The following is a 57,671-nucleotide window of genomic DNA, read 5'->3' on the forward strand; positions in this document are numbered from 1 at the left end:
AATCGGCCCAGATCCGCGAAATTTTAATCAGCGAGTCAGCTTGGGAAGAAATGACCTGCTTATTCGCACCTTCCCTAACTGAATAAAAAGAAATGAAAAAATGAGAAAATATCGTTTAGCGACAATCACAACTTAATTACCATCCTGGGATTTATTATTAATTGTAGCAAACCCAACCTTAATGTTAGCTTAACAAAAATGCGCAGCTAAAAAATCAGAATAATCCTCAGCCTATAATTTTTAAGATAAATATCCATGAATTTATTGAGTCATCTGATAGGAACTATTTTCTCTTTATTGCCAATAAATTGTTCTTTCCTCCGAAAAAAAGTTAAATATCATCACAATAAATTAACAATTAACAATCAATATCGCCACAAAACACACACATCAGCGCTGCGCTTCACAGTTTCTTATTGTGAGATTCTTTTTTTAACCACGATGCTGAAAAAACGGCTTAGCCATCGCTTGAATCCGTATTTTTATTGATTTTAATCAGCAAGAGTTATCGGTTTATTAGGCACATTCTGTCACCACTTTTTACTTTTTTTAGTTTTTTTACTTTCTGGGCAGCAATGCGACAGGGGAAACGATGTTGACATTTATTGAACTCCTTATTGGGGTTGTGGTTATTGTGGGTGTAGCGCGCTACATCATTAAAGGTTATTCCGCGACAGGCGTACTGTTTGTTGGCGGTCTGGTTTTGCTGATTATCAGTGCGCTGATGGGGCATAAAGTTTTGCCGTCCAGCGCGGCATCGACAGGCTATACGGCAACAGACATTGTTGAATATATTAAAATTTTGCTGATGAGCCGTGGTGGCGATCTCGGCATGATGATCATGATGCTGTGTGGTTTTGCCGCTTATATGACCCATATTGGCGCGAACGATATGGTCGTTAAGCTGGCCTCCAAGCCTCTGCAATACATCAACTCTCCTTACCTGCTAATGATTGCCGCCTATTTTGTCGCCTGCCTGATGTCACTGGCGGTTTCGTCAGCAACCGGTCTGGGCGTATTGCTTATGGCAACACTGTTCCCGGTCATGGTTAACGTAGGGATCAGCCGTGGCGCCGCAGCGGCCATTTGCGCCTCCCCTGCTGCAATTATTCTTTCACCAACATCCGGTGATGTGGTGCTGGCGGCAAAAGCTGCGGAAATGCCGCTGATCGATTTCGCCTTTAAAACCACGCTGCCAATTTCCATTGCCGCCATCATTGCTATGGCGATTGCCCACTTTTTCTGGCAGCGTTTTCTGGATAAAAAAGAGAACATTTCTCATGAAATGTTAGATGTAGCTGAAATCACCACGACTGCCCCGTCATTTTACGCCATTCTGCCGTTTACCCCGATTGTTGGCGTCCTGATTTTTGATGGTAAATGGGGCCCGCAGCTGCATATCATTACGATTCTGGTTCTGTGCATGCTCATCGCAGCTATTCTGGAATTCGTACGTGGGTTCAACACCCAAAAGGTTTTCTCTGGTCTGGAAGTCGCTTACCGTGGCATGGCGGATGCCTTTGCTAACGTGGTGATGTTGTTAGTCGCTGCGGGTGTTTTTGCCCAGGGTCTGAGCACAATCGGCTTTATTCAGAGTCTGATTTCTATCGCCACCTCGTTTGGTTCGGCGAGCATTATTCTGATGATGGTGCTGGTGATCCTGACTATGCTGGCGGCAATGACTACGGGTTCCGGTAACGCTCCGTTCTATGCCTTCGTTGAGATGATCCCTAAGCTGGCGCATTCCTCCGGCATTAACCCAGCTTACCTTGTTATCCCGATGCTGCAGGCGTCAAACCTTGGACGCACAATCTCCCCGGTCTCCGGCGTGGTGGTTGCTGTTGCAGGTATGGCGAAGATTTCTCCGTTCGAAGTGGTGAAACGTACTTCGGTTCCGGTTCTGGTTGGGCTGTTGGTTGTGATTATCGCAACTGAAGTGATGGTACCAGGCTCTTCTTCAGCCGTCGTTGGCGGCTGATACTCAGAGAAATGTAGGCCGGATGAGGCATTCACGCCGCATCCGGCATTTCGACTGCAACGTTGCCGGATGTCGATGCTAAAGCATCTTATCCGGCCTACGTCAGAAATCAGCATTTAGCCGCCGTGATAGATACGCTGCGGCCTACCCACCTTACCGTGAATAATCTCCGCAATAATCAAATGACGGCTGGCACAGTACTCCAGGTAGCGTCTGGAAGTCGTTCGGCTGATGGTGAGCGCCTGGGCGATCGTTTCTGCTGTATGGTGTACCGTCGGATCGGCGAATAATTTCAACACTGCATTCAGCGTTAACGCATCAATCCCGGTCGGTAAATCCCCTTTCGGCTCGCCCCGCGCGTAGGCATTAAACATCTCATCTATCTGCTTTTGACTGGCGCTATCATTACCGGCCAACATGCGTCGACGCTGTTGATAACGCGTCAGGGTCTGCCCCAGCCGCTCGTAGGCAATGGGTTTGACCAGGTAATCAAACGCGCCGCTGCGCACAGCTTCGGAGACTGTTTCCATGTCGCTGGCCGCCGTGGTAAACACCACTCCGCCCGGATAACGCGCCTGAGTTAGCTCATGCAATAAGGTAATTCCCTTGCCGTCCGGCAAGTAGTTATCGAGCAGAATCAAACCGGGCTTAAAACGCTCAATCATCATCCTCGCCTGCGCAAGATTACCCGCCAGCCAAATCTGGCTGAAGCCGGGTATATGGCGGATATATTCAGCATGCATTTCCGCCAGTAGCGTTTCATCCTCAACGATCAATAGCGTTAATGGTTCCGTCATTGTTTTTTTTCACTTTCGGAAGAAATAAAGAAAATAAGGTGCCGCAGGGGGAGTTATCTTCGAGCGTAATCACCCCGTCACAGCGCCTCACATAACTTGCAATAAGATACAAACCGATGCCATGTTCACCTGGTTCATCGGTACGGGTGCTCACACCCTGTTCAAATATTTTTTCACGCAATGCTTCCGGCACACCGCATCCCTGATCGGCAACTTCGATGATCACGTCATCCCCTTCATCGCTCAAATAAAGCTCTACGACCTTGTTGCCTTGCTGGGTGCGCAAGCTCGCTTCAAATGCATTATCAAGCAGATTGCCAACAATTGCTGCAAACTCTGTGCTATCCAGCCCCTCGGGGAGTTGATGCAGTTGGCTGCCCGGAACAATAGTCATGGTGAGACCCAGTTCCCGCGCGCGCTGCACCTTGCCAAACAACAGACCGGCTACCTGACGATCGGCAAACGCGCCGCGCAGGCTGTCAATCAGTTGCTGTTGCGCCTGGGATTCTCCCTGCACCATGGCCAGAACCTTGTCATACTCTTTCATTTGCAGCAGACCATTGATGGTCGACATCCAGTTCAGGTGCTCATGACGCAGCGTTCTCAGGCTCTCTACATACTGTTTGATCTGCGTTAACTGCGCATTAAGAGTAGCAATTTCATCTTTACTACGAAAACTGATGATTGCCCCAAGCAGTTCGTCACCGGAGCGAATCGCCTCACGGTTGGCGATAACGCTCAGTCCATTAAAGTTGACCATCGCATCCTGTCGTTTTTCCGCAATCTGTTGGGTGAAAAAGTCCGCTGGCTGAACCACCTCACTCACCGGTTTTCCAAGCCACTTTCTCCCAGGTGAAGACAGCCCCAGCATTTTCCTCGCACTGCGATTTATTGCGGTGATATATCCATCAGGATCCACGGCAATCAATCCTTCATATACCGAGCTAAACAACGCTTCCTGCTGACGTACCACCCGCGCAATTTGTTTCGGTTCCATACCCAACATCTGCCGACGAATATGGGCAGCGAAAAACCAGGAGAGCAGCATAAGTACCAGCAACAGCAGGATAAACACGCCGGCCATCGGAAGTAAGAAGTCCGATCGCCAGCTATCGATTTTGCTGATCAGATAACCAATTGAGACTACGCCAATGATTTTGCCATCGTCATCAAAGATGGGCGTTTTAGCGCGCATTGCCATCCCGATGGACCCTTTACCGGTAATAAAGTAGCTCTCCCCTTTTTCCAGCGCGCCGGGTTTGGTGAACTGCATCGGATAGCCAATCTTTTCCGGGTTCGGATGATATAGACGAATGGAGTTGGTATCCCCGATAACCAGATAGTCGAAGTCAGTTCCGCTCTGCAGTTTGTCGGCAATCGTCGCCAGCCGCTTGTAATCACGATGCTTAACCGCCGTGATGATACTGTCGTTAGAGGCGATGATTTTGGCCTGATTCATTGCCATATCGCGGACATGCGTTGCCAGATAATCTTCAAAGCTGGCGGTAAAGTATTGTGCCAGGGCGGCAATGATAAAAACAGAAACGACCAGAATAAGCAGAAAGATACGTAAAGGAAACGCCAGACTGCGGAAAAAAGGAAACCGTGTTTTATTTTTCTGTTCTGTCATCACATTTTTCCTCACCGACGTTAACTAAAACTAATTTCTCATTGTAGTTGTAATTAAAATGTTCTATTTACACGTTATGGTATAAAACATGATCGTTGCAGATTCCCCACCTTAAATCAATTAAACAAATTAAAACCACACCTTATTTTAGGGTTAAATTAATTAAAAAACTTAAAACCATAAAACACATTAAAACCTTCTAACTTATTGTGAAATAAATCAAAAATTACCTCCAAAATACCCCTTACGATGTATGCAGCAGGGAAAAAAAGAAATACTCCGTAATAAAAAACCATTCCCTTCAATTGCAAACAAAACGTTATCAGGTTGCTAAACAGAGCAACAAAAACAGAAACCCAGTAACAAATATAGCATCGGGGCTCTATTCACTATGTTCGGTAATAATATATTCACGCAAGTTAAACGCTCAGAAAATAAAAAGATGGCGGCTATCGCGCAATTTCTGAAAGAGAATGATTTGAGCGTAGATACGACCGTCGAAGTATTTATCACCGTCACCCGTGACGACCGTCTGATTGCCTGCGGTGGTATCGCTGGGAATATTATTAAGTGTGTCGCAATCTGTGAATCTGTCCGCGGCGAGGGTTTAGCGCTAACGCTGGCGACCGAGTTAATCAACCTTGCCTATGAACGCCATTGTACGCACCTCTTCATCTATACCAAAACCGAGTACGAATCGCTGTTTAAACAGTGCGGTTTTTCTACGCTCACCAGCGTTCCCGGCATTATGGTATTGATGGAAAACAGCACCACACGTCTGAAACGCTACGCCGAATCACTGGCAAAACAGCGTCATGATGGGAAAAAAATTGGCTGTATCGTCATGAACGCCAACCCCTTCACCAACGGACACCGTTTTCTGATCCAACAGGCAGCCGCGCAATGTGACTGGCTGCATCTGTTTTTGGTGAAAGAAGATACCTCACGTTTTCCGTATGAAGACCGCCTGGATCTGGTGCTTAAAGGAACAAAAGACATTCCACGTTTAACCGTGCATCGCGGTTCGGAGTACATCATTTCCCGCGCCACGTTCCCGTGTTACTTCATCAAAGAGCAGAGCGTTATTAACCACTGCTACACCGAAATAGACCTGAAAATCTTCCGCCAGTATCTGGCTCCGGCTCTCGGCGTCACGCACCGCTTCGTCGGTACTGAGCCGTATTGCACTGTCACCTCCCAGTATAACAACGATATGCGTTACTGGCTGGAGACCCCAACGCTTCCCGCCCCGCCGATTGAACTGGTGGAAATTGAGCGGCTGTGTTTCCAGGAGATGCCGATTTCCGCCTCCTGGGTGCGCAAGCTGCTGGTTAAAAAAGATCTCACGGCTATCGCATCCCTGGTCCCTGACGCCACGCTGCAGTATCTGCAAAGCATGGTTGAACGAGCCTCATCGGGTGCGGCAGTCCGCCAAAATACCCCCGCATTAGCAACAGGTGAAAAATGAAAATAAACCAGGCAGCCGTCGCAGGCACACTCGAGTCCGGTGATGTGATGATTCGCATCGCCCCACTCGATTCGCAGGATATTGACCTGCAGGTTAACAGTAGCGTCGAAAAGCAGTTCGGTGATGCCATACGGGCCACTATTCTGGACGTTCTGTCCCGCTACAACGTACGCGGCGTGCAATTGAATGTTGATGATAAAGGCGCACTGGACTGCATTTTACGTGCGCGACTGGAAGCACTACTGGCCCGCGCTGGCGGTATTCCGGCACTGCCATGGGAGGATTGCCAGTGATTTCCGAATCTTTGCAACAACGTAAAACCCGTACTCGCCGCAGCATGTTGTTCGTACCGGGCGCCAATGCCGCCATGGTCAGCAACTCGTTCATCTACCCGGCAGATGCGCTGATGTTCGACCTGGAAGACTCCGTCGCGTTGCGTGAAAAAGATACCGCTCGCCGCATGGTGTACCACGCGCTGCAGCATCCGCTGTATCACGACGTTGAAACCATCGTGCGTGTAAACGCCCTCGACTCCGAATGGGGAATCAACGACCTTGAAGCTGTGGTACGCGGCGGTGCTGACATCGTACGTTTACCGAAGACCGATACCGCGCAGGATGTCATCGACATCGAAAGCGAAATTCTACGTATCGAAAATGCCTGTGGCCGTGAGCCAGGCAGCACCGGTCTGTTGGCTGCCATCGAATCGCCGTTAGGCATTACCCGCGCGGTAGAAATTGCCCATGCTTCCGAACGTCTGATCGGTATTGCCCTGGGTGCGGAAGACTATGTACGTAACCTGCGCACTGAGCGCTCACCGGAAGGTACTGAACTGCTGTTTGCCCGCTGCTCTATTTTGCAGGCTGCACGTTCTGCCGGTATTCAGGCGTTCGACACCGTGTATTCCGATGCCAACAACGAAGCGGGTTTCCTGCACGAAGCCGCACACATCAAGCAACTGGGTTTTGACGGCAAATCGCTCATCAACCCGCGCCAGATCGAACTCCTGCATAACCTGTACGCCCCAACGCGCAAAGAGCTGGCTCACGCCCGTCTGGTTGTGGAAGCCGCTGAAGCCGCTGCTCGCGAAGGTCGTGGTGTAGTTTCCCTGAACGGCAAAATGGTCGACAGCCCGGTTATCGAGCGCGCCCTTCTGGTTATCTCCCGTGCAGAACTTTCCGGCATTCGCGAAGAATAAGGCAAAAAAATGACGCAGAAAATCGAACAGTCTCAACGCCAGGATCGCGTGGCGACCTGGAGCCGTCATGCAGAAAGTGAGCTTTCCGCTTATCAGAGCACCGCAAAAGTAGAATTGCAGGCGCAAAAACCGCGCGACAAAAAGCTGTGCGCTAACCTGGAGGACGCTATTCGTCGTTCAGGTTTACAGGATGGTATGACCATCTCTTTCCACCACGCTTTTCGTGGTGGCGATCTGACGATTAACCTGGTGATGGACGCCATCGCCAATATGGGCTTTAAAAATCTGACGCTGGCCTCCAGCTCTCTGAGCGACTGCCATGCTCCGCTGGTTGAGCACATCCGTCAGGGCGTGGTTAGCCGCATTTATACCTCCGGTCTGCGTGGCCCGCTGGCGGAAGAAATCTCACGTGGCCTGCTAGCCGAACCGGTACAAATTCACTCCCACGGTGGCCGTGTGCACCTGGTGCAAAGTGGCGAGCTCAGCATTGATGTGGCGTTCCTCGGCGTGCCGTCCTGCGACCAGTTTGGCAACGCCAACGGTTATACCGGTAAAGCGTGCTGCGGCTCACTGGGCTATGCCCGCGTAGACGCCGAAAACGCGAAACAGGTTGTCCTGCTGACTGAACAGCTGCTGACCTATCCGCATAACCCGGCCAGCATTACGCAGGATCAGGTAGATCTGATCGTGCAGATCGATCAGGTCGGCGATGCGGACAAAATTGGTGCCGATGCGACCCGCATGACCACCAACCCGCGTGAACTGTTAATCGCCCGTAGCGCGGCTGAGGTCATTGCTAATTCCGGCTACTTCAACGAAGGCTTCTCACTGCAGACAGGAACCGGCGGCGCCTCTCTGGCCGTTACGCGTTTCCTGGAAGACAAAATGCGCAGCCGCGATATCCGTGCCGACTTCGCGCTGGGCGGCATTACCGCTACCATCGTTGACCTGCACGAAAAAGGCCTGATTCGCAAACTGCTGGACGTTCAGAGTTTTGACCGTAACGCCGCAGAATCGCTGGCCCGCAATCCAAACCACATTGAGATCAGTGCCAACCAGTATGCCAACTGGGGCTCAAAAGGCGCATCCGTCGATCGTCTGGACGTCGTGGTGCTCAGCGCGCTGGAAGTTGATACCAGCTTCAACGTCAACGTACTGACCGGTTCTGACGGCGTACTGCGCGGCGCATCCGGTGGTCACTGCGATACCGCGGTTGCCGCTGCGCTGTCTATCATCGTCGCGCCGCTGGTTCGCGGACGCATCCCGACCCTGGTTGATAACGTGCTGACCTGCGTAACCCCAGGCTCCAGCGTTGACATTCTGGTCACTGACCACGGTATCGCCGTCAACCCTGCACGTCCGGAACTGGCAGAACGTCTGAAAGAAGCCGGTATGAAAGTGGTGTCCATTGAATGGCTGCGCGAACGTGCACAGCAGCTCACCGGTCAGCCACGCGCTATCGAATTCACTGACCGCGTGATTGCCGTTGTGCGTTACCGCGATGGTTCAGTGATTGACGTTGTGCATCAGGTGAAGGAATAAACCATGCACCTGCTCCCTGAATACGCCACCCAACACGCGGTTTCCATTCCCGAGCTGCTAGCCAGCCGTGATGAGAGACAGGCAAGGCAACAGGAGTGGCTGACACGCCACTCTGCGCCGCTGGTCTCGTTTACCGTCGTCGCACCGGGACCGATTAAAGACAGCGAATTAACCCGTCGTATCTTTAATCACGGCGTAACCGCCTTGCTCGCGTTGGCGGAACAATCCACCTGGATTGTCAGGGAGCAAACAGCGCTGGTTTCTGCCAGCGGTCCAGAAGGTCTTTTGTCTATTGAGGCTCCAGCCCACGACCTCAAGCTCGCCACAATTGAACTTGAGCATTCACACCCGCTGGGACGGCTATGGGACATCGATGTCCTGACCCCTGAAGGGGAAATTCTGTCCCGGCGTCATTTCGCACTCCCTGCCCGCCGCTGTCTGCTGTGCGAGCAAAGTGCTGCCGACTGTGCGCGGGGTAAAACCCACGCGCTTTCCGACTTACTCACTCAGATGGAGGCACTGCTGCATGATGCCGATTCCCGCAACATCAACCAATAACGCAGTCCTCCCTCTGGATCTGCCTGATGCTTACGCAACGCTTGCGTGGCGCGCCATGTTGACTGAAGTCAACCTGTCGCCCAAACCCGGTCTGGTAGATCGTATTAACAACGGCGCGCATAAAGATATGGCGCTGGAAGATTTTCATCGCAGCGCTGAAGCGATTCAGTCATGGCTGCCACGTTTTATTGAATATGGGGCGTTTAGCGCACAGCTGTCGCCTGAGGATGTATTGAAAGGACTGCGCCCTCTGGGCATGGCCTGCGAAGCCGATATGTTCCGCGCCACCGCCGGGGTGAACACCCATAAAGGGAGCATCTTTTCACTGGGACTGCTGTGCGCCGCCATTGGCCGCCTGCACCAGCTCCAACTCACTGTTACCGCTGAAACCATTTGCTCTACGGCAGCAACATTTTGCCGTGGCCTGACCGAGCGCGAACTGCGCCAGAACAATCAACAACTCACGGCTGGCCAACGTCTTTATCAGCAACTGGGATTAACCGGCGCACGGGGCGAAGCCGAAGCGGGATATCCGCTAGTCATCCAGCATGCCCTGCCGCACTACCGCGCACTGCTGACTCAGGGCCGCGACCCTGAACTGGCGTTACTCGACACATTATTGCTGCTGATGTCTATCAACGGCGACACCAACGTGGCTTCACGTGGCGGCGCAGAAGGTCTGCGTTGGCTACAGCAGCAGGCCACCGCCCTGATGCAGCAAGGGGGGATTCGTACCCCTGCCGATCTCGAATATCTACACCAGTTCGACCAACAGTGCATTGAACGCAACCTCAGTCCCGGAGGCTGCGCCGATCTGCTGATCGTCACCTGGTTTTTAGCTCAGATTTCACAAGTTCATCATTATCACAATTAAAGATCCTTTCCGGAGAATCACACACATGTCTTTAGCAAAAGATAAAATATGGAAGTTACTGGCCCCATTGGTCGTCATGGGTGTCATGTTTCTTATCCCCGTCCCTGATGGAATGCCTCCACAGGCCTGGCACTACTTTGCCGTATTCGTGGCAATGATTGTCGGTATGATCCTTGAGCCAATCCCGGCAACAGCGATCAGCTTTATCGCCGTAACGATCTGCGTTATCGGCAGCAACTATCTGCTGTTTGATGCTTCAGAACTGGCCGACCCGGCGTTTAAAGCGGGCAAGCAAGCGCTGAAATGGGGTCTGGCTGGCTTCTCCAGCACCACCGTGTGGTTGGTGTTTGGTGCGTTTATCTTCGCACTGGGTTATGAAGTCACCGGTCTGGGTCGTCGTATCGCGCTGTTCCTGGTGAAATTCATGGGTAAACGTACCCTGACGCTTGGCTATGCGATTGTTATCATCGACATTTTGCTGGCACCGTTTACTCCATCTAACACCGCGCGTACCGGTGGCACCGTATTCCCGGTAATCAAAAACCTGCCGCCGTTGTTTAAATCATTCCCGAACGATCCTTCCGCGCGCCGTATCGGTGGATATTTGATGTGGATGATGGTCATCAGTACCAGTCTGAGCTCTTCGATGTTCGTGACCGGCGCTGCACCTAACGTACTGGGTCTGGAATTCGTCAACAAAATTGCCGGTATTCAAATCAGCTGGTTGCAGTGGTTCCTTAGCTTCCTGCCGGTCGGTATTATTTTGCTGATCGTTGCTCCGTGGCTGTCATACGTTCTGTACAAACCAGAAGTTACTCACAGTGCTGAAGTTGCCGCTTGGGCCGGTGATGAACTGAAAGGCATGGGTAAACTGACCCGTAAAGAGATAACGCTGATCGGTCTGGTATTGCTCAGTCTGGGTCTGTGGGTCTTCGGTGGTAAACTGATTGATGCAACCGCAGTGGGCCTGCTGGCTGTTTCCCTGATGCTGGCGCTGCACGTTGTACCGTGGAAAGACATTACCCGTTATAACAGCGCATGGAACACTCTGGTTAACCTCGCCACGCTGGTCGTTATGGCGAATGGTTTAACCCGTTCAGGCTTCATCGACTGGTTCGCCAACACTATGAGCACGCACCTGGAAGGCTTCTCGCCTAACGCGACCGTGATCGTTCTGGTACTGGTGTTCTACTTTGCTCACTACCTGTTTGCCAGCCTTTCCGCTCACACCGCCACCATGCTGCCGGTTATTCTGGCCGTCGGTAAAGGTATTCCGGGCGTCCCGATGGAACACCTGTGTATCCTGCTGGTACTGTCCATCGGTATCATGGGCTGTCTGACTCCATATGCAACAGGCCCTGGCGTTATCATCTACGGCTGTGGTTATGTGAAGTCCAAAGACTACTGGCGTCTGGGTGCTATCTTCGGCGTTATCTACATCGCTATGCTTCTGCTGGTCGGCTGGCCGATTCTGGCAATGTGGAGCTAATCATCCCGGTTCACGCCTGATGAAAATGATGCCAGTCAGCTAAACCTGACTGGCATTTTTTATGATTAAATAGATGATATTCAGAATTTATATAAGTGTCCGAAATCATCATGACATCAACATGGCGTTATTCTTCGTTGCTGGCAGCACTCCTGCTGCCAGTTTCTGCAACTCAGGCCGATGAACTTCAGGCAAAACAGTACGCTGATTTTGACAGCTACGTGCTGGCTCTCTCCTGGCAAACCGGATTTTGTCAGAGCCAACACGAGCGTAATCGTCAGGAGCCTGACGAATGTCGTTTGCAAAAAGAGAGCGCAGACAAAGCGGATTTCCTGACCGTTCACGGTTTATGGCCCAGCCTGCCTAAATCCATTGCCGCCCGTGGAGTAGACAACCGCCGTTGGATGCGTTTTGGCTGCGCGACTCGCCCCATTCCCAACCTGCCTGAAGCCCGCGCAAGCCGTAAATGCGCGGCCCCCGAAACCGGACTGTCGCTGGAAAGCGCGGCAAAACTCAGCGCTGTAATGCCCAGTGCTGGAGGGAGATCCTGTCTGGAACGTTACGAATATGCCAAACATGGCGCGTGTTTCGGTTTTGATCCCGACACATACTTCGGCACTATGGTACGGCTGAATAATGAGGTTAAGAACAGCGAGATGGGCAAATTCCTGGCGGAAAACTACGGCAAAACCGTCAGCCGTAACGCATTTGACGCCGCCGTTGCCAAAAGCTGGGGCAAAGAGAACGTCAAAGCTGTGAAGCTAAGCTGCCACGGTAATCCAGCGTATCTCACTGAGATCCAGTTATCCCTGAAAGCCGACAACATCAACCAGACGTTATCTGCCCAGTCATTCTTACCGCAACTGCATCCGGGTAACTGCGGTAAACAGTTTATTATCGACAAAGTCGGATACTGAAACTTGCGACCGACGCTGCGAGCTGGCGTCGGTCCGTAAACTTAGCGTTTTGCACGGGCGTCCGGGCGAACTAAATCAAAACGGTGTGTTTCACTGATCGAATAATACGCCGTTGGCCCACCTGCACGCAGCACCGGCTTCGCTTTCGCCGTCTGATAGATGCCGTCTTCCAGGAGCGTTTCATCTATGTGAATGCCTACCACTTCCCCCAACACCAGCCAGGTATCAACCGGTGAGCCATCAGCAGTAGTTAGTTGCAGAGTTTGCGATAAACGACACTCAAAATTGACCGGGCTTTGCGCCACGCACGGCACGTTGACTATCCGGCTATCTGCCTTGCTAAGCCCGGCGGCAAAAAACTCGTCCTCACCGTGCGGCAAGCTGGCTGACGTTTCGTTCATCGCAGTGGCCAGCTCAAGAGTCGTCAGGTTCCAGACAAATTCACCGGTTTCGATAATATTCTGCACGCTGTCTTTCCAGCCGCTGCTGGCGAAACCGATAATCGGCGGGTGATAGTTGAAACAGTTAAAGAAACTGTATGGTGCCAGATTGTGCCGACCGTTGCTGTCACGCGACGCAATCCAGCCAATCGGGCGCGGTCCAATGATGGCATTTAGCGGATCATGCGGTAAGCCGTGTCCTTGTGACGGTTGATAGAAATACATAGCGTTCCCTGTTGAAGTTAATGTCAGCGCAGCACAAATTATGCTTCGCTCATCCCCCTGGAAAAAGAAGATCAGCGTAGAACAATCTGCCAACGATTACGACTGAATAAAGTTGAGCAGGTCACCGTTGATCTGTTGCTTATGGGTGGTGCAAATGCCATGCGAGCCGCCGACATATACCTTCAACTGCGAGTCCGGCAGTATTTCCGCCGCGACCTTTCCACAGGTTTCAAACGGGACAATCTGATCGTCATCACCGTGGATCACCAGCGTCGGGATGGTCATCTTTTTGAGGTCCTCACGCAGATCTGTTTCCGAAAACGCGTGTATACAGTCGTACAATGCTTTGATGGAACCTTGTAAACCTTGTTCAACAAAGCTTTCGCGAACGGCTTTCGACTCTTTTGCGCCAGGACGATTGTAGCCATAGAATGCAGCGGTCAGCTCATAGAAAAAGGCGGCGCGATCGTTCACAACCCCCTCACGGATGCCATCGAATACCTCTTTCGGCACGCCATTTGGGTTAAAGTCAGTCTTGATCATGATGGGCGTCACTGCGCCAATTAACACCGCTTTTGCCACCCGCTGCGTCCCATGCCGGCCAATATAACGAGCCACTTCCCCACCGCCGGTAGAGTGTCCAACATGTACGGCATCTTTAAGATTGAGATGCGCGGTAAGTTCAGCCAGGTCATCAGCATACTGATCCATATGATGACCATCCCAGGGTTGGGCCGAACGCCCATGTCCACGCCTGTCATGGGCGATCACACGAAATCCTTTCGATCCAAGGAACAGCATCTGATCTTCAAACGCGTCTGCCGTCAGCGGCCAACCGTGACTGAACACAATAGGTTGTCCACTTCCCCAGTCTTTAAAATGCAAATAGCTGCCGTCTTTCAAGGTAAGTTTGTCGTACTGGCTCATGAGATCTCCTGTCGCGGAACACTGAGTTGTTTGACGCGCCCGCAGCGAGCGCTTAAAAAGCATAATGCAAATTGGAGAACGGTCACGTTTTTCGGCTAAAATCACACCATATGCGACAATATTGATGATTTACCTGAATGTGAACTAAATCACTTCAAACATGGGGTAAGTCTCAGTATCATCATAAAAGCTAAACCCTTGCCGCCTGACGGTGAGGGTTTTCTTTTGGGATTATTTACCTGCGCACCCGCAGTATCGACGACATGGAGTAATAAATGTCCAGACCAACTATCATCATTAACGACCTCGATGCGGAACGCATTGACCGCCTGTTGGAGCAACCTGCGTTTGCTGGTTTACCGATTGCCGACGCCCTTAACGCCGAGCTGGATCGTGCCCAAATGTGTTCTCCAGAAACCATGCCGCACGACGTCGTGACCATGAACAGCCGCGTGAAATTCCGCAATCTGAGTGATGGCGAAGTCCGTGTGCGTACCCTGGTGTATCCGGCCACTATGACTGACAGCAACACACAGCTTTCGGTAATGGCACCTGTCGGCGCTGCACTTCTGGGGCTGCGCGTTGGTGATACCATTCACTGGGAACTGCCAGGCGGGACCTCAACGCACCTCGAAGTTATCGAGCTTGAGTACCAGCCTGAAGCTGCAGGCGACTACCTGCGCTAACTCTGTCTTATCAAAGCCACTCGCTTTATCTTACAGGGGATGCATCCGCATCCTCTTTCCTGTTAGATCTCCCTGCTCCTCGCTTTCTTTCCTGTTCGCAAAACATAAATCTGTGTCGTGACTGACAGAATCATTTTTAATACTATGCTGTTATGTGTTCATGTAATGACAAGGAGAATGTTTATGTACAACACAATCATAATGCCTGTTGATGTATTCGAAATGGAACTGAGCGACAAGGCTATTCGCCATGCAGAATTTCTGGCCCAGGATAAAGGGGTTATCCATCTGCTGCATGTGCTGCCAGGCTCAGCGAGCTTAAGCCTGCACCGCTTTGCAGCCGATGTCCGTCGTTTTGAAGAACATCTGCAACACGAAGCGGAAACCCGTCTGCAAACGATGGTCGGTCACTTCAGCATCGATCCTTCCCGTATTAAACAACATGTCCGCTTTGGCAGCGTACGTGACGTGGTCAACGAGTTGGGTGAAGAGTTGAATGCGGATGTCGTTGTCATTGGATCGCGTAACCCATCAATCAGCACCCATCTGCTCGGCTCAAACGCTTCCAGCGTTGTCCGTCACGCGACTTTGCCAGTGCTGGTTGTTCGTTAACAGCCACTGATTTGATAAAGAAAACCCCTGCCAGGTTAACGCCTGACAGGGGTTTTTATAGTGCAGGTGAGTCTTACTTTTTTTATGCTACTGTCGTGCGAATCAGATAATCAAACGAACTTAACGAAGCCTTCGCGCCTTCACCTGTCGCGATGATAATCTGCTTATACGGTACGGTTGTGCAGTCGCCGGCAGCGAAAACGCCTTTCACGCTGGTTTCGCACTTGGCATCGATGATGATTTCACCCATACGGTTACGTTCAACGGCACCTTCCAGCCAGTTGGTGTTCGGCAGCAGACCAATCTGAACAAAGATACCTGCCAGTTCCACATTGTGAACATCGCCGCTCACACGGTCACGATACTCCAGGCCAGTAACTTTGCTGCCATCGCCTTTCACTTCTGTCGTTTGCGCATTCAGAATGATGTCGACGTTTTTCAGACTGCGAAGCTTATTTTGCAGCACCTGGTCGGCCTTCATTTCAGGAGCAAATTCCAGCAGCGTCACATGTTCAACAATACCTGCCAGGTCGATAGCCGCTTCAACGCCGGAGTTACCGCCGCCAATCACCGCAACACGCTTGCCTTTAAACAGCGGACCATCACAGTGCGGGCAGTAGGTTACGCCTTTGGTGCGATACTGATCTTCGCCCGGAACGTTCATGTTGCGCCATTTCGCGCCGGTGGCGATGATAATGCTGCGTGCTTTCAGCACCGCGCCGGAGGCCGTTTCAATCTGATGTAGACCGCCTTCCTGCGCTGCCGGGACCAGTTTGCTTGCGCTCTGGCTGTCGATCACATCAACATCATAATCATCAACGTGTGCTTTCAGCGCGCCTGCCAGTTTCTGACCTTCGGTTTTCGGCACCGAGATGTAGTTTTCAATATCTACAGTATCAAGAACCTGACCGCCAAAACGCTCGCCCATCAGACCGGTGCGAATGCCTTTACGTGCAGAGTACACCGCTGCCGCCGCACCTGCAGGACCAGAGCCGACAATCAACACGTCATAAGCATCGCGCTTATTCAGCTCTTCAGCCGCACGTTTTTCTGCGCCAGTATCCACTTTCGCCACGATCTCAGTCAGCGTCATACGTCCCTGACCGAACTCTTTGCCGTTCATAAATACCGCCGGAACGCCCATCACGTTACGATCGGTGATTTCGTTCTGGAATGTACCGCCGTCAATCGCCGTATGCTTGATACGTGGGTTCAGCACCGCCATCAGGTTCAGCGCCTGCACCACGTCCGGGCAGTTATGGCAGGAAAGCGAATAATAGGTTTCAAATTCAAAATCACCGTCGAGATCGCGGATCTGCTCAAGCAACGTCTGCGCCTCTTTTGAGGGATGGCCGCCAGTCCACAACAGCGCCAGCACCAGAGAAGTAAACTCATGACCCAGCGGAGAACCGGCAAAACGCGGTCCCTGGTGAGAACCGGGATTGGTAATAAGGAACGATGGCTTACGCACCGCCAGAGTATTGTCTTCTTTGAAGGTGACTTTTTCTGACAGTTCAGCAATTTCAGTCAGCAGTTCCTTAATTTCTGCCGATTTAGCGCTGTCATCCAGCGTCGCAATCAGCTCAACAGGTTTGGTCAGTTTCTCAAGGTAAGCCCTGAGCTGGGTTTTCATATTTGTGTCGAGCATTCTTCTTCCCTCTCTGAAAACATCATCATGCAAGCCGATTTTGCGGGACTGCATTAATGCAACTTGCGTCATGGTGCTGGAATGAAACAGGCGCAAATTTGCGCCTGTGGAATGCCGGATGCACTACGTTTATCCGGCCTACAAACTATGCGACTTAGATTTTACCAACCAGGTCCAGAGATGGCGCTAAGGTTGCTTCACCTTCTTTCCATTTCGCCGGGCAAACTTCACCTGGGTGGGAAGCGACGTACTGTGCGGCTTTGATTTTACGCAGCAGGTCAGACGCATCACGGCCGATACCTTCAGCAGTAACTTCGATTGCCTGGATGATACCCTGCGGGTCAACAACGAAGGTTGCGCGGTCAGCCAGACCTTCATCTTCACGCATATTGTCGAAGTTACGGGTCAGGGCGCCAGTCGGGTCGCCGATCATCGCGTATTTGATTTTTGCGATGGTTTCAGAGCTGCTGTGCCATGCTTTGTGGGTGAAGTGGGTGTCGGTAGAAACGGAATACACATCTACGCCCAGTTTCTGCAGTTCTTCGTAATGGTCTGCAACGTCACCCAGCTCGGTCGGGCATACGAAAGTAAAGTCAGCCGGGTAGAAGAAGAAGACGCTCCAGCGACCTTCGGTATCTTTCTCGGTTACTTCGATGAACTCACCGTTTTTGAACGCCTGGTTTTTGAAAGGTTTAATTTTGGTATTAATCAAAGACATCTGTACTTCCTCCGTGTTTTCGTTGAGAGATAAGTTAACGAAAATCTCTTCGCAGGGCTAATGCGTTTCCTTTATCAAATCAATAAGCGTTAACTAACAACTCACTCAAACTCATGTTGTGAACCTAAAGATAAAAGTAAAAAAGGCCCCCTTTGCAGGGAGCCTCATTACCCGAGCTACCCGCAGGTAACGTCAGTGCCAGCAGAGCTGGCTATGTGTTGCGCTCTACATTACCTTAACAAAGGTCGTAACAGCGATGGGGATTACATCACCCAACTAAAGAAAGGGCAATCGACAGACCGTCGATCTTACCTATGGCTGTGATAGGTTTTGCAATTAAGCCCACTTTCCTGCTGATTTTATAAGGAAAATCAATGTTTAAACGCACCTTACTCTTAACTCTTCTCCCCGCTATCGTGCACGCAGAGGAGCTCCCTGCCCCTGTTAAAGCCATTGAGAAACAGGGAATTACCATCCTGAAGCCCTTCGACGCACCGGGTGGAATGAAAGGCTATCTGGGAAAATACCAGGACATGGGGGTCACTATCTATGTCACGCCTGACGGTAAACATGCCATCTCCGGCTACATGTATAATGAAAAAGGCGAAAACCTCAGTAATGCGCTCATAGAAAAAGAGATCTATGCCCCTGCCGGACGTGAGATGTGGCAGCGAATGGAAAAAGCGTCGTGGATTCTGGACGGGAAAAAAGAGGCCCCGGTCATCGTCTACGTGTTTGCCGATCCCTTCTGTCCTTATTGCAAACAGTTCTGGCAGCAGGCGCGCCCATGGGTAGATTCCGGTAAAGTTCAGTTGCGTACATTACTGGTTGGCGTCATAAAACCCGAAAGCCCGGCCACTGCTGCGGCAATTCTGGCAACCAAAGATCCGGCTAAAACCTGGCATGACTATGAAGCCTCCGGTGGGAAAATGAAGCTGGAAATCCCGACTTCGGTCCATCCTGAACAGATGAAGGTACTGAATATCAACCAAAAACTCATGGATGATTTAGGTGCTAATGTGACGCCCGCGATCTACTACATGAGCAAAGACGATACGTTACAACAGGAAGTGGGATTACCCGATAAGGAAAAATTAAATATTATTATGGGGAATAAATAAAGGTTACAGAATGAGTGATTGTTATCGTTCTCATTTCAATCACTCTTTAAAATGTATTTTTATCGTAACCATCAAGCAATCTGTGTTATTTTAGTTTAAGTTAATTATTCATTAAGCCATAAACATAAATTCTAAGAATGATTAGAATTTAAATTATTCAACAATTGAATTATCCTATACATTACCATCACAGGAAGGTATGCATGGCTAACCTCTATGACCTCAAAAAATTCGATCTTAACCTGTTGGTAATTTTTGAATGTATTTATCAACATTTGAGCATCAGTAAAGCTGCGGCAACACTGTATATCACCCCTTCAGCCGTCAGCCAGTCATTACAGCGACTGCGTACGCAATTTAACGACCCTCTGTTTATTCGCTCAGGTAAAGGCATCACGCCTACCGTAACCGGGATCAACCTTCATCATCACCTTGAGCAGAATCTGAATACGCTGGAACAAACCATTAATATTATGCATGGTTCCAGCCTGAAGAAGAAATTTGTCATTTACAGTCCGCAAATTACTATTAACTTAGGGGTAATTGAGTTAATCAATACGCTAAGGCAAAATTCAAATGTCGAAGTTGAACATCACGACATAATAATGACTGCCGATACTGCAGAGAACATCCTCGCATACAGGAAAGCAGATTTAATCATCACTACCGCTCCCGTATATAACAGGTCTATTGTATGTACGCTATTTAAAACTATTGAGTGTGTTTTAACATGTAGCAGTAATCACCCCAGAATGAATGAATCTGCTACCCTTACACAAATATTGGAGGAACAATTTACTTTGTATCTTACAGAGGAAGAGGGTATTAAAGAGTATCAAGCACAAGCCAACGCCTTACTAACTAATCGTAAAACTGGCTTTAGTAGCGACTCTATGACGTCAATTATTAATGTAATTTCCAGTACAGATATTATTGGTATAATCCCAAAACTTAGTTATGAATTCCATGCTGCCAGACTTAATTTAAAAGAAATCAATATAGATTTCAAAATCCCATCAATCAGATTATACTTAATGTACAATCGTGCCTCACTTAGTAATAAAAATTTCGCAAAATATATCAATATAATAACATCTGAAAATCAACAACCCACATCATCAACAGTATGACAAATCCATTTTTAGAATATAAAACGCAAACACATTTACATTATAAATGTTTCTTTAGGCGTTGCATATTTTAAAGATTGGCATACTTTATTGCAGGCATTTATTTTAGTATAAAATAAAATTCGGATATGGATGTGATATGTCTGTTTATAAAATACCGTTAAACCAGAATGTTCTCGAAGCCGCTCAGGAACGCATTACCTGGACGCTTGAGACTCTACCGCGTGTCTGCGTTTCTTTCTCTGGAGGTAAAGATTCGGGGTTGATGTTACATCTGACTGCCGCCATTGCCCGCCAGTTACAGAAAAAAATAAACGTCTTATTTATCGACTGGGAGGTTCAGTTTTCCTGCACTATCGACTATGTCCAGGCGCTACGCGAGAATTATTCCGATGTCATCGAAGAATTTTATTGGGTTGCATTGCCGCTGACGACGCAAAATTCACTGTCACAATTTCAGCCTGAATGGCAATGCTGGGAGCCGGGCACTCAATGGGTACGCCAACCACCCGCAGATGCCATTACCGATCCCGAATATTTCTCTTTCTACCAACCCGGTATGACTTTCGAGCAATTTGTTCGTGAGTTCGCTGACTGGTTTTCGCAGAAACGACCGGCCGCCATGATGGTCGGGATCCGTGCCGACGAGTCATATAATCGCTTCGTCGCCATTGCGAACTCGAAAAAACAGCGTTTTGCCGATGATAAACCCTGGACCACCAGCGCCCCCGGCGGGCATACCTGGTATATTTATCCCATTTATGACTGGAAAACCGCCGACATCTGGACGTGGTTTGCGAAATCAAGACTCCCTTGTAATCCCCTGTACAACCTGATGTATCAGGCGGGGGTTCCCACTCGATACATGCGTATCTGCGAACCGTTTGGGCCAGAACAACGCCAGGGGCTGTGGCTTTACCATGTTATTGAGCCTGAACGCTGGGCAATGATGTGCTCCCGCGTCAGCGGGGTAAAAAGTGGCGGGATATATGCTGGTCAGGACAACCATTTTTACGGTCACCGCAAAATATTAAAACCCGAACATTTAAGCTGGCAGGAATACGCCATGCTGTTATTGAAGAGTATGCCGGAAACGACCGCTGAACATTACCGCAATAAAATCGCCGTCTATTTACAGTGGTATAAGAAAAAAGGCATGGAGAATATCCCACAAACCCAGGAAAGAGATATTGGTTCAGTGGATATTCCGTCGTGGCGGCGTATCTGCAAGGTCCTGCTGAATAACGACTATTGGTGCCGGGCTCTCTCATTTAGTCCAACGAAACCCAAAAACTATCAACGTTACAATGAGCGCATGAAAACAAAACGCCAGGAATGGGGACTCTTATGCAACAACGATTAACTCAGGAACTCCTCGACTTTCTTTCTGGTTTATCAGAACCAGAGAGAATTGAAGCCATAAATGAATTCAGAAAGGCAATACACAGCGTCAGTCCCTTCCGCGAGGAGCCCGTAGATTGCGTACTTTGGGTTAAAAATGATCATATTTCACCCAATGACTATAACCCCAATAACGTTGCGCCACCGGAGAAAAAGCTGCTGCTGAAGTCCCTCGAGGCTGACGGGTTTACGCAGCCCATTGTAGTGGTTCACTCAACGGCTGAAGAATACGAAATTGTCGACGGTTTCCACCGCCACGAGTTAGGTAAAGCCAAAGCCTCACTGAGGCCCAGGCTGAAAGGATATCTGCCGGTTGCCTGTTTAGAACGCGAACGCCATGAGCGTATGGCGGCAACCATTCGCCACAACCGCGCTCGCGGGCGTCATCAAATCCACGCCATGTCCGAGATTGTCCGCGAGCTATCGCAACTGGGATGGAGTGAAGAAAGAATTGGCAAGGATCTTGGTATGGACAGCGACGAGGTGTTACGCCTGAAGCAAATCAACGGCCTGCAAGCGTTGTTTGCCGACCGTCGATTCTCCAAAGCCTGGACCGTGAAATAGCTACAGCGAAACCAGGCGCTCGGCTGCCGCTAACAGCGTCGATTCTTGCTTGGCAAAACAGAGGCGAATCAGTTTATGCGGGAAAGGATCGGCGCAGAACACCGACAGCGGGATTGCCGCAACGCCCACTTCAGTGGTCAGCCACTGGCAAAACTCCACGTCGTTAAGCGAGGAAACGGCGCTGTAATCGACCAGTAAAAAGTACGTGCCTTCACACGGCAGAATTTCCAGTCGGCTGTCACGCAACGCGTTCACCAACACGTCGCGTTTTTTCTGATAAAACGCGGGCAGTTCGCGATAGTGTGCCGGATCGTCTCGTAGCATATCCGCCAGTGCGAGCTGAGCCGGCGTGTTAACGGAAAACGTCAGATACTGGTGCACTTTTCGTAGCTCAGCGCTAATGGCGGCTGGCGCAACGCAGTATCCGACCTTCCAGCCGGTCATGTGGTAGGTCTTACCAAACGATGAAACAGCAACAGCGCGTTCCCGCAGCTCTGAATGTGCCAGCACGCTGGCATGCCCCTGTTTGGCGAAACAGATATGCTCATAAACTTCGTCGCTGATGACAAAGATCTCGCGTTCTTTAATCGCCTGCCATAGCGCGTCGAAATCGGCGTGATGCCACACAGTGGCAGAAGGGTTATGCGGCGTGTTCAGGATAACCAATCGGGTACGGTCGCTGAGTAAGGCACCAAACGCCTGCCAGTCGACGCGAAAAGACGGTGGTTGCAGGGCGATACGTTTAACCACACCGCCGGATAATTCAACCGCAGGCGCATAGCTGTCGTAGCTCGGGTCAAAACAAATCACCTCATCACCAGGGCGCACCAGCGCAGTGATCGCGGCATACAATGCTTCTGTGGCTCCCGCCGTGATGGTCACTTCACTATTCGCGTCAGGTTTATAGCCGTACAGGTCTGCCGTTTTATCCGCGATAGCTTCGCGCAGCGGCTGCACGCCCGTCATCGGCGCATACTGGTTTGCGCCATGCGCGACGTGATACGCCAGACGCTCTTGCAAAAAGAGTGGACCGTCAAAATCAGGAAACCCCTGCGAGAGGTTAATGGCCTGATGCTGCTGCGCCAGCGCACTCATTTGCGTGAAGATAGTAGTGCCCAGATTAGGCAGTTTGCTTTGCGGAATCAGCGGGTTATTACTCATTATTGTTATCCCAGCGTGTGATGTTGTGGTTGAAGCCACTATAGCACGATGCTAGTATTTGGCAATCAAGACGTTCAGACGTCTATATAAAAATAACCTGCCTGGACAGGACAGCCAAAAGGACAACACAACATGAGTAATACCGAAATTCGCGTCGTCACCGGCCCGGCCAACTATTTTTCCCATCCTGGCAGCCTGGTAAGACTCAACGATTTTTTCTCTGCCGACCAACTTTCACGCGCCGTGTGGGTTTATGGTGAACGCGCCATCGATGCAGCCCGCCCTTACCTGCCAGAGGCTTTTCATCTTGCCGAGGCTAAACGCCTGCTGTTTACGGGACATTGCAGCGAAACCGATGTTGCTCAACTGGCAAAAGAGTCGGGAGAGGATCGCAGTGTGGTGATTGGCGTGGGAGGCGGTACATTGCTCGACACAGCTAAAGCGTTGGCCCGTCGTCTGGATCTGCCGTTTGTCGGTATTCCTACTATCGCGGCGACCTGCGCTGCCTGGACGCCGCTCTCCGTCTGGTATAACGATGCGGGCCAGGCTCTACATTTCGAAATTTTCGCTGACGCGAATTTCCTCGTGCTGGTCGAACCCGAGATCGTTCTCAATGCGCCAGAAGAATACTTACTGGCGGGGATCGGCGACACGCTGGCAAAGTGGTATGAAGCCGTCGTGCTCGCACCTCAGCCGGAAACACTGCCATTGACAGTACGTCTGGGTATTCAAGCCGCGCAGACCATCCGCGACATCCTGCTGGAAAGCAGCGAGCAGGCGCTGGCAGACAAACAACAAGGCACGCTAAGCCGCACGTTTTGCGATGTGGTGGATGCGATTATTGCCGGAGGCGGTATGGTTGGTGGTCTGGGCGAGCGCTACACCCGCGTGGCGGCGGCGCATTCTGTTCACAACGGCCTGACCGTCCTTCCACAAACTGAGAAGTTTTTACACGGCACCAAAGTGGCGTACGGCATCCTGGTGCAGAGCGCGCTGCTGGGACAAGATGATGTGCTGGCGCAGTTAATTACCGCTTATCAGCGATTCAACCTGCCAACCCGATTAGCTCAACTGGAAGTGGACATCAATAACCGCGCCGAAATCGACAAAGTGATTGCGCACACTCTGCGCCCGGTGGAGTCCATTCACGCCCTGCCGGTAACGTTAACGCCGGAGACACTGCGCGCAGCATTCGAAAAGGTAGAGTCGTTTACGGTGTGATTATGGTGCGGGTTGCCTGATGACGGCTTCGCCTTATCAGGCCTACGACGACAAATTACGCCAATACGATGTTGTAGGCCGGATAAGCGTCAGCGCCATCCGGCAAAAAATCAACAGCACTTCGCGCCACCTTTCCCGCCATATCGTGCATCCTGGCGCTCACGGAAAAATTCTTCGTAGGTCATTGGCGTCTGGTCCGGATGCGTGACGCGCATATGTTCAACATAGTTGTCGTAATCCGGCACACCTATCATTAATCGGGCGGTTTGACCTAAATACTTCCCGGCTTTGGCGAGTGTTTCAAACATAGTGTTTCCCTGTCGTACAAACGCCCTCCCCGTTCAGGAGAGGGCTCGTTGGTTAAGAGAATATTAGTGCGCACCTTTCGCCTGCGCCACGATCTCTTCGACATTCTCAGGCATCGGCTCGTACGGTGTCTCTTTCGAAGTTGGTTTGTCCTCTTTCAATGCTGCCAGCGCAGTTTTGATGGAGAACAGACCCAACACCACAACGACGACCATGAAGAAGATGGTGAGACCCGCATCCAGGCGGTTGTTAAACACCAGTTGCGTCAGCTGCGACTGGGTGTACTGCGCCGGAATGTTACCGCTGTCGATCATCGCCTGGAACTTGTTGGCGATAGCCAGGAAGCCGATTTTCGCATCCGGGCTAAACGCTTTCTGCCAGCCAGCGGTCAGGGTACAAATCAGCAGCCAGGCCGTTGGCACCAGCGCCACCCATGCGTAGCGCTGGCGTTTCATCTTGAACAGCACCACAGCACAGAGCATCAACGCCATACCGGCCAGCATCTGGTTAGCGATACCAAACAGCGGCCACAGGGTATTGATACCGCCCAGAGGATCAACCACGCCCTGGTGTAAGAAGTAACCCCAGGCCAGCACACACAGCGCTGTAGCCAGCAGGTTTGCAGGCAGCGAATCGGTACGTTTCAGGCTCGGTGATACCACGCCCAGCAAGTCCTGCAGCATAAAGCGCGCGGCGCGTGTACCGGCATCTACCGCCGTCAGAATAAACAACGCTTCAAACAGAATGGCGAAGTGATACCAGAACGCCACATCCATCATGCCGCCCAGCGCGCCGTGCAGAATGTACGCCATCCCGACGGCCAGCGTCGGCGCACCACCTGCGCGGGAGATGATGGATTGCTCACCCACTTCATTGGCGATTTGATGCAGGGTGTCTGGCGTAATGGCAAAGCCCCAACTGCTGACTACCTGTGCCGCAGAAGCCACTACGTCCACCGTCCCCGCAGGAGCCAGCACCGCCATCGGGCTGTTCATCGCAAAGTACACGCCCGGATCGATGATGCACGCGGAAACCAGCGCCATAATGGCGACAAAGGATTCCATCAGCATTCCGCCGTAGCCGATAAAGCAGGCCTGCCCTTCATTCGCCAGCATCTTCGGCGTGGTACCGGAGGAGATCAGCGCATGGAAGCCAGATACCGCACCACAGGCAATGGTAATAAACAGGAACGGGAACAAGTTACCGGTCCAGACCGGGCCAGTACCGTCAACAAACTTGGTCAGCGCAGGCATGGTCAGCGTCGGACGCATGATCAAAATCCCTACTGCCAGACCAACAATGGTGCCGATTTTCAGAAAGGTAGAGAGGTAATCACGCGGGGCCAGCAGCAGCCACACCGGCAGGACGGCGGCAACAAAACCGTAGCCCACCAGCATCCACGTCAGCTGTACGCCGGTAAAGTCAAAGTACGGTGCCCAGGTCGGGCTTTCAGCCACCCAGCCGCCGGAAATAATGGCAAACACCAGGAACACCAGACAGATGACCGACACTTCGCCAATGCGGCCCGGGCGCAGATAGCGCAGATAAATCCCCATGAAGATCGCCAGCGGGATGGTGAACGCCACGGTGTAGGTTCCCCACGGACTGTGGGTCAGCGCTTTCACGACGATCATCGCCAGTACCGCGAGAATAATCACCATGATCATAAAACAGGCCACCAGCGCAATAACGCCCGCCGTTGGACCCATCTCTTCTTTCACCAGTTCGCCAAGGGAACGACCATCGCGACGGGTAGAAACAAACAGCACCATGAAGTCCTGCACCGCACCCGCCAGTACCACCCCGGCGAGCAGCCAGATCATCCCCGGCAGATAGCCCATTTGCGCCGCCAGCACCGGTCCAACTAACGGACCCGCTCCGGCAATTGCCGCAAAATGGTGACCAAACAGCACTTTTTTATCGGTGGGAACATAATCCAGACCGTCGTTATGGCGCACGGCTGGCGTCATACGCGTCGGGTCAAGCGCCAGTACATTTTTCGCGATGTACAGGCCGTAGAAACGATAAGCGATAAGGTAGACACAGACCGACGCCACGACTATCCACAACGCGTTGATCTGTTCACCACGATTTAATGCGATATAGCCGAGGGCAAATGCTCCCATAACGGAGAGCACTGTCCAGACGAGGTACTTCCCTGATTTGTTCATAGTTGTTATCCGTTGTCCGATCCAGAGAGATGTTACATTTTGTTTCTATAACATCTTTTCTGAATTTAACAACCCGACAACCATGCAAACCCGAAATATCACTGAGTATTTACATTGCATTGTTAACTAGATCACTTCATTTACCTGTTAACTCTGCAATTTCATTTTACTTTACCGGGTGACCTCACCCCATCACCGCAGTACCTAAGCGGCAGGTGCAACAGCGTCGCCCCTGCTCATCAAAGATAACAATTTCCCAGCTTTGATTTTGACGCCCAAGATGCAGCGGCTGACAAACGCCGCGCACTTTCCCCTGCGATACCGCCCGATGATGCGTGGCGTTGAGTTCCGTCCCCACCACGCACTGCCCGTCGCGGGTCATCAGATAACCTGCCATCGAACCCAGCGTTTCCGCCAGGGCCGCGGATGCGCCGCCGTGCAGCAGGCCAAATGGCTGATGCGTGCGGCTATCCACCGGCATTTCGGCTTCCAGCACATCATCCCCCAGCCGGGTGTAGACCATGCCTAAATGCGCCACCATCGTGTTCTGACTGGTGGCATTGAGTTCATCCAGCGTTAAATGACGCTTCCAGATCATCGTCATGCCCCCAGCGTGGAACCGCCGTCCACCACGATATCCTGTAACGTAATGTGGCTGGCCAGATCGGAGGCGAGGAATAAAATAGTGTTGGTGATCTCTTGCGGCCGGGCGATTTTCCCCAGCGGAATCCCGAGCTTAAACTGCTCGCCAAATCCACGAATACGCTGTTGCTCCGCGTCATCGCTAACCCACAGCGTGCGCTGCATATCGGTGTCGGTCGAGCCTGGCGACACCACATTACAGCGCACACCGCTACCCGCCAATTCAAGTCCGACGGTCAGCGCCAGACTTTTCAACGCGGCCTTTGACGCACCGTAAGCACTCATGCCGATACGCGGCGTGTGCGCCGCATCCGACGCGACGGTCACGATCGCCCCGCCCTGCTGGCGACGAAACTGCGCCATCGTCTGCTGAAACAGATTGAACGCCCCACCAACGTTAACCGCAAACGTCTGCTGCCACTCCTCAACGCTCAACGCATCGGTGGCCCCCATACGCAAAATACCTGCGGCATTGACCAACACATCCAAACGCTCGCGCACTTTGAGGACGCGCTGGCACACTTCAGCTACCTGTCCGGCATTCGCCACATCCAGCACTTCGGTCGCAAACGGGTAGTTATCCTGAGGAAATTCGCAATCGAATCCTGTCACCTCAGCGCCAGCATTCGCAAACGCCAGCGCCGTGGTGTAGCCAATCCCTTTACCCGCGCCGGTTACCCAGACGGTTTTCCCGGCAAAATCAAATCCAGCCATTACTTCACCTCGCGGGAGAGCAGCGCCCACCATGCGTCAATGGTCGGTTTTTTCGCCAGCATCACGAAATCAATGTCACCATGAACCTTACGCCAGCGCGCCGCCAGCGCCATCATGCGCACAGAATCCAGCCCGTAGTCGATCAGGTTTTCGTCATCCATCGGCTCTTCAGACTCATCCAGCAACGGCAGAATAACGCTGCGCAACGCATCTTTACTGGTCGGGACCGGTGTCGGCAATAATTCCTGGGTCATTACCACACGCCCGGAACGTCCCGCCACGTATTTCAGCGACATCAGGTGTTCGTCACGGCTAAAGTCCGCCAGCGCATCGGCAACCATAAACGGCTTGATGTCACGCATGAAGGCGTCCGTTGCGGTGGTCATACAGCCGATATGCGCATACACCCCGGTAATGATCAGTTGATTACGCCCGGTTTCCTTGAGCATCTGTTCCAGCGGGGAACGATGAAATGCGCTATAACGCCATTTCACCAGAATGGTATCCGCTTCATCCGGCGCCAGCGCCTCAACGATCTTTTGTTGTTCCGGGGAACGCGTCAGGCCCGGTCCCCACATATCATTGAGCAGAGCGCGGTCTTCATCACTCTGTTCTTTCGGCTGAGCGGTGTAATACACCGGAATGTTATGCTCTTTGCAGTACTGGCGCAGCGCGGCGATGTTCGCGACGACCTGCTCCATCATCGGGCAGTTATCGCCCCAAAAGCCGATAAAATAATCCTGCATGTCGTGGATCAGCAGCGCGGCGCGTTCAGGGTCAAATGCCCAGTCGACTTTGTTCACCGGAACATCGAGCGCCGTTGGTAGCGCATAAGCCTGCAGTTTAGGAATTGCCATTTCTATTTCTCCTTCAGGCCAGTGAACGTGATGCCAGCCACTGACGTAATTGTTTTTTATCTACCTTCCCCACTGGAGTCAGCGGTAATGACTCAACGCACTCAACACGATCGGGTAATTTGAATTCCGCTATGCCCTGTTCGCGTAGAAAACGGCGCACCTGCACCGCGCGCAGCGGCTCTTTCACCACCAGCCAGGCACAGCTTTTCTCGCCCATCAGTTCGTCATCCATACTGACCAGCGCGGCATGGATCACCATTGGATGGCGCAGTAGCAGGTTTTCAATCTCTTCAGCGGCGATCTTCTCCCCGCCGCGATTGATCTGATCCTTTTCACGCCCCTGAACGGTGATGTAACCATCCGGATCGATAGCGATCAGATCGCCGGAACAGTAAAAGCCGTTGGCGTCAAAGGCGCTGGCATTATGCTCAGGACTTTTGAAATAACCGCGGAAGGTGTACGGACCACGCGTCATCAGGCGTCCGGTCTCTCCCTGGGCTAAGGGGTTGCCGTCAGCGTCTGCTACCCAGACTTCATCATCGGGACACATCGGGCGACCCTGGGTATTGATGATGCGCTCAGGACTGTCGTCCAGACGGGTGTAGTTCACCAGCCCTTCCGCCATGCCGAAGACCTGCTGCAACTGGCAGCCAATCTCGGCTGGAATACGTGCCGCAAGCGTGGCGGAAAGTCTCGCGCCACCGACCTGAAGCAGTTTCAGCGAAGCCAGTTGCGCATTGCTGCCCCACTCCGCAATCGCCTGCAACCACAGGCTCACCGCAGGTGGCACCAGCGCCGTGACGTTAACCTGATGCTGTTCAATCAGCGGGAAACACAGAGTGGCACTCGGGTCAGCCGCCAGTACTACAGTGCCACCGGCCAGGAATACGCCCAGCGCGCCTGGCGAACTCATGGCGTAGTTATGCGCCGCCGGGATTGCGCATAAATAACGCGTTTCCCCGGTGAAGCGGCAAATCTCATTGCTGCGACGCACGCTGTAGTAGTAATCGTTATGAGTGCGAGGAATCAGCTTTGGCGTCCCGGTCGTCCCCCCAGAAAGCTGGAAGTACGCCACCTCATCAGCAGGCGATGGCGTAGCAGTAAAATCTGTCGCAGGCTGGTTTATCGCCGTTTGCAGATTATGTTCACCTTCATCGTTGCGCAGTTGCACCACGCGCACTGAATTGTGTTCGGCCACAAAAGCGTTAAGAAAATCGTCGCCGCTAAACAGCGTATGCTGGCGATCGGCAATCAGCAGTGCCGGCTCAATCTGTTTGGCATAGGCGTTAAGTTCGTTACGCTGATGGCTGAACAGAGCCAGCACCGGAGCTACGCCCAGCTTGAGTAACGCAAAGAAGGTGATATACAGCTCAGACACATTGCCCAGTTGTACCAGCGCGGTTTCGCCGGGTTTGATCCCCTGGCGACGCAAGCTGCAGGCAAGATTGTCAGCGGCCTGATTCAGTTGGCGATAGCTCAGATGGCGTTCACCATCAATTACCGCCGTATGCTCGCTGTCGGCGTGACGGGTCAGAATGTCGGTCAGCGGCAAATCCTGCCAGTAACCTTTTTCACGATAGCGGCGGGCAAACTCTTCCGGCCAGCGGGTGAAAGGAATACTCATTATTGCTCCTTAAAACCAGTCCACAAGGCTCTTAGTGCAGTCCAAAAACATTCAACATCGTGGAGAGCTTAGCCCCCGTTTCGCGCCATTCCGCAACCGGGGAAGAGGCTGGAACAATTCCTGCTCCGGCAAAGAAACGTACCTGATTGCGCAGCAGCTTCGCACAGCGGATCGTCACTACCCACTCACCGTTACCTTCGGCATCACACCAGCCGACAATGCCGCCGAACAGTTCGCGATCGAACGGCTCCAGCTCGGCAATAAGCTTGCGCGCAACCTGATGTGGAAAGCCGCTCAGCGCAGGCGTCGGATGCAGCAGGCACGCCAGCGTCAGGGCGTTTTCCTGCGGGTTAGCTTTACCTTCAAACGGCGTGCCGAGGTGCCAGAGCGTCGGCGTGGTAACCAGCTGCGGAGAAGAAGGCAGTTGCAGTTCACGGCTGCGATCGCGCAATACCGTTTTCATCGCTTGCGTCACCAGTTCGTGCTCATGGCGGTCCTTCTCAGATGCCAGCAGGCGGATCCCTGCTTCGCGATCCAGCACATCATCAGGCTGACGACGTGCAGAGCCCGCCAGCGGCAGAGAACTGAAACGATCGCCTTCTTTGCGCAGTAACAGTTCCGGGCTGGCACCAATCAATACGCCGCCGTCTTCAATCGGTACATGGAAGTTGTAGCTCGCCGGGTTTTGCGCCACCAGACGCTCCAGCAGCGCACCACTGTCAATATTGGCATCGGCGGTGATATCGATCAGGCGTGACAACACCACTTTGTCGACTTCCGGAGTGGACGTCAGCGCAGCCGCCCGGGCGACCATATCTTCAAAAAAGTCCTGTTCCGGGATCGATTTACGTTCAACGACGTTCAGCGACTGATGCGCGGTAAAGTAACGTGATGATTGCTGCTTCGCCGTACGAGAGAAGCTCTGCCACGATTGGGGAATAAACAGCGATGATGGCTGGCGAGTATCAAAGGGAATCGCCCCGACCATGACAGGGTTCGCGATGCCTTGCGATTTGGCATCAGCAAACAGTGCGTTCATTTTTTGTTGGAAAGGGCTGTCTGGCGAATCGCCATCAATTGCCGGTTCCGCATAGCGGGCGAAGCATCCTGACGTCGTAAAACTACGGTACGGCGACATAAAGAAAAAACTGTCGGGAGCGAGCGTCGGCATAGTCTGCGTTTTTTCCTCGGCCAGTGACGTATCCATATCATCCTCCAAAAATGATAAAGGCTCTAATAATGATTATCATTTATATTTTCGGTCGCTAACCTAAAAGTAAAGCGACGGTATGTCAACTCTTGTGGTAGCACAATGTGCGACTTTGGCTTGCATCCTTGCTCGCTAACAATGAAAATGAGAAGCATTACTTATACTGATAACAGGAAGCCGATTCGTGAGTCTCCCCTCTTTTTGCCGCACCGTGCTCTTACTGGCAGGTTTATCTCTTTCAGGAATTTCTTCAGGTCACGCCGCCGACTGGCCGCGTCAGGTTACTGACAGCCGCGGCACGCATACGCTGGAACATAAACCACAGCGAATTGTCTCCACCAGCGTGACCCTCACCGGCTCGCTGCTGGCGATTGATGCCCCGGTCATTGCCAGCGGTGCCACTACCCCGAACAATCGCATCGGCGATGCGCAGGGCTTTTTACGCCAGTGGAGCGAAGTGGCAAAAGAACGCAAACTGAGCCGCCTGTATATCGGCGAACCGAGCGCCGAAGCCGTCGCAGCTCAAATGCCGGATCTGATTCTCGTAAGCGCCACTGGGGGAGATTCTGCCCTCGCGCTATACGATCAGCTGTCCACCATTGCGCCAACGCTCATCATTAATTACGACGATAAAAGCTGGCAGTCGCTGCTGACCCAGTTAGGTGAAATTACCGGTCAGGAGCAACAGGCAGTTGCGCGAATTGCCGAGTTTGATAAGCAACTTCAGGCGGTTAAGCAACATATTACCCTGCCACCACAGCCGGTCAGCGCGCTGGTATATACCGCAGCGGCGCACAGCGCCAACCTGTGGACGCCTGAGTCAGCGCAAGGCAAGCTGATGGAGCAGTTAGGGTTCACGCTGGCAACGCTGCCTGCCAACTTGCACACCAGCCAGAGTCAGGGCAAACGCCACGATATCATCCAGCTTGGCGGTGAGAACCTGGCGGCAGGCCTGAACGGCGAAGCGCTGTTCCTGTTTGCTGGCGACAGCAAAGATGCCGACGCTATTTACGCCAATCCGCTTCTGGCGCATCTGCCAGCCGTGCAGAATAAACGCGTTTACGCCCTGGGTACGGAAACCTTCCGTCTCGACTACTACAGCGCCACGCTGCTGCTGCAACGTCTGTCAGCTCTCTTTTAATGGTCAGCGCCGGATGCGGCTCACGCCTTATCCGGCCTACAACCTTAGAGCACAACGCGATCAGACATTCACGGGGACCTGCCGGAATCGGCGTACTTCTCCCAACAACAGCAGCAGTAGCAGACCGACAATCACCAGCCCGAATCCACTCACGCTTGCCGAAGCAACCGGCGTCATCATCGCGCCCAGACCACCTAACAACGCCGCGCCAATCGCATCGCCGGTGACGTTTTGCGCCGTCCACAAACCGTTAATTCGTCCGAGCATCGCTTCCGGCGTCTGCGTCTGTAACAGGGTGTACTGCAACAAAGAGCTGACCGCGCTCAACCAGCCAAACAGCGCCAGACAAACCACACCAAGCTGCCAGACGGGCATCAAACCAAACAAGCCGATAGCCAGAAATGAAGCCACGGTCGATGCCAGCATAATCAGTCCCGGGCGAACGCTGTGCGCCAGTTGTCCGCTAGTCAATGCGCCCACGGCTGCCCCTAGCGGAATAGCCGCATACAACAGGCCAATTTGCGCACTCGACATGTGCCAGTTAATCGCCAACGCCGGATACAGCACACGCACGGCGCTCGCCATGGTTAACAGACCACCGAGCAGCGCAATGCCGCCAATCAGCGGGCTGGCAAGCAGAAAGCGGAATGCCGCCAGCAGCGATTTCAGCGGATGCTCGCGCGGCTGCGGCGGAGGCGGCAACGCAGGAAGGCTCAGCAACGGTAGTAAGGTAATGAAGGTTCCCGCCGCCGCCAGTCCGTAGTTCCAGGCCACGCCGCCAGTCGCGAGCAGCACCCCGCCAAGCATCGGTGAAATTACCGATCCCAGACGCACCGTCAGCATGGTAATCGCCCCAGCCTGCATCAAATTCTCGCGCCCAACCAGCGCTGGCGTCGCAGCCAGCAATGCGGTCACGCCCAGAGAGGCAAAGAAACCGTCCCATAAGCCAAGCAGATAAATCGCCAGCAACGACGGTTCGGGCAGCAGCGCATTCAGACACAGGCCAATAAAGCCAATACCACAGGTTCCACGCGCCAGCAGGATCACTTTTTTACGCTCATAGCGGTCGGCCAGCACTCCGCCCACCATCAGGCCAATAAACATTGCGCTACCGGTCAACGTCACCGACAACCCCACCTGCCAGGTCGACTGGGTCATCATCTGGATCTGTACCGGAACCGCCACGCCGAGTAGCCCCAGAGAGACAATAGAAATAAAACGGGCGAGGAAGACAGCGCGAAATGCTGGGTGGGTCTTTAACAGGCTGAGATTGAGCAGCCAGGATTGTCGATTCATTACAGAGCCTTACCAGGTACTTTTTCAATATCCATTCGATGGCTGCACATGCTAACATATCCAAATAAGATCGATAACGATAATTACTATCATTATCAGGGAAGTTGATATGTCATGCTCTGTTTCCGCGACACGTGCCTTCGCCGTGCCCGGACTATTGTTATTACTTGTTCTCACCACGGTATTAAGTCTGGGTATTGGCGCCAAGTCGCTACCTGCCTCCGTGGTGCTGGATGCGCTCACCGGCAGTTGTCAAAGTGCTGATTGCACCATCGTGCTGGACGCGCGCCTGCCGCGCACGCTGGCGGGGCTGCTCGCCGGTGGCGCGCTGGGCCTGGCTGGCGCACTTATGCAAACGCTCACGCGTAACCCTCTCGCCGATCCCGGCATTCTGGGTGTCAACTCCGGCGCCAGCTTCGCTATTGTGCTGGGGGCCGCGCTGTTCGGCTTTTCCTCTGCGCAAGAGCAGCTGCTGATGGCCTTTTGCGGTGCGCTGGCTGCGTCGCTGATCGTAGCTTTTACCGGCAGTCAGGGCGGCGGGCAGTTAAGCCCGGTGCGTCTGACGCTGGCGGGCGTTGCGCTGGGCGCGGTGCTGGAAGGATTATCCACCGGCATCGCCCTGCTCAACCCGGACGTTTACGATCAGCTGCGTTTCTGGCAGGCCGGTTCACTGGATATCCGCAGCCTGCAAACGCTGAAGGTTGTGCTGGTACCGGTACTGATTGCCGCGGCTGTCGCACTGTTCCTCAGTCGCGCCCTGAATAGCCTGAGCCTCGGCAGCGACACCGCTACCGCGCTTGGCAGTAAAGTTGCTCGCACGCAGTTTATTGGCCTGCTGGTTATTACCGTACTGTGCGGCAGTGCGACCGCGATTGTCGGTCCTATCGCCTTTATCGGCCTGATGATGCCGCACATGGCACGCTGGCTGGTGGGGGCGGATCACCGCTGGTCACTGCCCGTAACCCTACTGGCAACGCCTTCTCTGTTACTGATTGCCGATATAATCGGTCGCCTGATTGTCCCCGGCGAGCTGCGCGTGTCGGTAGTCAGTGCGTTTATCGGTGCACCGGTGCTTATCTTTCTGGTACGCCGTAAATCGCGCGGAGGTGGCGCATGATGCACCTCTCCCGCCGCCTGATAATCAGCAGCCTGCTGCTGGTTGCAGGTTGTCTCGTCATGGGTTTGTGGAGCCTGCGTAGCGGCGTTGTTACGCTGGAAACCCAGCAAATTATTGCCGCCCTGCTCGGCGATGCGCCGCGCAGTATTACGCTGGTGGTGACCGAATGGCGTTTGCCACGCGTGCTCATGGCGCTATTGATTGGCGCAGCGCTCGGCGTGAGCGGCGCAATATTTCAGTCGCTGATGCGCAACCCGCTGGGCAGCCCGGATGTGATGGGTTTCAACACCGGGGCCTGGAGCGGTGTGCTGGTGGCAATGGTGCTGTTCGGACAGCATCTCACCGCTATCGCGCTGGCAGCCATGCTGGGTGGGATCCTGACTTCTCTGGTGGTCTGGGCGCTCGCCTGGCGCAATGGTATCGACACCTTCCGGCTGATTATTATCGGTATCGGCATTCGCGCCATGCTGGTGGCGTTCAACACCTGGCTGCTGCTGAAAGCATCATTAGAAACCGCGCTGACGGCTGGGCTGTGGAACGCCGGATCGCTCAATGGCCTGACCTGGGCCAAAACCTGGCCGTCTGCCCCGCTGATTATCATCATGCTGGTATGCGCCGCGCTGCTGGTACGCCGGATGCGCTTACTGGAAATGGGTGATGACAGCGCCTGTGCGCTTGGCGTCAGCGTTGAGCGTTCACGTCTAATGATGATGCTGGTTGCGGTGGTACTAACCGCTGCCGCCACCGCGCTGGCCGGTCCTATCTCGTTTATTGCTCTTGTCGCGCCGCATATCGCGCGACGTATAAGCGGTACATCGCGCTGGGGATTAACCCTGTCGGCGCTGTGCGGCGCGTTGCTGTTGCTGATGGCGGATTTATGCGCCCAACAGCTGTTTATGCCTTATCAGCTTCCGGTGGGCGTTGTTACCGTAAGCCTCGGCGGTATTTATCTTATCGTCTTGTTAATTCAGGAGTCCCGCAAAAAATGATCGAATCAGTAGCCCGTTTGCGTGGCGACCAGTTAACGCTGGGTTATGGCAAATTTACCGTGGCGGAAAACCTCAATGTGTCGATTCCCAACGGCCATTTCACCGCGATTATCGGGCCAAACGGCTGCGGGAAATCAACATTACTGCGCACGCTGAGTCGTCTGATGACGCCCGCGCACGGCAAGGTCTGGCTCGACGGCGAGCATATTCAGCACTATGCCAGCAAAGAAGTCGCCCGTAGAATAGGTTTGCTGGCGCAAAACGCCACCACGCCGGGGGATATTACGGTACAGGAGCTGGTTGCCCGCGGACGCTACCCGCACCAGCCGCTGTTTACCCGCTGGCGGCAAGAGGATGAAATTGCGGTCTCAAACGCCATGCAGGCGACGGGTATCACCCACCTGGCATCACAAAGTGTGGATACCCTTTCCGGCGGACAACGTCAGCGTGCATGGATTGCGATGGTGCTGGCGCAGGAAACGTCGATTATGCTGCTCGATGAACCCACCACCTGGCTGGATATCAGCCATCAGATCGATCTGCTGGAACTGCTGAGTGAGCTAAATCGGGAAAAAGGCTACACGCTGGCCGCCGTTTTGCACGACCTGAATCAGGCCTGTCGGTATGCAACACATCTGATCGCGCTGCGTGACGGAAAAATTATTGCCGAGGGTGCACCGAAGGAGATCGTCACCGCGCAGCTTATTGAAAAAATCTATGGACTGCGCTGTATGATTATCGACGATCCGGTTGCCGGAACGCCGTTGGTGGTGCCGCTTGGACGCAACAAATAACACGCGTTACAGTATGGCGGCCAGCTTGCCGCCATACGACAATTCATCACACCAGTTGCTGATCAATAAACGTCATTTTTTGCTTACGCGACATCATGGCATGGTTCAACAGAACACCACCACACGCCACCATTCCCCCCAGTAATGCGGCCAGAATAACGATCATTGATTTAGCCGGACCATCTTTTTTCACCGGCAGCGAAGGTGAAAGTTGATATTTAAACGGTGTGAATTTTACGTCGCTCACATTCATCGCTAACAGCTGCTCAACGTGATATTGGCGATTACGTAATTCACCGTTAATTTCAGCAACATCCGTTACTGATTTTTCTATTTCTAATTTACGTTCGATGCCGTCAGCACCCAGTGAAATAGAGAAATCGGGGTCATCTTTCACCGCCTGACCATTACTATAAACCGGTTTTTTAATCCCGGCGGCATTGGCAATCTCCAGTGAGTAGTTGAGGCGCTGAATATTTGCTTCCAGCTGATTCTTGAGCCTGACGCGATCCATCTCCAGTTTCTCTTTTTCGAAGCTGGTTTTGATGGACAATTTATTGCGAATATCTTCCAGCGTTTCTTTCACCACAATATCAGAAATAAACTGGATATATCCCTTCAGTACAGCCTGGGCCTCTTCGGCCTGCGGCGCGGTAAAGCTCAACGTCCATGCGGTATACAGCGAGGTTTCATTCTTCTTACCTTGGTTGGCGTCGACCGCTTTCATTTTCTCACTAAGCCTGACAATAGCCCGATGCAGATCCATTTCGTCGATATCAGCGCCCTTCAATTGATCCATCACGTAAGGTGAAGAACGCAGATACTCTTCTAACAATGAAGGCGACTGGAATTTTTTGATAAACAGGTTAAATACATCACCACTGCTAACGCTGATATCCATATCCAGCACGCGCAATTTGGTCAACGTATTCTCGAGCTCCTGCCATTGAACCGATTCTGCCGGCGTCACGATGGCCTCGCTGGTCCATTTTTGCGGTAGCAGGAAAGAGACCAGAATACCCACACAGGCAAAGGCGAAAACAGTCGCTATAATTTTCGTCCTGGCGCGCCATAGGATTTCGATTAGATTCACTAAATCAATTTCGTTTGCATTTGCCGTTGGCTGAGGATAAGCAGTAATTTCCGAAACGTTGTCTTGCTTAATATTTAATGATGACATGTTGCGTGACCTGAAAACTTTCCTAAAAGAAAAACATTCCTGTGGGAGAAGTCTACCAGCTAGTCAGAATTATCCGAAACATTCTTTGTGCTTGTCGCCCTACCAAAAATTATATTCGGAATTTATTCACCCCTTTCATCACCTTGCACCGCACAAAAAAGAACAATTCCATAACATATTTTTTACATTATGGAATTATTCGATCACCGCGATAGCAATATTCGTCTTGTTACACAGATTTATTAATCAGTGTATTTATTACAGGTCCTATCGCCTCAAACGCGGTGGGGGAAATAATATCAACATGCGCGCAATCCTGGCGGTATACATCCAGGCTGGATATCCACGGCGACCAACTGCGCTCAGGACTCACACCCGGTACTAACGTGCGCTCAGCGACGAAAAGCGTGGCGTGACCTGCAAACGGCACGCTGTGCGCCGTGGTAAGCAGGCGAACCGCATCGGCGTAGTTGCCTTCGATTGCGTTAAATAAAGCCTCTGACGCATTCCCCTGCTGCGCCGCCAGAAACGCTTCGCGTTCACGCTCGATCTCCGCCAGTACCGCTGGATCCAACCCATTAGCCTCTTTTTCTTGCCAGTTTTGCGTTTCCGGCGGCCAGGTATCCAACAGCCCGAGGAATGCAACCGTCTCTCCTCTGGCATGTAAGCGCGCGGCGATCCCCTGTGCCAGCGTGCCGCCCAGCGAATAACCTAATAAATAGTAAGGTCCGTGAGGCTGTTGACTGAGCAACGTTGCCAGATGATGTTCGCATACCGCGTCGAGGTTTTCCGCCGTCTGCATAGGCCCATCCGGTCGTGGCGACTGAATACCTATAATCGACCACTGCGGGCTGAGATATCGCGACAGCACGCTAAACTGCCAGGCAAAACCCGACGCCGGATGAAAACAGAACAGCGCTGGGCCGTGACTTTCACGCAGCGGCAGCAGTGCCTCAAATCCCAGACGCTGCGACTGTTCATCATCAGTGCTCTCCAACAGAGCGCTCAGTTGTTCAACGGTAGAGGCCACCATAATCTGCCCCGGCGTCACCTGACGCTCTAAAACCCGACTCAACTGTGCTGCCAACTTCATCGCCAGCAACGAATGTCCGCCAAGCGCAAAGAAGTCTGCCGCCACGTCATTCACCTCGCAATTCAGTAAAGCCGCAAAAGACTGCGCGATGGTGGTTTCAGTCCCTGCTCGCGGTGCGCGCCCGGAAACACGCGACGTCAACTGTGGCATCGGCAGCGCTTTACGATCCAGTTTACCGTTCGCGCTAAGCGGCAGCTCCGCCAGTTGCAACAATACTGTCGGCACCATATGCGCAGGCAGTTTTTCACACAGCTTTTCCCGCAACGCGGACGTATCCAGCGGTAAACCCGATTGTGACACCAGATACCCCACCAGTTGACGCGCATCGCCGCCTGTCGCCGCCGCCTGGTTGAATACGCAGGCGTGGGCAACGGCATGCTCGACATCTGGCAATTGCTGCATCACCCGGTCAATCTCGCCGAGCTCAATGCGTTGTCCGCGAATTTTAAGCTGGTCATCGCTGCGCCCAAGGTATTCCACAGCGCCATTTTCCAGCCAGCAAGCCACATCCCCGGTACGGTACATGCGTTCGCCAGCGTTAAACGGATCGGCGATAAAACGGCTTGCGGTCAAATCCGGACGGCCCAGATAACCTTGCGCCAGTTGGATCCCCGTCAGATATAAGTCACCAGCCACGCCGAAAGGCACCGGGCGCATCATGGCATCCAGAATACGTAAACCGGTATTCCATACCGGATAGCCAATCGGCACGCTGTTGCCGGTTACATCAGCAAGGTCTTCCCCCCAGGCCGGATACCAGCTCACATCAACCGCCGCTTCCGTTGGTCCGTACAAATTGTGCAGTGGCGCATGAGTTAACTGTTCCCACTCACGGCATAAATCTGCAGGCAAGGCTTCGCCGCTGCAAAATACCCGTTTCAGCGAGGCACAACTCTCCCGCGCGGTTTCCGGCGTCAGTGAAGCGACAAAAGCAGCCAACATAGAGGGAACAAAGTGCGTGGTCGTCACCCCATATTGGGCAAAGAACTGCTGCATCGCCAGCGGGTCGCGGTGCGCCTCAGGCTCTGCCATTACCAGCTTTGCCCCAGCAATAAACGGCCAGAAAAACTCCCATACCGAGACGTCAAAACTGCACGGTGTTTTTTGCGCCACCACATCATCGGCGGTCAGCGGATAGTGATTTTGCATCCACAGCAGACGGTTAACGATGGCGGTTTGCCCAACCATCACCCCTTTTGGTCTACCGGTAGAACCGGAAGTAAAAATGATATAGGCAGTATGATTGGGCTGAGATAGTGCCAGCGGAGCAGCATCTTCTGCTGGCAGGGGTGAGTCATAGCACAGACTTTCCAGCCCAAGAATATCGCTAAAGCGCGCCAGTTGCTCATTGGTCGCGATCAACAATTTTGGCTTCGCGTCTTCGAGCATCATCCGCAGGCGATCGTTCGGGTATCCGGTATCCAACGGCAGCCAGGCTGCACCGGCTTCAACAATACCGTGCAGCGCCAGCGTCAGGAACACGGAACGCGGTAATGCCACGGCGACGCTGTCGCCAGGCTTGACGCCGCGTGCACGCAAAAGGCTCGCCAGCGCCACGACCTGCTGGCGCATTTCGCGATAGCTAAACTGATAGCGGGCATCGGCCAACGCCGGGGCATCCGGCGTTTTATCGGCCTGCTGTGCCACCAGCGCGCTCAGCGTAGTGGACGGGATCTCGACGATCGTGTCGTTAATCTTCGCCAGCCGCTCATGTTCTGTTGGCAACAGCATCCCGGCGTCGCCGCAGCATAGCGCCGGATTGTCGGCAAACTGCTCGATAAGCCCGATTAAACGCGAGGCATGCTGCGCCAGCATTTCTGCATCGTAGCGCTGTTTATTGGCCAGAATTTCAATACTCAGCCCACCGTTTTCATCCGGGAATAACGCCAGCTCAAGATCGTTCACCGGCCCTGTCGCCAGCGTGTGGGTTTGTGCCTGAACGCCGGGAATATTCAGCTGATAGTCGAATATTTTCACGTTCAGCACCGGGCCAAACAGCGGCTCGGAACCGGCTGCACGCCCGCTGTCGCGAACGATTTGTTCGGCATCATAACGTTGATGCCGACGCATTTTCTTCAACTGTCCGGCCAGTCGTTGTGCAAGTGCAGGCAAGCTTTCTGCCGCATCCAGCCTCACACCAAATGGCAGTACGTTTAAAACCGGTCCAGTGGAGGTCAACGCCGCCGACCCCATACGCCGCATAAAGATAAACCCGGCGGCATAATCCATTCGGCTGCATAAACGTCCCAGCCACAATGCCACCAGCGCGAGGGCCAGATCCGCACGCTGAACGTCAGGCATACGTGCCGCAAGCCGACGAAACGCCCCTTCAGGCGCGGTTAACTTCATACGAATAATATCCGCGCTGGCCGATCGTCCCGGCAACGGATTGTTCGACAGCGAGGCAGGAGGCGGGAGTTGCTTTCGCTGCTCGCTCCAGAAAGCGCCGTCGCGTTGCCAGGCATCGCTTTGACGGTACTGTTGATACTCTTCCACCACCTCGGCGAACGGCGTAAAAGGCGAGTCTGGCGTAGGCTCGCTGTGTAGCCATGCGCGATAAATTGCGGCTATCTGGCGGGTAATGGCCGGAAAACTGAAGCCATCGACCAGCAAATGATGGTAACGCTGATACCAATACCAACGCTTTTCTCCCACCTGTATAAGCAGGTGAAAAACCAGCGGCTTATTGCCATCAGCACGTATGTCCTGCTGCAGGTCTGCCTGCATCAACGCACGCGCCGCCTCATGTGGATTGGCTTTTTCGCGCAGGTCGATAATTTCAGGTTGCGCAAAGGCGAGCGCAGAATCCACCCATTGCCAGATCTCACCGTTATCTTCGCTAAACCGCATCCGCAGAGTATCGGCCTGCTCCAGGCCAGCCACAACTGCTTTCGCCAGCAACGACGCGTCCAGTTCGCCAGTTAATTCTACGTAGTGCGCCACGCTCCACGCCGAGGGCAATGTGGAGAGTTTTTCCGCCATCCAGATCCCCGGCTGAGCCGCCACTAACGGTAAACGCTGAGTCATAGAGCCTCCTGCACATCGACGTAGTTCGTTGGCGTCAGCCTGGTCCAGTTTGCATCCAGCCATTGCTGGCAGGCTTCCTGGGATTGAGGTTCGCAAGCAATTTGCCAGCCAGCAGGAAGCGAGCACTGCTGTGGCCAAAGGCTAAACTGGCGTTGGGGATTTTGCAGAATGTAAAACTGGCCCTGCGGATTATCGAAGGGGTTACTGAATTCCATACTCAACTCCTGTCGTGGAACATCGTCCGGTTAAATCGTGTCGGTAAGCGGTTGCCAGAGCGTCATTAGCCCTTGCATCAGACCGCCGCGCCAGCAAAGCGCATCGTGTCCGCCATCAACCTGACGCCAGAAAATAGACTGTGGTGCAGAAGGTAACTGGGCATATAACGCCTGATTAGCGCGATAAATAATGGGCTCGCGGATCCCCGCTTCCAGGACAATACGCAGCCCCTGAGCGCTGACGGTCCCGGTCTTCAGTTGCTCGACGATCGCCCCGTCCTGATAACCACCACGATGCGGCCACCAGTAAGAGCCCGACTGGCTAAGCACACAGCCAAAGCGCGCGGGCCAGTTCAGCCCGGCATACAGCGATGACAACCCGCCAAAACTTTGCCCAGCCACCACGGTGCGCTGCGGATCGTCACTAAACGCGGTCGTTGTCTTCACCAGTGGTAATAGCTCCTCCTGCACCGCCAACCAAAAATCCGCATTACACGGTAGCTCATGGCTGCGGTGAGCCGTATCAATGGCATCAATCAGAATATAAACGGCAGAAGGAAGGTGTCCGCGATGCGTGAGTGAAGTCAACGCAGGCCAGACCGGCATACTCTGTGCCCAAAACTGCCCATCCAGCAGGATAGCCAACGGACGCGTTTCGGGTTGAGCATCACCGGTGGTAAACACCCATACGCGACGCGTATTGCCGAGCCTGGCGCTATGCCATTGCAGGCAAACTGCGGGTGAATCTGGGTTTTCAGGTCGATCCCATCCTGGCTGTACGGGTGCCTCCGGCATTTCCAGCGCAGACACCGCGTGGCCACGACCGCCCCGCCAGCTCTGCGGATTAAGGGGATCGGCAATGGCCTGCGGCAGCAATTGCCGCCAGCCTTCACGCAGGATGCTTCGGTCAGGCGCAGCGTCCGCCGCCAGCGAGGAGAAGATATCGTTTCGTGCTGTTGGGATAAAACAGTAGCTGCCACGCCAGTTGGCGCTGAGGGAAACACTCCAGAACCAAACATTTGTTCCATCAATGCGTCGCATCGACTGAGGGATGGCATTTTGATGGTGGTCGGTGACGCCGGTGATATAAACCCAAACGCGATGAATGGCTGACTCTTTTTCCGTTCCCCGTGGGTCACGCCACCAGAAGGTTACCCGATAATTTCCGTTGTCTTCACGCTCCCACTCCGGGCCTTTTTTCGACTGCCACCACGCCTCGCTTCCCATCTTTAACGTCGTCACAGCCATAACCCCATGTTTATTGTGAAATTTTATGATCTAGCGTGAAATATATTGATAATATTATTGATAACTATTTGCATTTGCAATAGCGTATTGTCGCGCTGTGGGAAGCGCGTACAGTTTTTCACCACTTATAAACCGACCTGGCGCTGCGTACTTTTTCTGGAATGGATAGTTTACGCAGATGCGGGCGACATCAGGCCAAATGCCGCACCACGGCACATTGGTACTCGTGGCTAAAAGAACAGCAGGACATACAATGAACAACAAGATTCATTCACTGGCCTTATTGGTCAATTTAGGGATTTACGGGGTAGCCCTGCCAGCAATGGCAGAAGATCAAACCGATAGCGTCGCTGTCTCTCATGAAGACACCATCGTCGTTACCGCCGCCCAGCAGAACTTGCAGGCGCCGGGTGTTTCAACCATTACCGCTGATGAAATTCGTAAGAACCCTCCCGCTCGCGATGTGTCGGAAATCATCCGTACCATGCCTGGCGTTAACCTGACCGGCAACTCAACCAGCGGTCAGCGCGGCAACAACCGCCAGATCGATATTCGCGGCATGGGGCCAGAAAACACCCTAATTTTGATCGACGGTAAACCGGTTACCAGCCGTAACTCCGTACGCCAGGGCTGGCGCGGCGAGCGTGATACCCGCGGCGATACCGCCTGGGTTGCTCCGGAAATGATTGAACGTATTGAAGTGCTGCGCGGTCCTGCCGCAGCACGCTATGGCAATGGCGCAGCTGGCGGAGTGGTGAATATCATCACCAAGAAAGGCGGCGATGAGTGGCATGGTTCCTGGAATACCTATTTCAACGCCCCGGAACACAAGGAGGAAGGTTCAACCAAGCGTACCAACTTTAGTCTAAATGGCCCGCTGGGCGGGGATTTCAGCTTCCGCCTGAACGGTAACCTCGACAAAACCCAGGCCGATGCCTGGGACATTAACGACGGTCACCAGTCAACACGTACGGGCGATTACGCAGATACGATGCCTGCGGGTCGTGAAGGGGTAAAAAACAAAGATATCAACGGCCTGCTGCGTTGGGATTTTGCCCCAATGCAATCGCTGGAGTTTGAAGCTGGCTACAGCCGTCAGGGCAACCTGTATGCGGGTGACACCCAAAACACCAACAACGATAACAAAACCAACGGACTGGTGAAAAAATACTACGGTAAAGAAACCAACCGTATGTACCGCCAGAACTATGCGCTGACGTGGAACGGCGGCTGGGACAACGGCATTACCACCAGCAACTGGGCGCAATACGAACACACCCGTAACTCCCGTTTGGGTGAAGGTCTGGCAGGTGGCCTTGAAGGGTTATTTAACAGTAATCAATTTACCGACACTGACCTGGCGGATGTCACCCTGCACAGCGAAATTAGCATTCCATTCGACCTGTTAGTTAACCAGAACCTGACGCTCGGTACCGAATGGAACCAGCAGCGTATGAAAGACATGAGTTCCAATACCCAGACCTTTATGGGCGGGAACATACCTGGTGCCAGCAGCACCGATCGTAGCCCGTATTCGCAAGCTGAAATTTTCTCCCTGTTTGCTGAAAATAACATGGAGCTGACCGACAGCACCATGTTGACGCCGGGTCTGCGCTTCGACCACCACAGCGTCGTTGGCGACAACTGGAGCCCGTCCCTGAACCTGTCCCAAGGTCTGGGCGACGACTTTACGCTGAAAATGGGTATCGCACGGGCCTATAAAGCACCTAGCCTGTACCAGACTAACCCGAACTATATTCTGTACAGCAAAGGCCAGGGCTGCTATGCCACCGGATCTGCGACGGGCATTGGTTGCTACATGATGGGCAACGATGACCTGAAGGCCGAAACCAGTATCAACAAAGAGATTGGTCTGGAGTTCAAACGTGACGGTTGGCTGGCCGGCGTCACCTGGTTCCGCAACGATTACCGTAACAAGATTGAAGCGGGGACTGTACCGCTAAGCAGAACGTCAATTACCCAGAAAAACCCGACTACGGGTAAAGAAACAACAACCTACACCGATATCTATCAGTGGGAAAACGTACCTAAAGCGGTGGTGGAAGGCCTGGAAGGGACGTTGAACGTACCGGTTAGCGAAACCGTTACCTGGACCAACAACATCACTTACATGCTGCAAAGTAAGAATAAAGAGACCGGCGAACGCTTGTCGATTATTCCTGAATACACGCTGAACTCAACGCTGAGCTGGCAGGCGCGTGAGGATTTGTCACTGCAATCCACCTTTACCTGGTACGGCAAACAGCAGCCGAAGAAATATGATTACCAGGGTAAACCAGTGACCGGCAGTTCAGCCCAGGAAGTGAGTCCGTACAGCATCGTCGGCCTGAGCGCGACCTGGGATGTGACGAAAAACGTCAGCCTGACCGGCGGCGTGGATAACGTCTTCGACAAACGTCTGTGGCGTGAAGGTAATGCCCAAACCACCAGCGATATCAAAACTGGCGACTATATGGCGGGCGCTGGCGCGTACACCTATAACGAACCGGGTCGGACGTGGTATATGAGCGTTAACACACACTTCTGATAACGCTTTCCCTCTCCTCGCTGCGGGGAGAGGGAAATCATAACTATGATGCACACCACGCACACACCGCTCACTTTCGCAGACCACACGCTGCACATTGTCGAGTTCGATACCGACAGCTTCCATGAGCACGACCTGCTCTGGCTCCCCCACCACTCTCAGCTTCAATCCTGTGGACGTAAGCGTAAAGCTGAGCACTTAGCAGGGCGTATTGCCGCAGTACACGCTTTGCGCGAATTTGGCCTTAAAACGGTACCCGGCATCGGTACACAACGCCAACCGGTATGGCCGCAGGGGCTGTTTGGCAGTATCAGCCATAGCGCATCAACTGCGCTGGCGGTGGTATCAAGACAGTCGGTGGGTATTGACATAGAAGCCATTTTTACGCCACAAACGGCAACCGAACTGGCAAGTAGCATTGTCACTCATGCTGAGAAAGAATTGTTGGCAAACAGCGGCTTGTCTATTGAACAGGCGCTCACCCTGGCGTTTTCCGCCAAAGAGAGCGCTTTTAAAGCAACCCGGACATCAAGACAAGCAGACGCCGGGTTTACGCAATATCAAATCGTGGTGTTACAGCATAACCAGATGATCCTCCGCGCGCACCACCAAACGTATCGTGTGCAATGGCGTTTTTCGGACAACGCTGTAATCACACTGGCAACAGTATAGAATTCAAAGCAGTTCGCGGGCCAGAGCCGCGATGGCTGCGGCGTCAAAGCCATGGTGCTGGCGTAACCAGCCTCGATCCGCCGCCGCCGCGTACTCCCCATCCGGGATGCCTAAACGCTTCAAAATTGCCCCCATTCCGGCCTCTGCCAGCACTTCGGCCACCAGGCTTCCCAACCCGCCATTAATATTATGCTCTTCCACGGTAATCACCGCTTTACAGCCTTGTAACGCAGATAACAGGGCTTTGGTATCGCAGGGGCGAATTGAAGGCACACTGACCACCTTCGCCTGAATTCCCGCGTCAGCCAACAGCGCGGCGGCATCAACAATTTCATGAACTGTCGAGCCCGTTGCCACCAGCGCCACATGCTCCCCCTCACGCAGCGTCAACACCGCCCCCGGAACAAAACGGTAACTCTCGTCATGAAGTTCCGGCAGAGCTTTTCCATCAAGACGAATATATACCGGTCCCTGATAGCCAATCGCATAATCGATAATCTGTCGGCACTCTCGTGGCGAAGATGGGGCGAAAATCTGGATATTGCCGAAGCCTCGCATAATGGCAATATCATCGATCGAATGGTGAGTGCTCGCCAGCGGGCCATAGCTGGCACCAGCATTAAGACCGAATAGCTTCACATTGGTATTGTTGTAGCAAACATCGACTTTAATTTGCTCATTGGCACGGGAGATAAGAAATGGCGCAGCGTTACAGGTGACGGCGACCTTACCGCCAAGTGCAAGTCCTGCCGCCGTTCCAACCATGCTTTGTTCGGCAATACCTACGTTGACCAGGCGACCGGGAAACTGCTTTATAAAAGGAGCAATTTTCGCGGTTGATGTCGAGTCCGCTACGACCGGCACCAGGTCAACACCTTGTTCCACTGCATCAATGAACGCCTGAACCATGACGTTCGCGAGGTGTTCTGCATTACTCATCTTTTAATTCCTCCAGAGCCAGTTCGATCTCTTCACCTTTTGGCACCCGATGGTGCCATTCAGGGCGCCCCTGGATAAAAGATATACCCGCGCCTTTCGTGGTATTGGCAATGATGACGTTAGGTTTGCCATCCTGCTTAAGTCCTTCCAGCGTGGCGACAACCGACGCCATATCATTCCCCTGACACTCAGTCACCGTCATACCAAATGCCTGCCATTTTGCGGCAAGCGGATCGGTATTCATGATTTCGCGAGTCGGTCCGGCTAATTGAAGATTGTTCTTGTCATTAATAATGATCAGGTTATCGAGGCCATAATGAGCAGCAGCCAGCGCCGCTTCCCAGTTACTTCCTTCGGCCAGTTCGCCATCGCCTGTGATTAAAAAGATGCGGCGTGAACTGTTACTTTTCTTCGCAGCCAGAGCCAGTCCCACCGCAACAGGTAAACCGTGGCCCAGAGCACCGGTATTCAGCTCAATACCCGGCGTTTTCTGGCGCACCGGGTGTCCGGGAAGATGGGAATTGGCATGTTGATAGGTTTCCAGCCAGTCAACGGGAAAAAAACCCGCCTCCGCCAGAACGCAGTAGTAACAGCCTACCGCGTGACCTTTAGACTGGATGTAGATATCCCGAGCCTCATCAGCGATACGCTCCGGAGCGACATTGAGTATACGAAAATAGAGTGCCGTCAACAGCTCAACTTGAGACAAGTCCGCACCAGTATGCCCACCCGCAGGGCTGTTAGCATTTAATCTAACAATGTGACGGCGAACCGCCCGCGCTTTGCGCTCAAGAGTCTGGATATCATAGTTCCAGGGATTCATTTAGCACCTCTGAATTTATTTTCAATATGGAATATTTATTCTGCATGGGACTAAAAAAACCAGAATTTCCCATACGTCACATCTTCAGGCTTACGCCGTTGTATCATACTCAGGAACATTCTGCCTCCTTACCGCGACCACACTGACGCTGGTAATAATAAGTTGACCTGTAACCACCATGAATATATATTCACAAATGATTCTTTATTCAATTATGCAACCTAATTTTCGTATTTGTCCATAGCTGTTTTGGAGGATTGGTTAAAGTTAGAGCTTTATCACACTTACCTGTCTTCAATTTTCGCGTATGATAAAACGCATTAAGATAATGGCGGTACGTAAATGATTTTCGAGGAAATATATGGCTAAGCAGGACGAACAACGGCTATTGGTTAAAATCGCTACCCTTTACTATCTTGAAGGACGCAAACAGTCCGATATTGCTCAACTTCTCTCGCTTTCTCAGTCGTTTATCTCCCGCGCCATCACCCGCTGTCAGAAAGAAGGGGTGGTGAAAATCAGCGTTGTCCAGCCCTCAAATATCTTCCTGAATCTTGAAAAAGGGATCGAGGAACGTTACGGCATTAAGCAGGCCATTGTGGTTGATACCGAAGAGGATGCCAGCGACCACACCATCAAACGCGCCATTGGTTCTGCCGCAGCCCACTATCTGGAAACCAGGCTGCGCCCCAAAGATCTGGTGGGCGTTTCCTCATGGAGTTCGACTATCCGAGCGATGGTGGATGAAGTCCATACGCAGAACCTGAAGGCCGGCGGCGTAATTCAATTGTTGGGCGGCGTGGGTCCCAACGGCAACGTACAGGCCACAATTCTGACGCAGACGCTGGCACAACATCTGAATTGTGAAGCCTGGCTGCTTCCTTCGCAGAGTATCGAAGGCTCGGTTGAAGAGAAAAACCGTCTCGTTGCCAGCAAAGATGTCGCCGATGTGATTTCACGCTTTGATAATGTAGACATCGCCATTGTTGGCGTCGGGATCCTCGAACCGTCCCAATTGCTGAAAACATCAGGCAACTACTACCACGAAGATATGTTGCAGGTACTGGCAGATCGCGGCGCGGTCGGAGACATTTGCCTGCATTACTACGACAACAAGGGCCAGCCGGTATTGCAAGATGACGAAGATCCAGTGATTGGCATGGCCCTGGACAAGGTAAAAAAATGCCCGAATGTCGTGGCGCTTGCTGGCGGTACAGACAAAGTCGCGGCAATTAAAGGGGCGTTGAACGGAGGTTATATCGACGTGCTCATTACCGACTATCCTACGGCCCGCATGCTGGTCACCTCCTGATCCTCAATTCGCTGATAGCCTTTGCACGAAAGATAAAAAGCAAAGGCTGTGACTAAAATCCATATATTTCAATAGACTGAATGGTTTCACCTCGCCTTAATTTACTCTTCTTTCTGTTATTGTCCCGTCTGTGTAAGTGTGATTCTCAGCACAATTGATGATTTTTTCTGTAGCCCAACGGAAAGATTGTGGCTAAGGTATTAAATAAATAATCACTATCGAATATATATTCAATAATTGAAAAACGATGTCACAGCCAGGCCTGATGTAGTAATGACGCGACAATGAGGGGGCTTTATCCTCCAAACCGGGACGCAATGTGACTCAGGAGATAATCTATGTGTGCAGCGAAGAAAGAGTTCATCATTGCGCTGGATGAAGGCACAACTAACGCCAAAGCGGTTGCGCTTGATGCACAGGGCAATGTGGTGGCAAAGTTTTCTCAGCCACTGGCGATTCAGACCCCTCGGGATGGCTGGGTTGAACAATCTGGCGAGGTGTTGATTGATGCTTCTATTGGTGTCATTGCCAAAGCTGTGAATCATGTTGGTGCTGAAAACGTCGCAGCACTGGCTATCAGTAATCAGCGTGAAACCGCCATAGGCTGGTATCGCCAGACTGGCAGACCGCTAAATTCCGCAATCACCTGGCAATGTACGCGCAGTGCGGCTTACTGCGAGGAACTGCGGCATGAAAATAAAGAACAACTAATAAAATCAACCACTGGTCTGCCAATCGCACCACTTTTCTCCGCATCAAAAATGCGCTGGCTACTGGAATCCGTGACCGATGGCCCACAGCTGGCTGCGCAGGGACAAATTTGCCTGGGAACGATCGACAGTTGGTTGCTATGGAATTTAACCGCTGGTGAAGCCTTCTGCTGTGACTATTCCAATGCCGCCCGCACACAGTTGCTAAACCTGCACTCTGGAGAGTGGGATGAAGCCATGCTGGCACTCTTCCACATTCCGCGCGCCGCCTTACCGGAAATAAAACCCTCCAGTGGATTATTTGGTCATACTCGTGGACTCAATGGCATCCCAGACGGCATTCCTGTGATGTCGATGGTGGGTGACTCACATGCCGCTCTGTTTGGCCATGCTCTTGGCGAAATGGGATGCGTTAAAGCAACTTACGGTACCGGGTCATCGGTGATGGCGCCGGTCAAATCAGCCCAATGTGATATTGACGCACTGGCTACCACCATCGCCTGGCACGATGGAAACAGCATCATATACGGACTGGAAGGCAATATCCCGCACACGGGTGATGCGGTGGCATGGATGGCAGACAGTACGGGTCTGAGCGAACTTTCGGATGCCGAACTGACCTACGAACTCAACACCCTTCCCGCCTCCGTTGATTCAACCCTCGGCGTTTATTTTGTGCCAGCACTGACCGGGCTTGGCGCACCATGGTGGGATGATAGTGCCCGTGGAGTCATCTGCGGACTCAGTCGGGGAGTTAAACGAGCACATCTCATTCGTGCCGCACTTGAGTCGATTACCTATCAAATCGCCGATGTTGTAGTTGCCATGCAGCAGCACGATGATTTCAAGTTAACTGCATTAATGGTTGACGGTGGCCCCACCAAAAACGACTGGCTAATGCAATATCAGGCAGACTTGCTTGGTTATCCGGTTATGCGTAGCGATGTGCCAGAACTTTCCGCCATTGGCGCGGCATTACTGGCGCGTAAAGCGCTTTACCCTGGCTCACTGACTGATTTAAAAGCTTTTTTAACCGTACATAGCACATTTCAACCCGACATGGATCGCCACCATCGGTTGCAAAAAAGATGGCAGGAATGGCGCCATGCGGTAAACAGAACATTATGGAAACCGGCCCCGTCCGCCTGATGCCTCACCTGGGAAAACGCGCGACGTTATTTACCACATATACAGGAGGACACCGGACCATAAGAAATTCAAGCTTTACGTTGTTTCACCGTACCCGACAATAACAACACAGAGAGAACATTGTCATGAAATTACGTTTAACGCTGTTAACTGCTGCAACCCTGACTGCTTTGTCTTTTACTGCTCATGCAGCGGAAAAAGGGACAATCATGATTATGGTGAATTCACTGGATAACCCGTATTACGCCTCAGAAGCAAAAGGTGCCAGTGAAAAAGCCAAGGAACTGGGCTACAAAACCACAATTTTGTCGCACAGTGAAGATGTGAAAAAACAGAATGAATTGATTGATACGGCAATCGGCAAAAAAGTCCAGGGTATCGTTCTGGATAATGCAGATTCAACGGCCAGCGTCGCGGCAATTGAAAAAGCGAAAAAAGCTGGAATTCCCGTCATATTAATCAACCGTGAAATTCCCGTTGATGATGTTGCACTGGTGCAAATTACCCACAATAACTTCCAGGCGGGTTCCGAAGTTGCAAATATTTTCGTCGAGAAGATGGGCGAAAAAGGTAAATATGCTGAACTGACGTGTAACCTTGCGGATAATAATTGTGTTACGCGCTCCAAATCCTTCCACCAGGTTATTGATCAGTTCCCGGATATGGTTAGTGTCGCCAGACAGGATGCCAAAGGTACGCTTATCGACGGTAAACGTATTATGGACAGCATCCTACAGGCCCACCCGGACGTGAAAGGTATCATCTGCGGTAACGGTCCTGTTGCACTGGGCGCTATTGCTGCATTAAAAGCGGCGAACCGCAGCGACGTGGTAGTGGTCGGTATCGACGGCAGCAACGACGAACGTGATGCGGTGAAAGCAGGCACTCTACAGGCAACCGTCATGCTCCAGGCTCAGGCTATCGCAGCACAAGGGGTTACCGATCTGGATAACTACCTGCAAAAAGGCATAAAACCCGAAAAGCAACGCGTCATGTTCCGCGGAATTCTTATCACTAAAGAAAACGCAGATAAAGTGCAGGATTTCAATATCAAGTCCTGATCCCGGGTTGTTGCGCCTCTCAGGAGGCGCAGAGGAGAACATTATGTCTAAAAAAGCCTGGCTTGCGCTGGCCTTGTTGACCGTGGGCGGATGCCGCATCGTCTCGCAGCAGGAACTTGCGGACCTCAAGTCGCCACCGAATCCACACATGGCCAATATTGATCAAACGTGGCAAAACAAAATTGTTCCGCAAATTGTCGGGCAGGCTCGTCCGGTGGCCGATTTATTAATGGCCTTGCATGCTGAAAAAGATTTTGATAGCGCCTGTAAAAATCTCGGCTACCGTTCTCAGGAAGAGAATCCCTGCATCTTTTACGTACAAGTAGAAGGAAAAATTAGCAATCTTGATACCGCCTCTCGTAGTGGAAAAATGACTATCGCCGATAAAAGCGGCAACAGCATTATTGTGCAGATTGGTCCGACGCTGCGCGGCACACAATTACGCGATGCCTTTAAAGGCACAAGTTATAGTGATTTCAATGACCAGGTATTATTTGGTGAATATGGTCGAGGAATTAACGAACAAGCAATAAAGATGATCCAATCTGCGCAGCTTAAAACCGGAGAATCAGTACACGTTTATGGTGTTTTTTCTGAGTGGGAGATACCAAAATCCATCCCGGTTATTACACCAGCGAAAATTGAATCTGTAGGAGGACAATAACATGCAGCAGCAAGATATCGTCACTCCTCATTCCGTCGAATCTGAAGTTATTATCGAAACACACGATTTATCGCGTGTTTACCCTGGGGTAGTGGCATTAGATAGCGTCAACTACCGGGTATATCGGAATAAAGTAAACGTGCTGATCGGAGAAAATGGTGCGGGTAAGTCCACCATGATGAAAATGCTTGCTGGTGTCGAAAGTCCCTCTTCCGGACAAATTATTATGGATGGCATACCCGTCACATTAAATTCGACCCATCAGGCCGAAAAACTGGGTATCAGCATTATTTTTCAGGAGTTGAATTTATTCCCAAACATGAATGTCATGGATAATATTTTCATGGCTAACGAGTTCTTTCAAAAAGGGAAAATCAACGAAAAATACCAATACGCACTAGCAAAATCCTTACTGGAAAGACTCGAGCTGGATGTTGATCCGTATACACCTCTGGAGGAACTAGGGATCGGTCATCAGCAACTGGTCGAAATTGCTCGTGCGCTCTCCAAAGATACCCGCGTTTTAATCATGGATGAACCAACCTCCGCACTCAGCCAGTCTGAGGTGAAAGTGTTGTTTAACGTCATTGAGCAACTTAAACGGCGCGGTGTCACCATCATCTATATATCTCACCGTCTGGAAGAGTTGATGGAAATTGGTGATTACATCACGATTTTCCGCGACGGTCGTTTTATCAGCGAACGCCCAGTCAATGATGCCAGTATTCCGTGGATCATTGAACAAATGGTGGGTGACAAGAAAAAACATTTTGATTATCAACCCGCACCAAAAGGTGAAACGGTTCTATCCGTACAGGGTCTCACAGCCCTTCATCCGAGCGGCGGCTATAAGCTTAATGACGTGACGTTTAGCCTCAGTAAAGGCGAAGTCATCGGAATCTATGGTCTGCTGGGCGCTGGACGCACGGAACTGTTCAAAGGTCTGGTGGGACTTATGCCCTGCCAGAGTGGGAGCGTGCAGCTTAACGGCGAATGCATTGATAAAGCCCATTTTCAGTCACGTCTTAAAAAGGGGCTGGCGTTGGTGCCTGAAGACCGTCAGGGCGAAGGCGTTGTTCAGATGATGTCGATTCAGTCCAACATGACGCTGTCTGACTTCAGCCTGCAAGGCTTTCGCCGTGCCTGGAAATGGCTGAACCCGCACAAAGAGCAGTCCAGTGTGAAGGCAATGATCCAGCAACTGGCTATCAAAGTGAGCGATCCCGAACTGCCTATCACCTCATTAAGCGGCGGTAATCAGCAAAAAGTGGTGCTGGGTAAGGCATTGATGACGCAACCGCAGGTGGTTTTCCTTGATGAGCCCACCCGAGGCATTGATGTGGGTGCGAAAACCGACGTGTATCACCTTATTGGCAAAATGGCGCAGCAAGGGCTGGCGGTGATGTTCTCTTCATCAGAGCTGGACGAAGTGATGGCGCTGGCGGACCGCATTCTGGTGATGGCCGATGGCCGAATCACCGCTGATGTCCCCCGTCATGCGGTTACCCGCGAGACATTAATCGCGGCTTCTACACCTCAAGATTAATCAGGCTGGAATCCATCATGAACCAGAAATATATGATTTATATGTACCTCCTGAAGGCCAGAACGTTTATCGCACTGCTGCTGGTTATCGCATTCTTTAGCGTGATGGTACCTAATTTCCTGACCACCTCTAACCTGTTGATCATGACCCAGCACGTCGCCATCACGGGCTTACTGGCAATTGGTATGACGCTGGTGATACTCACTGGCGGTATCGATCTGTCCGTCGGGGCGGTAGCGGGTATTTGCGGCATGGTTGCAGGCGCCTTGCTTACCAACGGTCTGCCCATCTGGGGTGGCAACATCATCTTCTTCAACGTACCAGAGGTCATAATCTGTGTTGCCCTCTTCGGCGTTGTCGTTGGTTTTGTCAACGGTGCCGTCATCACGCGTTTCGGCGTTGCGCCGTTTATCTGTACGCTCGGCATGATGTACGTTGCCAGAGGATCTGCTCTTCTGTTTAACGACGGCAGCACTTACCCAAATCTTAACGGCATGGACGCACTGGGCAATACCGGTTTTGCCACGCTGGGTTCAGGTACTTTGTTGGGGATTTATCTCCCTATCTGGCTGATGATTGCCTTCCTGCTGCTGGGCTACTGGGTAACCACCAAAACCCCACTTGGCCGCTATATCTACGCGATTGGAGGGAACGAGTCCGCCGCACGTCTGGCGGGTGTCCCTATCGTAAAAGCGAAGATCTTTGTGTACGCCTTTTCCGGCCTGTGTGCCGCTTTTGTTGGGCTGATTGTGGCTTCACAACTGCAAACCGCACATCCGATGACCGGCAATATGTTTGAGATGGATGCCATTGGCGCAACTGTGCTGGGCGGAACTGCGCTCGCGGGAGGACGCGGACGCGTCTCCGGCTCCATTATCGGTGCCTTCGTAATTGTCTTCCTCGCCGATGGCATGGTGATGATGGGCGTCAGCGACTTCTGGCAGATGGTTATCAAAGGTGTGGTTATCGTCACCGCCGTTGTTGTCGATCAGTTTCAGCAAAAGCTGCAGAACAAAGTCATTCTTATGCGTCGCCATGAAGAAAAGTTGGCGGCAGCACCTTCAGTAAATACCGTATCCAGTTAAGCAGCAACATTCCGCCGGGCATCTTTTGCCCGGCCTATACAGGGGATAAAAATATGCAACGTGATTTTCATGGTAAGACAATTGTCATCACTGGTGCTTGTCGAGGGATTGGCGCAGGTATCGCCGAACGTTTTGCCCGCGACGGCGCAAACCTGGTGATGGTATCTAATGCAGAGCGCGTCCACGAAACAGCGGAACAGCTTCGTCAGCGCTATCAGGCAGATATTTTATCTTTGCAGGTGGATGTCACCAATGAGGCGCAGGTGCAATCTCTGTACGAGCAGGCCGCAGCGCGCTTCGGCACCATTGATGTCTCGATTCAAAACGCGGGTGTTATCACCATCGACTATTTCGACCGCATGCCGAAAGCCGATTTCGAAAAAGTCCTCGCCGTAAATACCACTGGCGTATGGCTCTGCTGTCGGGAAGCAGCAAAATATATGGTTAAGCAAAACCAGGGCTGTCTGATTAATACCTCTTCCGGTCAGGGACGCCAGGGTTTCATCTATACCCCACACTACGCCGCCAGCAAGATGGGCGTAATTGGTATTACGCAAAGCCTGGCGCATGAGTTGGCACCGTGGAATATCACCGTCAACGCCTTTTGCCCAGGGATAATCGAAAGCGAAATGTGGGATTACAACGATCGTGTCTGGGGCGAAATTCTCAGCACAGATGAAAAACGCTATGGCAAAGGTGAACTGATGGCGGAATGGGTTAAAGGCATCCCCATGAAACGCGCGGGCAAACCTGAGGATGTCGCCGGACTGGTCGCTTTTCTCGCCTCTGACGATGCGCGTTATCTCACCGGACAAACCATCAACATCGATGGCGGCCTGATTATGTCTTAATGCCCACCAGGGTATCTGTTAAGAGAGTCATCACTATGATTACAAAAGATTTTGCTCAACAACTGTTTAATCTTGAGGGGCGCGTCGCTTTCGTTACTGGCGCAGGCAGCGGCATCGGTCAGACTATCGCCTGCGCACTTGCCAGCGCGGGCGCGCACGTGATCTGTTTTGATTTGCGCGAAGACGGCGGGCTGAACGCGACCGTTGATGCTATCACCGCTATTGGCGCCCAGGCTGCGCTCTATACGGGCGATGTCCGCCAGCTTAGCGACCTTCGCGCCGCGGTAGCCCTGGCGAAGGAACGCTTTGGTCGTCTGGATATTGCGGTCAATGCCGCAGGCATTGCCAACGCCAACCCTGCGCTAGAAATGGAAAGCGAGCA

General features: G+C 52.4%; 51 protein-coding genes (1 of these 51 cut by a window edge). 30 read left to right on the forward strand and 21 right to left on the reverse strand.

Annotation, left to right across the window (positions count from 1 at the left end; translation table 11 throughout):
* Positions 1–592: 592 nt before the first annotated feature.
* The gene (dcuC, locus tag OGX94_RS24180) at positions 593–1,978 is read left to right on the forward strand and encodes an anaerobic C4-dicarboxylate transporter DcuC (protein WP_003022136.1); all 1,386 of its coding nucleotides are present in this window, start codon (positions 593–595) and stop codon (positions 1,976–1,978) included.
* 116 nt (positions 1,979–2,094) lie between these two features.
* Here the strand turns inward: dcuC and dpiA are convergent, their stop codons facing one another.
* Positions 2,095–2,775, reverse strand: coding sequence for a two-component response regulator DpiA (gene dpiA, locus OGX94_RS24185; protein WP_003831279.1), 681 nt, complete (start codon positions 2,773–2,775; stop codon positions 2,095–2,097).
* Positions 2,744–4,405 carry a sensor histidine kinase DpiB gene (gene dpiB, locus OGX94_RS24190; RefSeq protein ID WP_257661480.1) on the reverse strand — a complete coding sequence of 554 codons (1,662 nt, stop codon included), beginning with the start codon at positions 4,403–4,405 and terminating at the stop codon, positions 2,744–2,746. Before dpiB ends, dpiA begins: the two co-directional genes overlap by 32 nt.
* 391 nt (positions 4,406–4,796) lie before the next feature.
* Between dpiB and citC the strand changes: the two genes are divergently transcribed.
* The 8 genes from citC (at position 4,797) to rna (ending at position 12,451) form a co-directional block, all read left to right on the forward strand.
* On the forward strand, positions 4,797–5,873 hold the full coding sequence (gene citC, locus OGX94_RS24195) for a [citrate (pro-3S)-lyase] ligase (protein WP_003831277.1): 1,077 nt from the start codon (positions 4,797–4,799) through the stop codon (positions 5,871–5,873).
* Positions 5,870–6,166, forward strand: a complete 297-nt coding sequence (gene citD, locus OGX94_RS24200) for a citrate lyase acyl carrier protein (RefSeq protein ID WP_003831276.1) — start codon at positions 5,870–5,872, stop codon at positions 6,164–6,166. Before citC ends, citD begins: the two co-directional genes overlap by 4 nt.
* Complete coding sequence (locus OGX94_RS24205) at positions 6,163–7,071, forward strand: aldolase/citrate lyase family protein (RefSeq protein ID WP_003831275.1); 909 nt, start codon at positions 6,163–6,165, stop codon at positions 7,069–7,071. The genes citD and OGX94_RS24205 overlap by 4 nt, the downstream gene beginning before the upstream one ends.
* A 9-nt stretch (positions 7,072–7,080) precedes the next feature.
* Entirely contained in the window at positions 7,081–8,613 is a 1,533-nt protein-coding gene (gene citF / locus OGX94_RS24210) for a citrate lyase subunit alpha (RefSeq protein ID WP_008784078.1), read from the forward strand.
* Between the two features lie 3 nt (positions 8,614–8,616).
* Positions 8,617–9,171 (forward strand): citrate lyase holo-[acyl-carrier protein] synthase, encoded by a 555-nt coding sequence (gene citX / locus OGX94_RS24215; protein ID WP_071445765.1) that lies wholly within the window; start codon positions 8,617–8,619, stop codon positions 9,169–9,171.
* Positions 9,140–10,045 carry a triphosphoribosyl-dephospho-CoA synthase CitG gene (gene citG, locus OGX94_RS24220; RefSeq protein WP_003831272.1) on the forward strand — a complete coding sequence of 302 codons (906 nt, stop codon included), beginning with the start codon at positions 9,140–9,142 and terminating at the stop codon, positions 10,043–10,045. Before citX ends, citG begins: the two co-directional genes overlap by 32 nt.
* Before the next feature lie 25 nt (positions 10,046–10,070).
* A complete protein-coding gene (citT, locus tag OGX94_RS24225) occupies positions 10,071–11,534 on the forward strand; it encodes a citrate/succinate antiporter CitT (RefSeq protein ID WP_003831271.1) in 1,464 nt (487 codons plus the stop codon).
* A gap of 110 nt (positions 11,535–11,644) precedes the next feature.
* Positions 11,645–12,451 (forward strand): ribonuclease I, encoded by an 807-nt coding sequence (gene rna, locus OGX94_RS24230; protein ID WP_257661479.1) that lies wholly within the window; start codon positions 11,645–11,647, stop codon positions 12,449–12,451.
* Positions 12,452–12,492: 41 nt separating this feature from the next.
* Here the strand turns inward: rna and OGX94_RS24235 are convergent, their stop codons facing one another.
* Together OGX94_RS24235 and OGX94_RS24240 are read right to left on the reverse strand one after the other, a co-directional pair.
* A complete protein-coding gene (locus OGX94_RS24235; protein WP_257661478.1) occupies positions 12,493–13,116 on the reverse strand; it encodes a flavin reductase family protein in 624 nt (207 codons plus the stop codon).
* A 96-nt stretch (positions 13,117–13,212) separates the two neighbouring features.
* Complete coding sequence (locus OGX94_RS24240; RefSeq protein ID WP_003831266.1) at positions 13,213–14,043, reverse strand: alpha/beta fold hydrolase; 831 nt, start codon at positions 14,041–14,043, stop codon at positions 13,213–13,215.
* A gap of 275 nt (positions 14,044–14,318) precedes the next feature.
* Between OGX94_RS24240 and rnk the strand changes: the two genes are divergently transcribed.
* Positions 14,319–14,729 carry a nucleoside diphosphate kinase regulator gene (gene rnk / locus OGX94_RS24245; RefSeq protein WP_003831264.1) on the forward strand — a complete coding sequence of 137 codons (411 nt, stop codon included), beginning with the start codon at positions 14,319–14,321 and terminating at the stop codon, positions 14,727–14,729.
* A gap of 183 nt (positions 14,730–14,912) precedes the next feature.
* On the forward strand, positions 14,913–15,341 hold the full coding sequence (uspG, locus tag OGX94_RS24250) for a universal stress protein UspG (RefSeq protein WP_003022101.1): 429 nt from the start codon (positions 14,913–14,915) through the stop codon (positions 15,339–15,341).
* 82 nt (positions 15,342–15,423) lie between these two features.
* Here uspG and ahpF read toward each other — a convergent pair whose 3' ends face one another.
* Both ahpF and ahpC read right to left on the reverse strand, forming a co-directional pair.
* Positions 15,424–16,989 carry an alkyl hydroperoxide reductase subunit F gene (ahpF, locus tag OGX94_RS24255; protein WP_003831260.1) on the reverse strand — a complete coding sequence of 522 codons (1,566 nt, stop codon included), beginning with the start codon at positions 16,987–16,989 and terminating at the stop codon, positions 15,424–15,426.
* Between the two features lie 154 nt (positions 16,990–17,143).
* Complete coding sequence (gene ahpC / locus OGX94_RS24260) at positions 17,144–17,707, reverse strand: alkyl hydroperoxide reductase subunit C (protein ID WP_002894394.1); 564 nt, start codon at positions 17,705–17,707, stop codon at positions 17,144–17,146.
* 374 nt (positions 17,708–18,081) lie between these two features.
* On the opposite strand from ahpC, the gene dsbG reads away from it, so the two are divergent.
* The 4 genes from dsbG (at position 18,082) to OGX94_RS24280 (ending at position 21,923) form a co-directional block, all read left to right on the forward strand.
* On the forward strand, positions 18,082–18,828 hold the full coding sequence (gene dsbG, locus OGX94_RS24265; RefSeq protein ID WP_003831214.1) for a thiol:disulfide interchange protein DsbG: 747 nt from the start codon (positions 18,082–18,084) through the stop codon (positions 18,826–18,828).
* 203 nt (positions 18,829–19,031) lie between these two features.
* Positions 19,032–19,958: a DNA-binding transcriptional repressor CitR gene (citR, locus tag OGX94_RS24270; RefSeq protein WP_257661477.1), complete on the forward strand. Its 927-nt coding sequence runs from the start codon at positions 19,032–19,034 to the stop codon at positions 19,956–19,958.
* A 139-nt stretch (positions 19,959–20,097) separates the two neighbouring features.
* Positions 20,098–21,321 (forward strand): phosphoadenosine phosphosulfate reductase, encoded by a 1,224-nt coding sequence (locus OGX94_RS24275; RefSeq protein ID WP_257661476.1) that lies wholly within the window; start codon positions 20,098–20,100, stop codon positions 21,319–21,321.
* The gene (locus OGX94_RS24280; protein ID WP_193135151.1) at positions 21,306–21,923 is read left to right on the forward strand and encodes an IbrB-like domain-containing protein; all 618 of its coding nucleotides are present in this window, start codon (positions 21,306–21,308) and stop codon (positions 21,921–21,923) included. The genes OGX94_RS24275 and OGX94_RS24280 overlap by 16 nt, the downstream gene beginning before the upstream one ends.
* Here OGX94_RS24280 and OGX94_RS24285 read toward each other — a convergent pair whose 3' ends face one another.
* Positions 21,924–23,084 (reverse strand): pyridoxal phosphate-dependent aminotransferase, encoded by a 1,161-nt coding sequence (locus OGX94_RS24285; RefSeq protein ID WP_257661475.1) that lies wholly within the window; start codon positions 23,082–23,084, stop codon positions 21,924–21,926.
* Positions 23,085–23,216: 132 nt separating this feature from the next.
* On the opposite strand from OGX94_RS24285, the gene OGX94_RS24290 reads away from it, so the two are divergent.
* A complete protein-coding gene (locus OGX94_RS24290; RefSeq protein ID WP_257661474.1) occupies positions 23,217–24,305 on the forward strand; it encodes an oxidoreductase in 1,089 nt (362 codons plus the stop codon).
* 110 nt (positions 24,306–24,415) lie between these two features.
* On the opposite strand, the gene OGX94_RS24295 is transcribed toward OGX94_RS24290, so the two are convergent.
* The 7 genes from OGX94_RS24295 to entC all read right to left on the reverse strand — a co-directional run bounded on the left by OGX94_RS24295 (position 24,416) and on the right by entC (position 31,826).
* Positions 24,416–24,613, reverse strand: a complete 198-nt coding sequence (locus OGX94_RS24295; RefSeq protein ID WP_003022064.1) for a YbdD/YjiX family protein — start codon at positions 24,611–24,613, stop codon at positions 24,416–24,418.
* A gap of 63 nt (positions 24,614–24,676) precedes the next feature.
* On the reverse strand, positions 24,677–26,782 hold the full coding sequence (gene cstA / locus OGX94_RS24300; protein WP_286570093.1) for a pyruvate/proton symporter CstA: 2,106 nt from the start codon (positions 26,780–26,782) through the stop codon (positions 24,677–24,679).
* A gap of 184 nt (positions 26,783–26,966) precedes the next feature.
* On the reverse strand, positions 26,967–27,380 hold the full coding sequence (entH, locus tag OGX94_RS24305) for a proofreading thioesterase EntH (RefSeq protein WP_003022055.1): 414 nt from the start codon (positions 27,378–27,380) through the stop codon (positions 26,967–26,969).
* A 2-nt stretch (positions 27,381–27,382) separates the two neighbouring features.
* Positions 27,383–28,138, reverse strand: a complete 756-nt coding sequence (entA, locus tag OGX94_RS24310) for a 2,3-dihydro-2,3-dihydroxybenzoate dehydrogenase EntA (RefSeq protein WP_257661473.1) — start codon at positions 28,136–28,138, stop codon at positions 27,383–27,385.
* Positions 28,138–28,995, reverse strand: coding sequence for an isochorismatase (locus tag OGX94_RS24315; RefSeq protein WP_003831197.1), 858 nt, complete (start codon positions 28,993–28,995; stop codon positions 28,138–28,140). The genes entA and OGX94_RS24315 overlap by 1 nt, the downstream gene beginning before the upstream one ends.
* 13 nt (positions 28,996–29,008) lie before the next feature.
* Entirely contained in the window at positions 29,009–30,619 is a 1,611-nt protein-coding gene (gene entE / locus OGX94_RS24320; protein ID WP_257661472.1) for a (2,3-dihydroxybenzoyl)adenylate synthase EntE, read from the reverse strand.
* A gap of 31 nt (positions 30,620–30,650) precedes the next feature.
* A complete protein-coding gene (entC, locus tag OGX94_RS24325; protein WP_048235908.1) occupies positions 30,651–31,826 on the reverse strand; it encodes an isochorismate synthase EntC in 1,176 nt (391 codons plus the stop codon).
* Between the two features lie 187 nt (positions 31,827–32,013).
* Here entC and fepB point away from each other — a divergent pair, with 187 nt between their 5' ends.
* Positions 32,014–32,970, forward strand: a complete 957-nt coding sequence (gene fepB / locus OGX94_RS24330; protein ID WP_003831194.1) for a Fe2+-enterobactin ABC transporter substrate-binding protein — start codon at positions 32,014–32,016, stop codon at positions 32,968–32,970.
* Positions 32,971–33,030: 60 nt separating this feature from the next.
* On the opposite strand, the gene entS is transcribed toward fepB, so the two are convergent.
* Positions 33,031–34,266 carry an enterobactin transporter EntS gene (gene entS, locus OGX94_RS24335; RefSeq protein WP_003831193.1) on the reverse strand — a complete coding sequence of 412 codons (1,236 nt, stop codon included), beginning with the start codon at positions 34,264–34,266 and terminating at the stop codon, positions 33,031–33,033.
* A gap of 109 nt (positions 34,267–34,375) precedes the next feature.
* Between entS and fepD the strand changes: the two genes are divergently transcribed.
* Genes fepD through fepC form a run of 3 tightly spaced genes read left to right on the forward strand, consistent with a single transcriptional unit; the run spans position 34,376 to position 37,166 of the window.
* Positions 34,376–35,383, forward strand: coding sequence for a Fe(3+)-siderophore ABC transporter permease (gene fepD, locus OGX94_RS24340; RefSeq protein ID WP_174785016.1), 1,008 nt, complete (start codon positions 34,376–34,378; stop codon positions 35,381–35,383).
* Complete coding sequence (gene fepG / locus OGX94_RS24345) at positions 35,380–36,372, forward strand: iron-enterobactin ABC transporter permease (RefSeq protein WP_166465318.1); 993 nt, start codon at positions 35,380–35,382, stop codon at positions 36,370–36,372. The genes fepD and fepG overlap by 4 nt, the downstream gene beginning before the upstream one ends.
* Complete coding sequence (fepC, locus tag OGX94_RS24350) at positions 36,369–37,166, forward strand: iron-enterobactin ABC transporter ATP-binding protein (protein WP_003831189.1); 798 nt, start codon at positions 36,369–36,371, stop codon at positions 37,164–37,166. The genes fepG and fepC overlap by 4 nt, the downstream gene beginning before the upstream one ends.
* A 46-nt stretch (positions 37,167–37,212) precedes the next feature.
* Here the strand turns inward: fepC and wzz(fepE) are convergent, their stop codons facing one another.
* From wzz(fepE) to fes, 4 genes are all read right to left on the reverse strand, one after another.
* Positions 37,213–38,346: an LPS O-antigen length regulator Wzz(fepE) gene (gene wzz(fepE) / locus OGX94_RS24355; RefSeq protein ID WP_257661470.1), complete on the reverse strand. Its 1,134-nt coding sequence runs from the start codon at positions 38,344–38,346 to the stop codon at positions 37,213–37,215.
* A 229-nt stretch (positions 38,347–38,575) separates the two neighbouring features.
* Entirely contained in the window at positions 38,576–42,466 is a 3,891-nt protein-coding gene (gene entF, locus OGX94_RS24360) for an enterobactin non-ribosomal peptide synthetase EntF (protein WP_286570097.1), read from the reverse strand.
* Entirely contained in the window at positions 42,463–42,681 is a 219-nt protein-coding gene (locus OGX94_RS24365; protein WP_257661468.1) for an MbtH family protein, read from the reverse strand. Before OGX94_RS24365 ends, entF begins: the two co-directional genes overlap by 4 nt.
* A 30-nt stretch (positions 42,682–42,711) precedes the next feature.
* The gene (fes, locus tag OGX94_RS24370; RefSeq protein WP_257661467.1) at positions 42,712–43,929 is read right to left on the reverse strand and encodes an enterochelin esterase; all 1,218 of its coding nucleotides are present in this window, start codon (positions 43,927–43,929) and stop codon (positions 42,712–42,714) included.
* Positions 43,930–44,182: 253 nt separating this feature from the next.
* Between fes and OGX94_RS24375 the strand changes: the two genes are divergently transcribed.
* Complete coding sequence (locus tag OGX94_RS24375) at positions 44,183–46,477, forward strand: TonB-dependent siderophore receptor (RefSeq protein WP_257661466.1); 2,295 nt, start codon at positions 44,183–44,185, stop codon at positions 46,475–46,477.
* A gap of 48 nt (positions 46,478–46,525) precedes the next feature.
* Positions 46,526–47,149 carry an enterobactin synthase subunit EntD gene (entD, locus tag OGX94_RS24380; protein ID WP_257661733.1) on the forward strand — a complete coding sequence of 208 codons (624 nt, stop codon included), beginning with the start codon at positions 46,526–46,528 and terminating at the stop codon, positions 47,147–47,149.
* A 3-nt stretch (positions 47,150–47,152) separates the two neighbouring features.
* Here entD and OGX94_RS24385 read toward each other — a convergent pair whose 3' ends face one another.
* Positions 47,153–48,088 carry a transketolase family protein gene (locus OGX94_RS24385; RefSeq protein ID WP_003831178.1) on the reverse strand — a complete coding sequence of 312 codons (936 nt, stop codon included), beginning with the start codon at positions 48,086–48,088 and terminating at the stop codon, positions 47,153–47,155.
* Complete coding sequence (locus OGX94_RS24390) at positions 48,081–48,911, reverse strand: transketolase (RefSeq protein ID WP_003831177.1); 831 nt, start codon at positions 48,909–48,911, stop codon at positions 48,081–48,083. Before OGX94_RS24390 ends, OGX94_RS24385 begins: the two co-directional genes overlap by 8 nt.
* Before the next feature lie 361 nt (positions 48,912–49,272).
* On the opposite strand from OGX94_RS24390, the gene OGX94_RS24395 reads away from it, so the two are divergent.
* From OGX94_RS24395 to OGX94_RS24430, 8 genes are all read left to right on the forward strand, one after another.
* Positions 49,273–50,223: a sugar-binding transcriptional regulator gene (locus tag OGX94_RS24395; protein ID WP_003831176.1), complete on the forward strand. Its 951-nt coding sequence runs from the start codon at positions 49,273–49,275 to the stop codon at positions 50,221–50,223.
* 338 nt (positions 50,224–50,561) lie between these two features.
* On the forward strand, positions 50,562–52,082 hold the full coding sequence (locus OGX94_RS24400) for an FGGY family carbohydrate kinase (RefSeq protein WP_003831175.1): 1,521 nt from the start codon (positions 50,562–50,564) through the stop codon (positions 52,080–52,082).
* Positions 52,083–52,207: 125 nt separating this feature from the next.
* Positions 52,208–53,143, forward strand: coding sequence for a D-ribose ABC transporter substrate-binding protein (locus tag OGX94_RS24405; protein ID WP_003831174.1), 936 nt, complete (start codon positions 52,208–52,210; stop codon positions 53,141–53,143).
* Between the two features lie 43 nt (positions 53,144–53,186).
* On the forward strand, positions 53,187–53,807 hold the full coding sequence (locus OGX94_RS24410) for a DUF2291 family protein (RefSeq protein ID WP_100272793.1): 621 nt from the start codon (positions 53,187–53,189) through the stop codon (positions 53,805–53,807).
* 1 nt (position 53,808) lies between these two features.
* A complete protein-coding gene (locus OGX94_RS24415) occupies positions 53,809–55,353 on the forward strand; it encodes a sugar ABC transporter ATP-binding protein (protein WP_057066476.1) in 1,545 nt (514 codons plus the stop codon).
* Between the two features lie 17 nt (positions 55,354–55,370).
* A complete protein-coding gene (locus OGX94_RS24420) occupies positions 55,371–56,438 on the forward strand; it encodes an ABC transporter permease (protein ID WP_003831171.1) in 1,068 nt (355 codons plus the stop codon).
* Between the two features lie 53 nt (positions 56,439–56,491).
* Positions 56,492–57,289, forward strand: coding sequence for an SDR family oxidoreductase (locus OGX94_RS24425; protein ID WP_003831170.1), 798 nt, complete (start codon positions 56,492–56,494; stop codon positions 57,287–57,289).
* A gap of 35 nt (positions 57,290–57,324) precedes the next feature.
* On the forward strand, positions 57,325–57,671 hold the 5' end (the start) of the coding sequence (locus tag OGX94_RS24430; RefSeq protein ID WP_003831169.1) for an SDR family oxidoreductase. It continues 439 nt past the right edge of the window; the window shows 347 of its 786 coding nt (coding positions 1–347); the start codon lies at positions 57,325–57,327; its stop codon lies off the right edge, out of view.

The sequence above is a fragment of the Citrobacter sp. Cpo037 genome (assembly GCF_030332945.1).
Lineage (GTDB): Bacteria > Pseudomonadota > Gammaproteobacteria > Enterobacterales > Enterobacteriaceae > Citrobacter > Citrobacter portucalensis.

Bases quoted from the DNA above. Each gene is read 5' to 3' on its own strand.
- dcuC (WP_003022136.1), top strand. From the start codon at position 593: ATGTTGACATTTATTGAACTCCTTATTGGGGTTGTGGTTATTGTGGGT.
- dpiA (WP_003831279.1), bottom strand. From the start codon at position 2,775: ATGACGGAACCATTAACGCTATTGATCGTTGAGGATGAAACGCTACTG.
- dpiB (WP_257661480.1), bottom strand. From the start codon at position 4,405: ATGACAGAACAGAAAAATAAAACACGGTTTCCTTTTTTCCGCAGTCTG.
- citC (WP_003831277.1), top strand. From the start codon at position 4,797: ATGTTCGGTAATAATATATTCACGCAAGTTAAACGCTCAGAAAATAAA.
- citD (WP_003831276.1), top strand. From the start codon at position 5,870: ATGAAAATAAACCAGGCAGCCGTCGCAGGCACACTCGAGTCCGGTGAT.
- citF (WP_008784078.1), top strand. From the start codon at position 7,081: ATGACGCAGAAAATCGAACAGTCTCAACGCCAGGATCGCGTGGCGACC.
- citX (WP_071445765.1), top strand. From the start codon at position 8,617: ATGCACCTGCTCCCTGAATACGCCACCCAACACGCGGTTTCCATTCCC.
- citG (WP_003831272.1), top strand. From the start codon at position 9,140: ATGATGCCGATTCCCGCAACATCAACCAATAACGCAGTCCTCCCTCTG.
- citT (WP_003831271.1), top strand. From the start codon at position 10,071: ATGTCTTTAGCAAAAGATAAAATATGGAAGTTACTGGCCCCATTGGTC.
- rna (WP_257661479.1), top strand. From the start codon at position 11,645: ATGACATCAACATGGCGTTATTCTTCGTTGCTGGCAGCACTCCTGCTG.
- OGX94_RS24235 (WP_257661478.1), bottom strand. From the start codon at position 13,116: ATGTATTTCTATCAACCGTCACAAGGACACGGCTTACCGCATGATCCG.
- OGX94_RS24240 (WP_003831266.1), bottom strand. From the start codon at position 14,043: ATGAGCCAGTACGACAAACTTACCTTGAAAGACGGCAGCTATTTGCAT.
- rnk (WP_003831264.1), top strand. From the start codon at position 14,319: ATGTCCAGACCAACTATCATCATTAACGACCTCGATGCGGAACGCATT.
- uspG (WP_003022101.1), top strand. From the start codon at position 14,913: ATGTACAACACAATCATAATGCCTGTTGATGTATTCGAAATGGAACTG.
- ahpF (WP_003831260.1), bottom strand. From the start codon at position 16,989: ATGCTCGACACAAATATGAAAACCCAGCTCAGGGCTTACCTTGAGAAA.
- ahpC (WP_002894394.1), bottom strand. From the start codon at position 17,707: ATGTCTTTGATTAATACCAAAATTAAACCTTTCAAAAACCAGGCGTTC.
- dsbG (WP_003831214.1), top strand. From the start codon at position 18,082: ATGTTTAAACGCACCTTACTCTTAACTCTTCTCCCCGCTATCGTGCAC.
- citR (WP_257661477.1), top strand. From the start codon at position 19,032: ATGGCTAACCTCTATGACCTCAAAAAATTCGATCTTAACCTGTTGGTA.
- OGX94_RS24275 (WP_257661476.1), top strand. From the start codon at position 20,098: ATGTCTGTTTATAAAATACCGTTAAACCAGAATGTTCTCGAAGCCGCT.
- OGX94_RS24280 (WP_193135151.1), top strand. From the start codon at position 21,306: ATGCAACAACGATTAACTCAGGAACTCCTCGACTTTCTTTCTGGTTTA.
- OGX94_RS24285 (WP_257661475.1), bottom strand. From the start codon at position 23,084: ATGAGTAATAACCCGCTGATTCCGCAAAGCAAACTGCCTAATCTGGGC.
- OGX94_RS24290 (WP_257661474.1), top strand. From the start codon at position 23,217: ATGAGTAATACCGAAATTCGCGTCGTCACCGGCCCGGCCAACTATTTT.
- OGX94_RS24295 (WP_003022064.1), bottom strand. From the start codon at position 24,613: ATGTTTGAAACACTCGCCAAAGCCGGGAAGTATTTAGGTCAAACCGCC.
- cstA (WP_286570093.1), bottom strand. From the start codon at position 26,782: ATGAACAAATCAGGGAAGTACCTCGTCTGGACAGTGCTCTCCGTTATG.
- entH (WP_003022055.1), bottom strand. From the start codon at position 27,380: ATGATCTGGAAGCGTCATTTAACGCTGGATGAACTCAATGCCACCAGT.
- entA (WP_257661473.1), bottom strand. From the start codon at position 28,138: ATGGCTGGATTTGATTTTGCCGGGAAAACCGTCTGGGTAACCGGCGCG.
- OGX94_RS24315 (WP_003831197.1), bottom strand. From the start codon at position 28,995: ATGGCAATTCCTAAACTGCAGGCTTATGCGCTACCAACGGCGCTCGAT.
- entE (WP_257661472.1), bottom strand. From the start codon at position 30,619: ATGAGTATTCCTTTCACCCGCTGGCCGGAAGAGTTTGCCCGCCGCTAT.
- entC (WP_048235908.1), bottom strand. From the start codon at position 31,826: ATGGATACGTCACTGGCCGAGGAAAAAACGCAGACTATGCCGACGCTC.
- entS (WP_003831193.1), bottom strand. From the start codon at position 34,266: ATGAATCGACAATCCTGGCTGCTCAATCTCAGCCTGTTAAAGACCCAC.
- fepD (WP_174785016.1), top strand. From the start codon at position 34,376: ATGTCATGCTCTGTTTCCGCGACACGTGCCTTCGCCGTGCCCGGACTA.
- fepG (WP_166465318.1), top strand. From the start codon at position 35,380: ATGATGCACCTCTCCCGCCGCCTGATAATCAGCAGCCTGCTGCTGGTT.
- fepC (WP_003831189.1), top strand. From the start codon at position 36,369: ATGATCGAATCAGTAGCCCGTTTGCGTGGCGACCAGTTAACGCTGGGT.
- entF (WP_286570097.1), bottom strand. From the start codon at position 42,466: ATGACTCAGCGTTTACCGTTAGTGGCGGCTCAGCCGGGGATCTGGATG.
- OGX94_RS24365 (WP_257661468.1), bottom strand. From the start codon at position 42,681: ATGGAATTCAGTAACCCCTTCGATAATCCGCAGGGCCAGTTTTACATT.
- fes (WP_257661467.1), bottom strand. From the start codon at position 43,929: ATGGCTGTGACGACGTTAAAGATGGGAAGCGAGGCGTGGTGGCAGTCG.
- OGX94_RS24375 (WP_257661466.1), top strand. From the start codon at position 44,183: ATGAACAACAAGATTCATTCACTGGCCTTATTGGTCAATTTAGGGATT.
- entD (WP_257661733.1), top strand. From the start codon at position 46,526: ATGCACACCACGCACACACCGCTCACTTTCGCAGACCACACGCTGCAC.
- OGX94_RS24385 (WP_003831178.1), bottom strand. From the start codon at position 48,088: ATGAGTAATGCAGAACACCTCGCGAACGTCATGGTTCAGGCGTTCATT.
- OGX94_RS24390 (WP_003831177.1), bottom strand. From the start codon at position 48,911: ATGAATCCCTGGAACTATGATATCCAGACTCTTGAGCGCAAAGCGCGG.
- OGX94_RS24395 (WP_003831176.1), top strand. From the start codon at position 49,273: ATGGCTAAGCAGGACGAACAACGGCTATTGGTTAAAATCGCTACCCTT.
- OGX94_RS24400 (WP_003831175.1), top strand. From the start codon at position 50,562: ATGTGTGCAGCGAAGAAAGAGTTCATCATTGCGCTGGATGAAGGCACA.
- OGX94_RS24405 (WP_003831174.1), top strand. From the start codon at position 52,208: ATGAAATTACGTTTAACGCTGTTAACTGCTGCAACCCTGACTGCTTTG.
- OGX94_RS24410 (WP_100272793.1), top strand. From the start codon at position 53,187: ATGTCTAAAAAAGCCTGGCTTGCGCTGGCCTTGTTGACCGTGGGCGGA.
- OGX94_RS24415 (WP_057066476.1), top strand. From the start codon at position 53,809: ATGCAGCAGCAAGATATCGTCACTCCTCATTCCGTCGAATCTGAAGTT.
- OGX94_RS24420 (WP_003831171.1), top strand. From the start codon at position 55,371: ATGAACCAGAAATATATGATTTATATGTACCTCCTGAAGGCCAGAACG.
- OGX94_RS24425 (WP_003831170.1), top strand. From the start codon at position 56,492: ATGCAACGTGATTTTCATGGTAAGACAATTGTCATCACTGGTGCTTGT.